The organism is Prochlorococcus marinus str. MIT 9107, from assembly GCF_000759855.1.
GTDB classification, from domain to species: Bacteria; Cyanobacteriota; Cyanobacteriia; order PCC-6307; family Cyanobiaceae; genus Prochlorococcus_A; species Prochlorococcus_A marinus_N.
On record NZ_JNAI01000002.1, the window covers coordinates 57,672 to 115,342 of the forward strand.

64 protein-coding genes and 1 tRNA gene (2 of these 65 cut by a window edge) are annotated in these 57,671 nt (G+C 29.1%); 41 read left to right on the forward strand and 24 right to left on the reverse strand.

What is annotated here, in order from left to right:
• The 4 genes from glyQ to EU92_RS09785 all read right to left on the reverse strand — a co-directional run.
• A protein-coding gene (glyQ, locus tag EU92_RS07750; protein WP_032512929.1) for a glycine--tRNA ligase subunit alpha crosses the window boundary here: on the reverse strand, positions 1-451 show its 5' portion. 425 nt of this gene lie to the left of the window's left edge; the window shows 451 of its 876 coding nt (coding positions 1-451); its start codon is at positions 449-451; the stop codon falls past the left edge of the window.
• Positions 452-706: 255 nt separating this feature from the next.
• A complete protein-coding gene (locus EU92_RS07745) occupies positions 707-1,096 on the reverse strand; it encodes a DUF1824 family protein (RefSeq protein ID WP_032512930.1) in 390 nt (129 codons plus the stop codon).
• 25 nt (positions 1,097-1,121) lie between these two features.
• Positions 1,122-1,454 carry a phenylpyruvate tautomerase MIF-related protein gene (locus EU92_RS07740; protein ID WP_032512931.1) on the reverse strand — a complete coding sequence of 111 codons (333 nt, stop codon included), beginning with the start codon at positions 1,452-1,454 and terminating at the stop codon, positions 1,122-1,124.
• Between the two features lie 2 nt (positions 1,455-1,456).
• On the reverse strand, positions 1,457-1,627 hold the full coding sequence (locus EU92_RS09785; RefSeq protein ID WP_193741716.1) for a hypothetical protein: 171 nt from the start codon (positions 1,625-1,627) through the stop codon (positions 1,457-1,459).
• Positions 1,628-1,781: 154 nt separating this feature from the next.
• Here EU92_RS09785 and EU92_RS07735 point away from each other — a divergent pair, with 154 nt between their 5' ends.
• A complete protein-coding gene (locus EU92_RS07735) occupies positions 1,782-2,420 on the forward strand; it encodes a methyltransferase domain-containing protein (RefSeq protein ID WP_032512933.1) in 639 nt (212 codons plus the stop codon).
• Between the two features lie 97 nt (positions 2,421-2,517).
• Positions 2,518-2,763 (forward strand): hypothetical protein, encoded by a 246-nt coding sequence (locus tag EU92_RS07730; RefSeq protein ID WP_032512955.1) that lies wholly within the window; start codon positions 2,518-2,520, stop codon positions 2,761-2,763.
• A gap of 58 nt (positions 2,764-2,821) precedes the next feature.
• On the opposite strand, the gene EU92_RS07725 is transcribed toward EU92_RS07730, so the two are convergent.
• The 3 genes from EU92_RS07725 to fldA form a co-directional block, all read right to left on the reverse strand.
• On the reverse strand, positions 2,822-3,475 hold the full coding sequence (locus tag EU92_RS07725; RefSeq protein WP_032512934.1) for a DUF3386 family protein: 654 nt from the start codon (positions 3,473-3,475) through the stop codon (positions 2,822-2,824).
• A gap of 79 nt (positions 3,476-3,554) precedes the next feature.
• Positions 3,555-4,613 (reverse strand): chlorophyll a/b binding light-harvesting protein, encoded by a 1,059-nt coding sequence (locus EU92_RS07720; RefSeq protein WP_032512935.1) that lies wholly within the window; start codon positions 4,611-4,613, stop codon positions 3,555-3,557.
• Positions 4,614-4,757: 144 nt separating this feature from the next.
• Positions 4,758-5,282: a flavodoxin FldA gene (gene fldA, locus EU92_RS07715; protein WP_032512937.1), complete on the reverse strand. Its 525-nt coding sequence runs from the start codon at positions 5,280-5,282 to the stop codon at positions 4,758-4,760.
• A 140-nt stretch (positions 5,283-5,422) separates the two neighbouring features.
• Between fldA and EU92_RS07710 the strand changes: the two genes are divergently transcribed.
• The 5 genes from EU92_RS07710 (at position 5,423) to EU92_RS07690 (ending at position 8,063) form a co-directional block, all read left to right on the forward strand.
• Positions 5,423-6,157: an AhpC/TSA family protein gene (locus tag EU92_RS07710; protein ID WP_032512938.1), complete on the forward strand. Its 735-nt coding sequence runs from the start codon at positions 5,423-5,425 to the stop codon at positions 6,155-6,157.
• Between the two features lie 17 nt (positions 6,158-6,174).
• Positions 6,175-6,444, forward strand: coding sequence for a SemiSWEET family sugar transporter (locus EU92_RS07705; RefSeq protein WP_032512939.1), 270 nt, complete (start codon positions 6,175-6,177; stop codon positions 6,442-6,444).
• 69 nt (positions 6,445-6,513) lie between these two features.
• Complete coding sequence (locus tag EU92_RS07700) at positions 6,514-6,738, forward strand: hypothetical protein (protein ID WP_032512940.1); 225 nt, start codon at positions 6,514-6,516, stop codon at positions 6,736-6,738.
• Between the two features lie 205 nt (positions 6,739-6,943).
• Positions 6,944-7,729: an AEC family transporter gene (locus EU92_RS07695; protein WP_032512941.1), complete on the forward strand. Its 786-nt coding sequence runs from the start codon at positions 6,944-6,946 to the stop codon at positions 7,727-7,729.
• 82 nt (positions 7,730-7,811) lie between these two features.
• Positions 7,812-8,063 (forward strand): hypothetical protein, encoded by a 252-nt coding sequence (locus EU92_RS07690; RefSeq protein ID WP_032512942.1) that lies wholly within the window; start codon positions 7,812-7,814, stop codon positions 8,061-8,063.
• On the opposite strand, the gene EU92_RS07685 is transcribed toward EU92_RS07690, so the two are convergent.
• From EU92_RS07685 to EU92_RS07675, 3 genes are read right to left on the reverse strand one after another with little or no spacing between them, the layout of a single operon-like run.
• Complete coding sequence (locus EU92_RS07685; RefSeq protein ID WP_032523388.1) at positions 8,060-9,865, reverse strand: ArnT family glycosyltransferase; 1,806 nt, start codon at positions 9,863-9,865, stop codon at positions 8,060-8,062. The genes EU92_RS07690 and EU92_RS07685 overlap by 4 nt on opposite strands.
• Positions 9,866-9,888: 23 nt before the next feature.
• A complete protein-coding gene (locus EU92_RS07680; protein WP_032512956.1) occupies positions 9,889-10,956 on the reverse strand; it encodes a glycosyltransferase family 4 protein in 1,068 nt (355 codons plus the stop codon).
• Positions 10,957-10,985: 29 nt separating this feature from the next.
• Entirely contained in the window at positions 10,986-11,927 is a 942-nt protein-coding gene (locus EU92_RS07675; protein WP_032512957.1) for a DMT family transporter, read from the reverse strand.
• A gap of 51 nt (positions 11,928-11,978) precedes the next feature.
• Between EU92_RS07675 and sppA the strand changes: the two genes are divergently transcribed.
• The 12 genes from sppA to EU92_RS07615 all read left to right on the forward strand — a co-directional run bounded on the left by sppA (position 11,979) and on the right by EU92_RS07615 (position 22,685).
• Positions 11,979-12,788: a signal peptide peptidase SppA gene (gene sppA, locus EU92_RS07670; protein WP_032513171.1), complete on the forward strand. Its 810-nt coding sequence runs from the start codon at positions 11,979-11,981 to the stop codon at positions 12,786-12,788.
• Between the two features lie 18 nt (positions 12,789-12,806).
• Positions 12,807-13,178: a chorismate mutase gene (aroH, locus tag EU92_RS07665; RefSeq protein ID WP_032512958.1), complete on the forward strand. Its 372-nt coding sequence runs from the start codon at positions 12,807-12,809 to the stop codon at positions 13,176-13,178.
• Between the two features lie 67 nt (positions 13,179-13,245).
• Positions 13,246-13,824 (forward strand): DUF2808 domain-containing protein, encoded by a 579-nt coding sequence (locus EU92_RS07660; protein ID WP_032512959.1) that lies wholly within the window; start codon positions 13,246-13,248, stop codon positions 13,822-13,824.
• A 30-nt stretch (positions 13,825-13,854) separates the two neighbouring features.
• Entirely contained in the window at positions 13,855-13,992 is a 138-nt protein-coding gene (gene rpmH / locus EU92_RS07655) for a 50S ribosomal protein L34 (RefSeq protein WP_002808184.1), read from the forward strand.
• Between the two features lie 13 nt (positions 13,993-14,005).
• Complete coding sequence (locus tag EU92_RS07650; RefSeq protein ID WP_032512960.1) at positions 14,006-14,392, forward strand: ribonuclease P protein component; 387 nt, start codon at positions 14,006-14,008, stop codon at positions 14,390-14,392.
• Positions 14,389-14,802 carry a PH domain-containing protein gene (locus tag EU92_RS07645; RefSeq protein WP_032512961.1) on the forward strand — a complete coding sequence of 138 codons (414 nt, stop codon included), beginning with the start codon at positions 14,389-14,391 and terminating at the stop codon, positions 14,800-14,802. The genes EU92_RS07650 and EU92_RS07645 overlap by 4 nt, the downstream gene beginning before the upstream one ends.
• Positions 14,803-14,874: 72 nt before the next feature.
• A complete protein-coding gene (yidC, locus tag EU92_RS07640; protein ID WP_032512962.1) occupies positions 14,875-16,017 on the forward strand; it encodes a membrane protein insertase YidC in 1,143 nt (380 codons plus the stop codon).
• A gap of 15 nt (positions 16,018-16,032) precedes the next feature.
• Positions 16,033-17,499 carry an AAA family ATPase gene (locus EU92_RS07635; RefSeq protein ID WP_032512963.1) on the forward strand — a complete coding sequence of 489 codons (1,467 nt, stop codon included), beginning with the start codon at positions 16,033-16,035 and terminating at the stop codon, positions 17,497-17,499.
• A gap of 123 nt (positions 17,500-17,622) precedes the next feature.
• Entirely contained in the window at positions 17,623-18,900 is a 1,278-nt protein-coding gene (serS, locus tag EU92_RS07630; protein ID WP_032512964.1) for a serine--tRNA ligase, read from the forward strand.
• Between the two features lie 9 nt (positions 18,901-18,909).
• Positions 18,910-19,989 carry an RIP metalloprotease RseP gene (gene rseP, locus EU92_RS07625; protein ID WP_032512965.1) on the forward strand — a complete coding sequence of 360 codons (1,080 nt, stop codon included), beginning with the start codon at positions 18,910-18,912 and terminating at the stop codon, positions 19,987-19,989.
• 60 nt (positions 19,990-20,049) lie between these two features.
• Positions 20,050-20,352, forward strand: a complete 303-nt coding sequence (gene rpsN / locus EU92_RS07620; protein ID WP_032512966.1) for a 30S ribosomal protein S14 — start codon at positions 20,050-20,052, stop codon at positions 20,350-20,352.
• 167 nt (positions 20,353-20,519) lie between these two features.
• On the forward strand, positions 20,520-22,685 hold the full coding sequence (locus EU92_RS07615; protein WP_032523506.1) for a polyribonucleotide nucleotidyltransferase: 2,166 nt from the start codon (positions 20,520-20,522) through the stop codon (positions 22,683-22,685).
• Between the two features lie 2 nt (positions 22,686-22,687).
• Here EU92_RS07615 and EU92_RS07610 read toward each other — a convergent pair whose 3' ends face one another.
• Positions 22,688-23,590: a 3'(2'),5'-bisphosphate nucleotidase CysQ gene (locus tag EU92_RS07610; RefSeq protein ID WP_032512969.1), complete on the reverse strand. Its 903-nt coding sequence runs from the start codon at positions 23,588-23,590 to the stop codon at positions 22,688-22,690.
• A 3-nt stretch (positions 23,591-23,593) separates the two neighbouring features.
• On the opposite strand from EU92_RS07610, the gene rsmI reads away from it, so the two are divergent.
• Positions 23,594-24,460, forward strand: coding sequence for a 16S rRNA (cytidine(1402)-2'-O)-methyltransferase (gene rsmI, locus EU92_RS0108740; protein WP_032512971.1), 867 nt, complete (start codon positions 23,594-23,596; stop codon positions 24,458-24,460).
• A gap of 22 nt (positions 24,461-24,482) precedes the next feature.
• Positions 24,483-24,707, forward strand: a complete 225-nt coding sequence (locus EU92_RS0108745; RefSeq protein WP_032512972.1) for a hypothetical protein — start codon at positions 24,483-24,485, stop codon at positions 24,705-24,707.
• 6 nt (positions 24,708-24,713) lie between these two features.
• On the opposite strand, the gene EU92_RS07605 is transcribed toward EU92_RS0108745, so the two are convergent.
• Positions 24,714-25,394 (reverse strand): hypothetical protein, encoded by a 681-nt coding sequence (locus tag EU92_RS07605; RefSeq protein WP_032513172.1) that lies wholly within the window; start codon positions 25,392-25,394, stop codon positions 24,714-24,716.
• 134 nt (positions 25,395-25,528) lie between these two features.
• On the opposite strand from EU92_RS07605, the gene EU92_RS07600 reads away from it, so the two are divergent.
• From EU92_RS07600 to EU92_RS07540, 14 genes are all read left to right on the forward strand, one after another.
• Positions 25,529-25,602 (forward strand) — tRNA-Arg (locus EU92_RS07600).
• Between the two features lie 92 nt (positions 25,603-25,694).
• Positions 25,695-27,011, forward strand: a complete 1,317-nt coding sequence (locus tag EU92_RS07595) for an O-antigen ligase family protein (RefSeq protein WP_032512973.1) — start codon at positions 25,695-25,697, stop codon at positions 27,009-27,011.
• A 74-nt stretch (positions 27,012-27,085) separates the two neighbouring features.
• Entirely contained in the window at positions 27,086-27,976 is an 891-nt protein-coding gene (gene rfbA, locus EU92_RS07590; RefSeq protein WP_032512974.1) for a glucose-1-phosphate thymidylyltransferase RfbA, read from the forward strand.
• Complete coding sequence (gene rfbC / locus EU92_RS07585) at positions 27,977-28,564, forward strand: dTDP-4-dehydrorhamnose 3,5-epimerase (protein ID WP_032512975.1); 588 nt, start codon at positions 27,977-27,979, stop codon at positions 28,562-28,564.
• On the forward strand, positions 28,561-29,478 hold the full coding sequence (rfbD, locus tag EU92_RS07580; RefSeq protein WP_052045046.1) for a dTDP-4-dehydrorhamnose reductase: 918 nt from the start codon (positions 28,561-28,563) through the stop codon (positions 29,476-29,478). The genes rfbC and rfbD overlap by 4 nt, the downstream gene beginning before the upstream one ends.
• A gap of 33 nt (positions 29,479-29,511) precedes the next feature.
• Positions 29,512-30,528, forward strand: a complete 1,017-nt coding sequence (gene rfbB / locus EU92_RS07575) for a dTDP-glucose 4,6-dehydratase (protein WP_032512976.1) — start codon at positions 29,512-29,514, stop codon at positions 30,526-30,528.
• Between the two features lies 1 nt (position 30,529).
• A complete protein-coding gene (locus EU92_RS09375; protein ID WP_052045047.1) occupies positions 30,530-31,900 on the forward strand; it encodes an exopolysaccharide biosynthesis polyprenyl glycosylphosphotransferase in 1,371 nt (456 codons plus the stop codon).
• A gap of 6 nt (positions 31,901-31,906) precedes the next feature.
• Positions 31,907-32,950 (forward strand): hypothetical protein, encoded by a 1,044-nt coding sequence (locus tag EU92_RS07570; protein ID WP_032512977.1) that lies wholly within the window; start codon positions 31,907-31,909, stop codon positions 32,948-32,950.
• Positions 32,951-32,952: 2 nt separating this feature from the next.
• On the forward strand, positions 32,953-34,251 hold the full coding sequence (locus tag EU92_RS07565; protein WP_032512978.1) for a lipopolysaccharide biosynthesis protein: 1,299 nt from the start codon (positions 32,953-32,955) through the stop codon (positions 34,249-34,251).
• A gap of 1 nt (position 34,252) precedes the next feature.
• Positions 34,253-35,224, forward strand: coding sequence for a hypothetical protein (locus tag EU92_RS07560; protein WP_032512979.1), 972 nt, complete (start codon positions 34,253-34,255; stop codon positions 35,222-35,224).
• 14 nt (positions 35,225-35,238) lie between these two features.
• Positions 35,239-35,895, forward strand: a complete 657-nt coding sequence (locus tag EU92_RS07555) for a hypothetical protein (protein ID WP_032523507.1) — start codon at positions 35,239-35,241, stop codon at positions 35,893-35,895.
• Between the two features lie 41 nt (positions 35,896-35,936).
• Entirely contained in the window at positions 35,937-36,632 is a 696-nt protein-coding gene (locus tag EU92_RS07550) for a DUF5672 family protein (protein ID WP_032512981.1), read from the forward strand.
• 110 nt (positions 36,633-36,742) lie between these two features.
• Positions 36,743-38,176: a nucleotide sugar dehydrogenase gene (locus tag EU92_RS07545; protein WP_032512982.1), complete on the forward strand. Its 1,434-nt coding sequence runs from the start codon at positions 36,743-36,745 to the stop codon at positions 38,174-38,176.
• A gap of 12 nt (positions 38,177-38,188) precedes the next feature.
• Positions 38,189-39,127: a UDP-glucuronic acid decarboxylase family protein gene (locus EU92_RS07540; RefSeq protein ID WP_032512984.1), complete on the forward strand. Its 939-nt coding sequence runs from the start codon at positions 38,189-38,191 to the stop codon at positions 39,125-39,127.
• A gap of 3 nt (positions 39,128-39,130) precedes the next feature.
• On the opposite strand, the gene EU92_RS07535 is transcribed toward EU92_RS07540, so the two are convergent.
• Positions 39,131-39,940, reverse strand: a complete 810-nt coding sequence (locus EU92_RS07535; RefSeq protein ID WP_032512986.1) for a glycosyltransferase — start codon at positions 39,938-39,940, stop codon at positions 39,131-39,133.
• A 140-nt stretch (positions 39,941-40,080) separates the two neighbouring features.
• On the opposite strand from EU92_RS07535, the gene EU92_RS07530 reads away from it, so the two are divergent.
• A complete protein-coding gene (locus EU92_RS07530; RefSeq protein WP_032512987.1) occupies positions 40,081-40,893 on the forward strand; it encodes a DUF3431 domain-containing protein in 813 nt (270 codons plus the stop codon).
• Positions 40,894-40,911: 18 nt separating this feature from the next.
• On the opposite strand, the gene EU92_RS07525 is transcribed toward EU92_RS07530, so the two are convergent.
• From EU92_RS07525 to EU92_RS07505, 5 genes are all read right to left on the reverse strand, one after another.
• On the reverse strand, positions 40,912-41,775 hold the full coding sequence (locus EU92_RS07525; protein WP_032523508.1) for a glycosyltransferase family 2 protein: 864 nt from the start codon (positions 41,773-41,775) through the stop codon (positions 40,912-40,914).
• The gene (locus EU92_RS07520; protein ID WP_032512989.1) at positions 41,772-42,788 is read right to left on the reverse strand and encodes an NAD-dependent epimerase/dehydratase family protein; all 1,017 of its coding nucleotides are present in this window, start codon (positions 42,786-42,788) and stop codon (positions 41,772-41,774) included. Before EU92_RS07520 ends, EU92_RS07525 begins: the two co-directional genes overlap by 4 nt.
• Before the next feature lie 73 nt (positions 42,789-42,861).
• A complete protein-coding gene (locus tag EU92_RS07515; RefSeq protein WP_032512990.1) occupies positions 42,862-43,737 on the reverse strand; it encodes a hypothetical protein in 876 nt (291 codons plus the stop codon).
• Entirely contained in the window at positions 43,734-44,792 is a 1,059-nt protein-coding gene (locus EU92_RS07510) for an NAD-dependent epimerase/dehydratase family protein (protein WP_032512991.1), read from the reverse strand. The genes EU92_RS07515 and EU92_RS07510 overlap by 4 nt, the downstream gene beginning before the upstream one ends.
• Positions 44,793-44,974: 182 nt before the next feature.
• Positions 44,975-45,994 carry an NAD-dependent epimerase/dehydratase family protein gene (locus EU92_RS07505; RefSeq protein WP_032512992.1) on the reverse strand — a complete coding sequence of 340 codons (1,020 nt, stop codon included), beginning with the start codon at positions 45,992-45,994 and terminating at the stop codon, positions 44,975-44,977.
• Positions 45,995-46,196: 202 nt separating this feature from the next.
• Here EU92_RS07505 and gmd point away from each other — a divergent pair, with 202 nt between their 5' ends.
• Positions 46,197-47,273, forward strand: coding sequence for a GDP-mannose 4,6-dehydratase (gene gmd, locus EU92_RS07500; protein WP_032512994.1), 1,077 nt, complete (start codon positions 46,197-46,199; stop codon positions 47,271-47,273).
• A gap of 45 nt (positions 47,274-47,318) precedes the next feature.
• On the opposite strand, the gene galE is transcribed toward gmd, so the two are convergent.
• Positions 47,319-48,371 (reverse strand): UDP-glucose 4-epimerase GalE, encoded by a 1,053-nt coding sequence (galE, locus tag EU92_RS07495; protein WP_032512995.1) that lies wholly within the window; start codon positions 48,369-48,371, stop codon positions 47,319-47,321.
• A 215-nt stretch (positions 48,372-48,586) separates the two neighbouring features.
• Between galE and EU92_RS07490 the strand changes: the two genes are divergently transcribed.
• From EU92_RS07490 to EU92_RS07480, 3 genes are read left to right on the forward strand one after another with little or no spacing between them, the layout of a single operon-like run.
• Positions 48,587-49,606, forward strand: coding sequence for a GDP-L-fucose synthase family protein (locus EU92_RS07490; RefSeq protein WP_032512996.1), 1,020 nt, complete (start codon positions 48,587-48,589; stop codon positions 49,604-49,606).
• 36 nt (positions 49,607-49,642) lie between these two features.
• Entirely contained in the window at positions 49,643-51,367 is a 1,725-nt protein-coding gene (locus EU92_RS07485) for a hypothetical protein (protein ID WP_032512997.1), read from the forward strand.
• Between the two features lie 4 nt (positions 51,368-51,371).
• Positions 51,372-52,475 (forward strand): polysaccharide biosynthesis/export family protein, encoded by a 1,104-nt coding sequence (locus tag EU92_RS07480; RefSeq protein ID WP_032512998.1) that lies wholly within the window; start codon positions 51,372-51,374, stop codon positions 52,473-52,475.
• 1 nt (position 52,476) lies between these two features.
• Here EU92_RS07480 and EU92_RS07475 read toward each other — a convergent pair whose 3' ends face one another.
• Positions 52,477-53,361: an MraY family glycosyltransferase gene (locus tag EU92_RS07475; protein ID WP_193741717.1), complete on the reverse strand. Its 885-nt coding sequence runs from the start codon at positions 53,359-53,361 to the stop codon at positions 52,477-52,479.
• 870 nt (positions 53,362-54,231) lie between these two features.
• On the opposite strand from EU92_RS07475, the gene EU92_RS09690 reads away from it, so the two are divergent.
• Positions 54,232-54,603, forward strand: a complete 372-nt coding sequence (locus EU92_RS09690) for a hypothetical protein (RefSeq protein ID WP_158457714.1) — start codon at positions 54,232-54,234, stop codon at positions 54,601-54,603.
• A gap of 3 nt (positions 54,604-54,606) precedes the next feature.
• Here the strand turns inward: EU92_RS09690 and EU92_RS07465 are convergent, their stop codons facing one another.
• The 4 genes in view from EU92_RS07465 to EU92_RS07450 are tightly spaced (at most 25 nt apart) and all read right to left on the reverse strand, a layout consistent with a single transcriptional unit that may run on beyond the window.
• Positions 54,607-55,128 (reverse strand): HAD-IIIA family hydrolase, encoded by a 522-nt coding sequence (locus tag EU92_RS07465; RefSeq protein ID WP_052045049.1) that lies wholly within the window; start codon positions 55,126-55,128, stop codon positions 54,607-54,609.
• A gap of 8 nt (positions 55,129-55,136) precedes the next feature.
• Complete coding sequence (locus EU92_RS07460; RefSeq protein ID WP_032513001.1) at positions 55,137-56,330, reverse strand: NAD(P)/FAD-dependent oxidoreductase; 1,194 nt, start codon at positions 56,328-56,330, stop codon at positions 55,137-55,139.
• Positions 56,331-56,355: 25 nt separating this feature from the next.
• The gene (locus EU92_RS07455; RefSeq protein ID WP_032513002.1) at positions 56,356-57,105 is read right to left on the reverse strand and encodes a sugar phosphate nucleotidyltransferase; all 750 of its coding nucleotides are present in this window, start codon (positions 57,103-57,105) and stop codon (positions 56,356-56,358) included.
• Positions 57,098-57,671, reverse strand: partial view of a DegT/DnrJ/EryC1/StrS family aminotransferase gene (locus EU92_RS07450; protein ID WP_032513178.1) — the final stretch only. Its footprint extends 596 nt past the window's final position; only the last 574 of its 1,170 coding nucleotides appear in the window; its start codon lies off the right edge, out of view; the stop codon is at positions 57,098-57,100. Before EU92_RS07450 ends, EU92_RS07455 begins: the two co-directional genes overlap by 8 nt.

The window sequence follows — 57,671 nt, forward strand, 5'->3', positions numbered from 1 at the left end:
TACAGTCCAAACCTCCACATTGTTGGAAATAAGTAAATTGAGTTACTTCCATTCCATCTAACCAAACTTCCCAACCTACTCCCCAAGCCCCAAGGGTAGGAGACTCCCAATTATCTTCTACGAATCTTATATCATGTTTTTGAGGATTAATTCCTAAAAATTTCAGAGAGGCTAAATATTTTTCTTGAATTTCATCTGGTGAAGGTTTAATAATTACTTGATATTGAAAATAATGCTGTGCCCGGTTTGGATTATCTCCAAATCTTCCATCTGTAGGTCTTCTGCATGGTTCAGCGTAAGCAACACGCCATGGTTCTGGTCCGATAGCTCTTAAAAAAGTATGAGGATTCATTGTCCCAGCACCTTTTTCAGTGTCATAGGGCTGAAGAATTAAGCATCCTTCTTTTGACCAAAATTTATTTAAATTTTGAATTATGTCTTGAAAAAACATCTTTTAGAAAGTTGAAGATTAAAAAATCAAACCTTTGTCAATAATAACAAAGCTTCTCTGAAGAATAAAAATAAATATTTTTAAAGAAAATTTTGTTTCTATTGCTGAAAATATTAATTATTTGCAGTCGTGATAATTAATTAAAAATAATATAGAGAATGACAAGAATTATTATCAACTTTAGCTTCTTAAGGAGTCATGATAAGAAAGTCTCAAGTTACAAGATTATTGATCAAGCAAAAATTACAATTTTATTTAATAGGTGAAAAAATCTAGTGGGAATGGTCCATAAGTGAACGACTCTACTGATTCCTTATCATGTTGACATGTTAATAAAATCCCTTCCCCGAGACAATTCTCAGATCTTATGAAAACATTTCCAGTTTTTTGATTACCTTTTAAAAAAACACTTCCATCAGCATGTAAAGAGTCTAAGTCCCTAAATTTAATTGAGATATATTTTCTAGAGATTGATTTTAATGCCTCTATAGCCTCATAGTCACTTGCCGCCATAATTCCAATTGTCATCCAATCGGCTTTTTGAATATTAGTTTCTAGCTCTTCAAGCAGTTTTATTGTTTGCCTTTCACTTAGTTGAGGTGCAGATCTATGACTAGATAAATCAAGTAAAGATTTAATCTCCATTAATTAATTTTTTTAAATATAAATATTATCCAAATGTTCTCCCATTCCATCCCCACATTTCTGCAGGCACATCCTCAAAACAAATATAAATTTTATCTATTGGGATACCAATCTTTTCATAAACAAAATTGCATATTGGCTGCACCATTTCAGAGGGATTTAAGGACCCTATCGACTTTATTTCTAAGTAGCAGCAGGGAAGTTCGTTGTCAAAAATTAATTTCGATTCGTCTTCAAATTTTGCCATCACAAACTTTTTTGGTTTATTCGTTAGCTCTGAAATTAATATTGAAATTTCTTGAAGTAATTTTTTCTTATCTTTTACTTTAATTGAAGTCGAAATATTAACAAAAGGCATATTTAGGCAGCAAAAAAATGTTTTTTAGAATCATTTTTCAAATGAATCTTTTTTTTTCTCATTCCTCTTTTTGAAGATAAATATGCCAAATCGTAAGAACTTATTCCATTTGTATATGGATTAAAAAGTGAATTTCTTGACCAAGTTTTTTTACTTCTTTGCAAGATAATCATATTATTTAGAATAGTTTATAAATAATCTAGCTTTTTTTGATTAATTGTCTACTTAATATTTTGCGTTTTAAAAAACTTATTTATCAAAAATATTTATTTCTTAGACCCAAAAAAGGAATTCTTTAATTAAATTGATATAAGCAAAATTTATGTTTTGGAAGTTTTAAGCAATTATCAAAGACAAAAACTTGACGAGAGCAATGATGAAATTTTTTATTCTGATCCAAAATTTGTTTATCATTTAGACGCAAACTTCAGAAACTATTTATCTTCTATTTATAAAAAAGAAATCATAGATCACTCTATTGTTCTTGATTTAATGTCTAGTTGGGATAGTTATCTACCCTCAGAAAAAAAATACAAAAAAATTATTGGTCATGGCTTAAATAGAGTTGAATTAGAACGAAACAAATCTTTCAATTCTTTTTGGATTCAGAATTTTAATCTAAAACAAGAGATTCCTTTAGATAGTGGAAGCATTGATTGTTGTTTAATGGTCGCAGCATGGCAATACTTACAATATCCCGAAAACCTTACTCAAGAAATCGCAAGAATCCTAAATAATGAAGGGAAAATTATCGTTTCTTTTTCAAATAGAGCTTTTTGGCATAAAGCACCCAATATATGGACTACTTCGAATGAAGAGGAGAGACTTAAATACGTAAGAAAAGTATTAATTACAAACGGATTTAAAGAACCTAAGATAATAAAAAAATTTAATAATGAAAGTTTTAACTTCTTGCCTTTTTTAAAGAATGATCCTTTTTATTGTTTAATTGCATGTAAAGAATAAATATAATTCTCAAAATAAATTACAAATATCTTCAGAAAATTGACTTCATAGCCTAACTTGCAATTATTGTTTAAAATTGGATAGTAATAAAAATTCAATGGGTTCAAAAAGAGAAAAATATCCTGAAAAATGTCCTTGGGATCTTGGCCCTAACCAACATTTAGCAAAAGCGCCAAACTGGACCTTAAGATTAGGTGAAGCAAATGTATGTTTTAGTAAAAACAAATTAGACAATAATTACTTTCATGTAATTAGTAATGAAAATGAGGAGCAAATTCTTGCTTTCAGAGCTAGGCTACTTTATCAAAAACTACTTGACAAAGGTTTTCGACTAGTTGAATGAAAAACTTAATTTATGGAAAATCTGATCGAATGATCTTAAGTATAAATTTTTATAGGTATTAATTTAATAATGACAATTCTTCAAATATAAACTTTTGTTTTTCCTCTTTACCATTGTTATTAAGGTATTTAATAGATCTTGAATTAAGTATCCAAATATTTTTAGACCCAATTCTAGTAAAGCTGTCTTCATATTCCAATTTCAAAGAATTTGGCCTGAGAGTATTTGGATCAATTTGTTGACTTGTATATCTTTTACTGAGAATGCCACTTCCAGTATCAAAGAATTCTTCGATAAAAATTTCAATTATAATTCCATGAATTTTTCGGTAGACCATATTAATACATCCATTTTTGACTCTATATTTGTCTCCATTGTTCTTGCCAGATACACTCATTAAAATCCCACTTTCAGAACTATTAAGTAAATTAAAATTATTCTCTGAATGTACAGATTGAAATTCTCTTTTTACCCTGTGTATACATACTTCAAATAATTGAGAGGCAATACTTTTAATAATTTTGTCATCATCTATTTTTTGGATATGAGGTTTAAAGTCTTTCCCTAAGACAAATTGGCCTTCATGTCGATGTTCATTTATCGAAAAAATACATTTACCTTTATAACCATTAAAATCATCGTTCCAGTTATACCTATTTTCATAAGCCTTTCGAAAAATCTCCTTATAATTAATTTCTGTTAGATTCTCCATTAATTTTCTTAACTTATAGGTTAATTCTACAAAAAAAAACCTCTCTATTAGAAGAGAGGCTTTTTTTTACAAAATTAAATTAGTTTTGACTAATTTTTGTATTCTCTATATTGTCAAATGCTTGACCAATTTTCTTAAAGTCGAATCCCATAGCTCTTAGTGCGTGCCATAGATGACCTTGTAAGAAAAAGAACCCTAAGTAGAAATGAACATTGGCAAGCCAAGCTCTTGAACTATAAGCACCTGTTCCATAATCACCTGTATCTATGAAATAAGGGGCAAACTCAAACTGGAGCTTTAACGGCTCTCCATATAGATCAACTGGATAAATGGTTGTATTTGAAGCACACCAGAAAGCGGCTACAAAAGCCATATAAGAAACACCAACTACTGAGTATGACAAGATAGCCTCAGCTCCAAGTAAACCTTTACCTTTAAATTCTGTATATTCTCCAAATTGTTTTGTAGCAATATGGAAAGCTCCACCAATTATTTCAAGGAAAGCTAGGAAAGCATGTCCACCCATAACATCTTCTAAACTATCTATTTTTAAGAAATCAAATTGATGATTCCATATAGCAGCTATATCTAAATTGTAAACAACTTGTCTTGTAGATCCAATTGCTGGGTCATAGATTCCATGTATACGAGCCCACTCCACAAACATAATTGCACCAAGACCTAAGAAAATCAAATGATGTCCTAGGATAAAAGTTAATTTATCTGGATCATCCCACTCAAAATCGAATTTTTGTGGCTTACTATTTTCTGGATAGTCTCCAAGATCTCCTGCAAATTTGTTGGAATGCAATAAGCCACCTGCACCAAGTACAGCTGAGAAAATTAGATGTAATGTGCAAATTACAACAATTCCATATGGTTCTGTAATAACTCCATTCTCAATTCCACCAATTCCAATACCTGCTAGGTGAGGTAAAACAATTGCCTTCTGAGCACCCATTGGGATACTGGCGTCGTATCGAGCCAATTCAAATAATCCAAAAGCACCTGCCCAGAACATCATTAGTCCTGCATGAGCAGCATGAGCAGCTATGAATTTACCTGAACGTCCTACAACACCAGAATTACCTGCGAACCAGTCATAGGTGACATCAGATTTTCCGTAAGTTTGTAACACTTGATTTAAATAAACAGCAAGTTGAGCATATTGCTGATCAGTATGTTTTTTTACATGTTCTTTACAGATTTAATTACTTATGTAAATAAAACAACTTTCAAAGGAACAAATGTTACAAACAAAGAAAGTATTGTCTTTGAAAGCTTACGCCAATGAAGGAATTTCGCCCTTTAGTTGAGAAGCCCATGTTTCCAGACGTGAATCAGTCAAATCAGATTCACTATCCTCATCAAGAGGTAATCCACAAAAGCTTTCCCCAATGACACTCTTAGACTCATCGAAAGTATAAGAAGATTTATCTACATAACCAACCATTTCTGCGCCTGCTTTGGTGAAGTAACTATGTAGTTCTTCCATGGCATCACAATAATTTTCTGTGTAGGTAGAAGAATCTCCTAAGCCAAAAATTGCAACCTTTTTGCCTGATAAACTTAATTCCCCAATATCCTCTAGGATAGAATCCCATGCAGTTCCTGATCTTTCTTCATCTGCTCCTGTGTTCCAGGTGGGTATCCCACAGATAATTCCATCAAGACCTTCTAATTCTGAAAGATCATCCACATCAGATACATCTTTAGGTGCTTCTGCTGAAGAAATAAAGTTGTGAAGACGATCTGCTACATCTTCTGTTTTTCCAGTTGTAGTTGCGTAATAAATTCCTACGGTCATAACTTCAAATTGTTTACCTTAAAATAATAAAATCTAAAAACATTAAATTAATTTCTTTAAAAACTTTTTCATGTAAAATTTTATACTAATTAACGTAAGATTTTTTTTGGGAATAATTTGTAAAAAACATTTCAAACATCGTGACTGACAAAATTCAAAATGAAATCAATAATTTTGTAGAAGAATTTAAATTAAAAGGTAGGAGGGATTTTAAATTAATTGTTTTATTTGGATTATTGGGAGATTTCGATAGTTTTGAATATGCAATAAATTTAAAAAACTTTTTAGATAATCATCCAGATAAAAATTTAGATGTTTTTGCCATTGCAATAGGGAACCAAAATGGGAAAGAAAAATTCTGTAACTTTACTGGCTTTAATGAAGACAATTTAGTAGTTGTTTCTGACAATCAAATTCACAATGATTTAAAAGTCTCAAAAGGTTTAGATATAGGTTTAGGGGGTTGGATCAATATGCTTTTAATGCTATCAGGTATAAATTCTTTCAAAACAATCAGAGAAGTTATTAGGGGTTACACAGGAGACCGTAAAGCAAAGCAAATCTATTCAGAATTTGACAAAATTGACGTTTTAAAAATACTAAAGTTTTCAGGTAATTCTTTTAGGAAGTTTTTTGGCGATGGTTATTTAAGACCATTTGAACTTGCGACATTTAGGTTAAATAATATGAATGAAATAATAAAAAATTGGGATGATTATATTCTTAATGAAAAATACCTTCCGCAAAGAGGGGCTTCTTTTTTATTAAATGATAAAAATCAAGTTATTTATAAATTTTTCTCTAGTGATGTGCTGGGATATTCTTCAAACATGAGGGACCCTTTAGAATTTTTATCTAATTTAATGAAAGAATAGTTTTTAAAAGGCTTTTTATGAATGTAGACATATTTGGATATTTTGCAGCAATTTTAACTACAGCCGCATTTTTACCTCAATTGATAAAGACCTTAAAAACAAAAAAGGCAGATGATGTTTCTTTGACAACATTAATAATGTTTATTATCGGAGTTTTGTCTTGGATTATTTACGGTTATAAAATTTCCTCTACACCAATATTTATAGCTAATTTAATTACACTATTATTAAATTCATTGATATTAATTTCAAAAATATATTTTTCAATAACCTTGAGGAAGCAATAATCACCCTATTATTAATTTCTATAGATATTACTAAATTCTCATTTATCATATAAGTAAATTTTGCTGATCTTGAAAACTTCAAAATGCTGGGTTTGGTTTAAAGGGAGCCTTAACAATGGTGGTTTTTGGAAAGAAGGATTTACTTGTACTTTTGATGAAAAACCAGGGGTTTTAATAGAAAGTCCTGCTTATGTCACTTGTAGAGTCCCAACTTGGAGAGTTTTGACTAAAGAACCAGAAGATTTATACAAATCTCCTTTAATCCCTGATAAAGCAATATGGAAAATAATTTAAATTATCTATGAATAATAAAAACGCTTTTAACTTTGCTATGACAAGTTAATATTGCTTTATTAAATATTTAATAAATACCATCTACTCTCTTTTTATAAATATTATTCCTTTCTTAATTTTTGGTTTTTTTCTTGGAAAAAAAAATCAAAAGATTTCTACATATATTGCAAGACCTTTAATAAGATTTGGCATTCCATTAAGTGTAATGGGTCTTTTGTTAAAAGAAGGTATAGATATAAACCTTATCAAAAGTGCATTTTTAGCATTCTCAATAATTGGATTTTTAATAGTTCTAATTAATACATTACCAATATTTAAAAATAGGCTGCCAAATTACACTTTGCAACTTGCAGGTCTAATAGGCAATACATCATTCCTTGGAATACCAATTGCGATAGCTCTTTTGCCTTCAACAACCATTAACTTCACTATCGGATTTGATTTAGGAACAACCCTATTCGCTTGGATATTTGGACCATTTTTTCTTCAAGATCAATCAGCGAAAAAGAACTTCCCAAATATAGAAGGCTTATTAAAAGCATTGCTAAATAGCCCTGCATCAAGAGGAATCATTGGAGTACTTTTGGCATATTTTTTCCAAATAAATGAGATATTAGGCAATTACCTTTGGGTTCCTGCAAGAATAGTTATTGCTTTGGCAATAGTAATTGTAGGAACAAGACTTGGGATAATAACGAATCAAAAGAATAGAATTTTTGATCTGAATGAAGAAATTAAATTTTCAATTTTATTAAAATTATTTATTCTTCCTTTTATTGTATTTTTAATCATCAACTTTTTAAATTTTGATTTTTATCAATCATCAGCATTAATTCTACAAGCAGGAACCCCAACAGCAATATCAACAATTTTAATGGCAGAGGCTTATAACATAAAACAAAAAATCGCTTCTAAAATACTTTTTACAACAACTTTAATTTCAATATTTACAATTCCTCTCCTAAAAGTTCTTATGAATGCATTGAAGTGAAAATCTAGAGACCAAACGCATGATTAATGAATATTGTAAAGATAATATCCTCATAAATACATAATGTCTTAAGATTTAAAATATGAAGTCAGCAAATCCTGAAAATGAATATATCCCTATAGATCTCAGGATTTCTGTGAGGAGGGAGACTCTAAGGCTAATCTCAGAGATGGCTGAAGATATGGGCATAAGCATTAATGAAGTTTTTAGTTTTTTAGCCGAAGATTCTGTTATTGATCTCGCATTACTCGAAGACTTAAATGAAATTGAAATCCCTAGTAAGTGCAGCCTTGATGATCTAAAAAACGCGATTATAAAAAAAAGACTTTGTTAAAATTTCTCAACTTTTCTATTTTCCCAGTCAGATTTATAACCACTATTTACTAAAAGTTCCGAATATTTATTTAAATCACTTTTCTGAATTCGCCATAAATTATAAATCCCATATTCGCCCAATTTTTGATGATTAATATTTGACCAATGCTCTTGGCGCGAGGAGTATTCATCTATTACGACCAATAACGATTTGTATTCATAATCAGGTTGGTCCTGATAATTTTCTCTCCTATCAGTATTTAGCCTGTCTGTAAGATTAATTAATCCCTCTTTAGTATTTGGTTCATAAAAAACTATTTGTCTCGAATAATAATGCAAAGACGGTTTTCTTATCCCAATCATTGCTAAAGTTTCCTTCCCCTCTCGAATTTCTGAAATTAATTTTGAGATATTCCTCAAAGGTAATTGCCTAGAATTATCTGCTACTTTTCTAATTGGCGACATCAAAAAAGATTGTCCAATTAACAGTAAAATTTGAAGATAAAGAAGGATATTTTTGGATTTTAAAGAAAATAAAATTATTGCAATCAGTGTAAATGAAGAGAAGAATAATTTGGCTTTGAAAATTATCCCGGAGCTCACTAATTCAGAAAGAAGATTAGGCATTTCAGGATCATTTATTGAACGCAACCAAATATTTGAGAAAAAGAATGCTATTGAGAACCCAAACAAAATTAAAATGTTAAAAAGCCATAAATAGAAATAGCTTTTATTTGCATTTTTTAAGCTTATAAAGCTGTTACTGATTAAGATTGCCGCTGCTGGAATAGCTGGCAACCAATAGCTCGGTAGTTTCGTAGCAGAAATGCTAAAGAAGATTAAAACTGATATTAACCAACATAAAGAATATGTATAAAGGGTTTCAGAAAAATTGCTACCTTCTTTTGAACTTTTCAAAAAATCCTTTAAAGCTTTAAATATTCCGTGATATAAAAAAGGGGTGAATGGTAATGAAGCCAATATCATTATGTAAAGAAAAAACCAGAATGGTTCTGCGTGATTATTTACAACAGAGGTATATCTTTGAAGATTATGATAACCAAAAAAATTGTCCCAAAAAGGCTTCCCTTCTTTTAAGAGTTCTAATATATACCATGGGAAACTTATTAATATTGTTATTAAAAAACCTTTCTTAGGTTTTATCTTGAAGAGCAAAATTTTCCAATCCTTCTGACTAAATAAAAAAGATGCAAGAGTCAATGTTGCCAAAACAAATGCAACAGGTCCTTTAGTTAAAATTGCTAACCCTAAAAAAAACCACGCGGAAATGCATTGATCATTGTTTTCACTTGCCATTCTTCTCCAAAACAAAAGTAGGCTGATCCCTAAGGTTCCAGTTAAAAGAGCATCACTCACCGCAGTTCTACTCCAGATAATTATTAATGGAGACAGCGCGAAGCCTAATGATCCAACTAGTGGAGTGATAAATTGCTTATCACCCTTCTGTGGCCAACAAAACAACGTATCTCCAATCATTAACATTAAAAATAATGATCCCAAAGCTGAAGGCAGTCTTGCTGAGAGTGTCCCGAAACTATCCCAAATGTCGTTTTTCGGTAATGAGTAAAAAAAACCCATTAGCCAGTATATGAATGGAGGCTTGTCAAAACGGGACATTCCATTAACTTTTGGAGTTAACCAGTCACCAGATTCACTCATTGCCCTTGCAGCAGCGGCAAATAAAGGGGGAGTCTCATCCACTAGTCCTGTACTGCCTAAACCTAAAATAAATATAATGATCCCAGAAACTAGCACTACCAATAAGGTTATGAGCCTTTTTTTTGTGTTAAACAGAATCATTTAATATATTAATTTTAATTATATTAATTAATTACCTTATTAAGCCAGTTCACAACCTTGTTAGCAAATATATCTGTGGAAGCATTTTTTTCTACCCATTCTCTACAATTCCTACGTTTTATTTTTTCAATAATCTCTACATAGAAAAGCAGATTTTTTTTATCATCAGGATCAGCAAGATACCCTGTTTGTCCATGCTGAATAATTTCACTAGGCCCTCCCCTTTTATAAGCTATAACTGGCACACCGCAGGCTAAAGCTTCAACAATTACGTTCCCATATGCCTCATTCCATTTCGGGGTATTTAGCAACACCCTACATTTACCAAGTTCTTTTTGTAATTCGTCGGTTGATAAAAAACCCATCCAATCTATAGTTCCTTTAGGAAATAATTGCTCTATCTTTGAGGCATAGCTAGCATCTTCTATAACTCCCCAAACATTTAATTTTTCGCCAAGTTCATTTGCTACATACACAGCATCCTCTAAACCTTTCTCCGGCGCAACTCTTCCAACCCAAGCTAAGGGTCCCTTCACTCTATCTTGAAAAGTATAGTTATCTAATTTAAACCCATTACCAATAATTGTTGGTTTTTTTATAAATGGATAATCATCAGCTTGTATTTTTGAATGAAAAGCAAAATTATCTGGATATTTAGCATATACCTTTGAGATTAAATTACTAATCACCGAACTTTCAGAACCCATACTTATAATGTGTGCTATGGGTATCTCTACATTTAGTGTCATCCAAATAGGCAACCAATCATAAGACATGTTCAACAATACATCTGCTTTTTTAGCAATATCTAATCCCTTCTCAAGCATGCCTGCAAGAAGCGAATTGTCGGGGATAGTTACTGGAGAGTTGTAATTTTGATGCTGCCAACTAATTTGATCTTCACCTTCTACAAAATGTAATTTTGCTTTTTCGTTGCTTTTATATAATTTAGAATTTCTAGGAGCTATCACCTCTACAGAGTGACCTAAAGAAAGCAAACCTGAAACTAAAGAGTTTAAAGTTAATTCAACTCCTCCACCTTTGCCGCTTCCTAGGAAACCTATTGGAGTACTAATCAAAACTATATGCATTATTTAGACTTTTACCACAAATACTCTAATTAGATAGTATTGTCTGAATATTTATTTTCCCATAAAGATCTTCTCTGGCTAACAAAAAATACAGAAATAAGAACAAAAACCACCCCTACCCATTGAACAATAGTAAGTCTTTCATCTAACCAAACACCTCCACTGAGAAGAGCAAATACAGGAGTTAAAAATGCAAGAGTACTAAATCCAGTTATTTCTTTATTATTGGCAAAGTAGAAAAACAATCCATATGCTAAAGCTCCTCCAAAAATACTTGCAAATGACATTAGACCCCAATCAAATATTGACCAGTTTGGGATAATTTGAAAATTTGATTGTAAGCAATGCTTAAAAACTAAAGGCACACTACCTAAAACCATATGCCATCCCGTAACTGCAACTGGATCACTTTTAGTACAGGTGAATCTAATTAAAATAGTTCCTAGTGCCATTGCGAGAGAAGCCGCAAGCATCCAAAGTTCTCCAAAGTTAAAAGCAACATCACTAATAGCCTTATCAGACATTAACCACCAACTTTCTAAAAATTCCTGCGGGACCCCTAACAGTATTATTCCTCCCAAGCCAAAAAGTAAGCCTAGCCAGCCTATTGGATTAATTAAATTCCCAAAAATCGCCCTTGCCAAAATTGCCACCAAAAGAGGCTGAGAATCAATTAATACAGAACCAAGACCTGCTCCAGTTTTTGCAATACCATATGTCAAAAACAACTGAAAAAAAGTTGCGTCGACTATTGTAAAAATAAAAAACCACTTCAAATCACACCTGTAAATATTTAAATCTCTTTTAAGCAAATATGTTGTAATTAGAACAAGTATTCCAGCAGGGAATAATCTTAAAGAAGCGACTAACTCTGGACCAGCACTAGCGACTAAGGGAGTCATTGCTGCCATTGAAGTGCCCCAAAGTGCAAACGGTAGTATCATTAAAAACCAATTTAGGATTGAATTCATTAGGTCTGCTGATAATCTTTTTAAAGTAAGTTTATGTTTTATCTTAAAAGAATGATTTGGCCTTTTAGACGAAAGTCAAAAAAAAGAATAGCTCGTATTGTAATTGATGAGCCAATAACTAGTTCAACAAGGGTTTCTGTCCTTAAAGCACTTAAGCAAATAGAGGATAGGGAATTTCCTGCATTGATCGTAAGAATTGATTCCCCTGGCGGCACAGTTGGAGATAGCCAAGAAATCTACTCTGCTATTAAAAGACTTAAAGATAAGGGATGTAAAGTCATTTCTAGTTTTGGGAACATTTCAGCTTCTGGAGGAGTTTACATTGGAGTATCCTCCGACAAAATAGTTGCGAATCCAGGCACAATCACAGGATCTATTGGTGTGATAATTAGAGGAAATAATTTATCTGAATTATTAGACAAAATTGGCATTAAGTTCGAAACTGTTAAAAGCGGTGTATTTAAAGATATACTTTCTCCTGATAAACCTTTAAGTGAAGAAGGCAGAATTCTGCTCCAAAGTCTTATAGATGAAAGCTACAAACAATTTACTGAAGCTGTTGCTGAAGGAAGAAATTTATCTGTGGAAGAGGTAAGAAAATTTGCCGATGGAAGAATATTCACTGGCACGCAAGCAAAAGAATTAGGTCTTGTTGATGAAATTGGAGATGAATTTTATGCGAGGGAAATTGCTGCAAAAATGGTTAACATTGATCCTAAAATTCAGCCCATAACATTTGGGAAGAAAAAAAAGAAAATCCTTGGACTTATTCCTGGAAGTAAAATTATTGAAAAAGTTTTCAATAATATCTTTTTTGAGATTGAGTCATCTAATAAAATACTTTGGTTATATAAGCCTTAAGTCAATAGGTACAAAAAAATGAAAGAGGATTATAAAATTACGTTTATAAGAGGTGCTACGACAGCATCTGGTAATTCTGTTAAAGAAATTGAAGTTGCCGTAGTTGAATTAATTAATGAATTAATTTCACGAAATAATTTGATCAAGACAAACTTATTGTCAATTACATTCACTGCGACAAAAGATTTGGATGCATGTTTCCCTGCTTCAATTGCAAGGAAATGTAATGGGCTTGATTCTGTTGCTTTTCTAGACTGTCAACAAATGAATGTCTTGAATGATGTCGATTATTGTATAAGAATAATGGCACAAGCTTTATTACCCGCTAATTTCCCAATTAGGCATCCTTACCTAAGAGGCGCTTCAAAATTAAGGAAAGATAGATGTTAACCTTAATACAACAATTTTTCCACTTAAAATTTGGATAGACCTAATTAGTCCTTTAAAAAATTAATCAATGTTAAAACAAACAAAGAAAGTTGCTTTAAATTCTCAGATTTTAAAATTTTTACTTATCCCTACGATTTTACTTTCAACTCCATTCTTTTACAAAAGTCAAGAGGCTAAAGCAGGATTAGAATTCCAATGGGACCAAGACTCTGGATTTAGAAGATTAAAGTGGCTGCAAAAACAAAATCAAAAAAGATTAAGAAATACAATTTATTTTTTCCTTAGGCCAGCTGATAGGCAAACTGAACTTTTAAAAATAAATCTAACTATACCTAAACCTTTTAAATCTCCTCTAAACAAAGAAAAAATAAGTTTTTGTAAGGTAAGAATAGGTGGCTTTGAAAATAGAACAAAATGCTTAGAAGATATTCCAGCCGATATTGAAATCAATACGGATGAATCATCCCTTCGTTCAATAAACATCTATCCCTACAAACCAATTCCCAATGATAAAGAAAGTTATGCAATTGTCTTAAAAGTATTTAATCCAAATAAGACTGGCCTATTTCAATTCCATTCATATGGGCAATATAAAGGGGAATCAGTTTCAAGTTATTTAGGAAGCTGGACTATAGTGATCGATTAAATGATAAATTAATTAGGGATAATAAAAAAAATGACTAAAAGAACTTTTGGCGGTACTTCAAGAAAAAGAAAACGCGTATCTGGTTTTAGAGTAAGAATGCGTTCACATACGGGAAGAAGAGTTATTAAAAGCAGAAGGCAAAAAGGTAGAGAAAGGATAGCGGTCTAAATCAAAATAAGATATGGCCTTACCTAAAGATATGCGTTTAAAAGGTCATAGGACTTTTAATTATATTCATAAAAATTCCATAAAATTTCATGGAAAATTAATGACATTTAAAGTAGCAAAATCAAATCCGGAAATCCTCTTATCCCATAAACTCACAAATACATCAAACAAATTTAGGGTGGCAATTGCTATTAGCAAAAAAGTTTCAAAAAAAGCTGTAGAAAGAAATAAATTACGAAGGATTCTGCAAGAGTGGTTATTAATAAACATTAACAAAATTAATAACCACAATCCTTATTGGTTACTTGTTAACCTTAAGTTTGGAGATTTCTGCAATGATAAAAATAGACTTTTGGAGGAATTTCAAATCTTAATGTTAAAATCTCGTCTTATCAAATGATTAGCATAAATGAAGAAACCTTTTACGAAGGGGGTCCTGCAAAAAGTGATTTAATAATAAATCTACTGGCAGGATTTACCATTCTTGGTTTGCCATTTACCTTTGCCGCAATAGTTAGGGCACTGTGGTTGAGATACAAAATAACAAATAAAATAATTACAATTGATGGTGGTTGGTTTGGTAAAAACAAAACCAAAGTTTCATTAAGTAACATTGAAGAAATTAGATCTATCCCAAGAGGGTTTGGATCATATGGGGATATGGTTCTTATTCTTAATGACGGTTCAAAAGTTGAAATGAAATCATTACCTCTTTTTAGAGAAAAGCAAAAATTTATCGAAGAAAATATAAATAAGAGATCACAAATTCCGAATATCAACGAGGTAGAAGGATTTGCTACTAAATCCTAAATAAATTAATTACAAAATCCTTTTTTTCCTGTAAAATAAAATGTCTAGTAAAATTACACTCTTTTTAATATCGTGATAGGGTTCATTTCTGAAAAACTACTTATCCCTATTCTAGATTTTTTCTACGGTTTAGTCCCTAGTTATGGGTTAGCAATTGTTGCATTAACAGTCGTAATAAGAATTGCGCTTTTCCCTCTAAGTGCTGGGTCTATTAGAAGTGCAAGAAGGATGAAGATTGCTCAACCAGTAATGCAAAAAAGGCAAGCAGAAATAAAATCCAAGTTTTCAGCTGATCCAAAGAAACAGCAAGAAGAATTAGGAAAATTAATGAATGAATTTGGCAGTCCTCTTGCTGGTTGTCTTCCATTGATTGTGCAAATGCCTATATTATTTGCATTATTCGCCACATTGAGGGGGTCACCATTTGCTGATGTGCCTTATAACATAAATCTTAAGGTGGTTCCCCAAGATCAAATTGCGACTATTGACCCAAAACCTTATAAGTCTCCAAAACATTCTATATTTATTACAGAGAAATCTCATTTCCCTGTAATAGCTACCATTCCTAATGGAACAAAATTAGGAACGGAAGAATCAATAAAAATAAATTTGCAAACGACAAATGGCAACAGCTATTCGGACGTTTTATCTAAATATGACAATGGGTCTAAATTTCTCCCTACTTGGAAAGTTTCGAAAGGTTCTGAGAATTTAAAAGTCTCACAAGATGGCACGGTAACTGCTATAAAACCAGGTGATGCAACAATAGAAGCTAAAATTCCAGGCCTAGCCGCTAAAAGTGGATTTCTTTTTATAAAAGCACTTGGCCAAGTTGGATTTTATGTAGATGGCTCTATTAATTGGGACATTGCTACACTTGTTGGAGCATTCGGGTTAACTTTACTACTCTCTCAAGTTTTATCAAGTCAGGGAATGCCTGCAAACCCGCAGCAATCAACAGCCAACAAAATTACTCCAGTAATGATTACTGGTATGTTTCTTTTTTTTCCACTCCCAGCAGGAGTATTACTCTATATGGTTGTTGCGAACATATTTCAGGCATTTCAGACTTTTCTTCTTAATAAAGAAACCCTTCCTGAAAATCTCCAGAAAATTTTGGATCAACAATTATTGGCAAAAAATGAAGTAATTACTACTACTGCTTCAACTATCTCCGACAAGAGATTGCCTTTTGAACCCAATAGTAAAAAATAATCTTAATCTTAAAGAATGAATTCATGGTGTAAAAATTTAGAATTACTTATTAAATCAAGAACTTCATTAATTTGGATAAGGACTAAAGAAGAAGAAAGATTAGAAAAATTAGTTAATTTCTCTTGTGAAAGATTACATATAAAAAGATTCATTCGCTGGGATTGTGTCAACGGTATTAAAGGATTAATAAATGAAGAAGGTAAATTTTCTAACAATCCGTTAGGAGTGCTTAATTGGCTTAAGGAACAAAGTTCTGAAGTTTCAACAGTTTTATTATTAAAAGATTTTCATAAATTTTATGATGATCCATCAATTAATAGAACTATTAAAGAACTATCTTCATCACTTAAGGAAACTACTCATAATTTAATTATTAGTTCTCATATATTGCCATCTTCAGAAGAGCTTGATGAATTAATGGCAATTGAAAACTTACCTTTACCTGATCAAAAAGAATTGAAAAACCTAATAGAAAAAATTGCTAATAATACCAATTCAAATCTTGATGAAAAAGACTTAAACGAACTTTCTCTTGCTTCAAGTGGACTAACTGAAATAAAAGTCAAGCAAGTCACTGCAAAGGCCCTTGCTCAAAGAGGAAAAATAAGTAAAGAAGATATTAAAGATATCCTTGAAGAAAAGAAAAAAGTTATAGCAAGAAGTGAAATTTTAGAATTTTTCGAAGCCAAATCAGGTCAAGATGATATTGGTGGTTTAAATGTTTTAAAAGGTTGGCTGAATCAAAGATATAGAGCCTTTTCTAAAGAAGCCAGAGAATATGGATTACCTATTCCCAAGGGGGTCTTACTTGTTGGAGCGCAAGGAACAGGGAAATCACTTACAGCAAAATCAATTTCAAAGAATTGGTCCATGCCCTTACTTAGACTAGATGTGGGAAGACTCTTTTCTAGCCTTGTTGGTTCAAGCGAGGCAAGAACAAGAGAGACAATATCAAGAGCTGAGGCCATGTCACCATGTATTCTTTGGATCGATGAAATTGATAAAGGCTTTGGGGGCGACGCCAGAAGTGATGGTGGTACAAGTCAAAGGGTTTTGGCAAGTTTGCTAACTTGGATGGCTGAAAAAGAATCCGCGGTATTTGTAATTGCCACTGCTAATGCTATAGATAAGCTTCCTGCAGAATTATTAAGGAAAGGTAGGTTTGATGAAATATTTTTTCTTGATTTACCAAATTCAGAAGAAAGATTAAGCATTCTGGATTTGCACTTAAAGAAAAGAAGACCAAGTTATAGTTTTCCTCTCTCTACTATTATTGATAGAACAGATGGATTCTCTGGCGCAGAACTTGAACAGGCAGTAATAGAGGGGATGCACATTTCATTTTCAGAAAATAGAGAGCTTATGGAGAAAGATTTAATAATGGCAGTTTCTGAATTAGTGCCCTTATCCAGAACTGCTAAAGAGCAAATTGATTTACTAAAAGAATGGTCATCTACAGGGCGGGCGCGTTCTGCATCGTAATTAAAATTTAATCCATTAAAAATGAGTTATGAGTAAGTAATCATTAATTTAGTTAATTTTTTATTATAAATCCCAAATATTTAATTCTTATTAACTATCTTAATTAAGGTATAAAAAAAAAGAGTGTTAGACCAAAAATTAATAAGAGAAAACCCAACGTCTGTTGAAGACCATTTATCCTTGAGAGGAAAAATTTATAAGATTTCCCACATACACGAATTAACAGTTAAAAAAAAAGAAATTGATATAGAAATATCTAGCCTTCAATCAGAAAGTAAAAAATTAAGCAAATTAATAGGTCAAGTTATTGGCAAATCACAAAACAATAATCCAGAAGAACTTAGTGATTTAAAAAAAAAGGGAAACGAATACAGAATAAAAATTTCTGAACTTGAAGAGAAACAAAGGATATTAGATAAGCAAGTAGATGATGAGATTTATAATTTACCAAATTTACCTAGTAAAGATGCTCCTATCGGTAAAGATGAAAGTGATAATGTATCAATAAAGACTTGGGGAGATCCTGTTAGAGAAGAGAATATTAAATCACACTGGGAAATAGGCGAAAGTCTAAATATTTTTGAATCTGTAAAATCAACAAAAATATCTAAAAGTCGTTTTATTACTCTTATTGGTAATGGTGCCAGACTAGAGAGGGCATTGATTAATTTCATGATAGATATGCATACTAAAAATGGTTATTTAGAGTTAATGCCCCCAGCTTTAGTTAATTCAGAAAGTCTTAAGGGATCTGGACAATTACCTAAATTTTCAAATGAAAGTTTTAAGTGTTCTAATGACGATTTGTGGCTTTCTCCAACAGCTGAAGTTCCTACGACTGCTTTTCATAGAAATGAGATTATTGATCATAAGCAGTTACCTTTAAAGTATGTTGCATATAGTCCATGTTTTAGAAGAGAAGCTGGAAGTTATGGAAGGGATACTAAGGGTTTAATAAGACTTCACCAATTTAATAAGGTTGAGCTTTATTGGTTTTGTGATCCAAGTAAATCTTTAGAAGCTCATAAAAAGATTACTTCTGACGCAGAAAGCATTTTGAAAATGCTTGATTTACCCTACAGATTAGTAGATATTTGTACAGGAGATTTAGGCTTCTCTTCTAGTAGAACTTTTGATCTTGAAGTTTGGCTACCCAGTAGTAAATGTTATAGAGAAATTTCAAGTTGTAGCAATTGCCTTGACTTTCAAGCACGCAGATCGTCAATAAGAACAAAAATTGATAAAAAAAATACATACTTACACACCTTAAATGGTAGTGGTTTAGCTATTGGAAGGACAATGGCTGCAATTCTTGAGAATTGTCAACAAAAAGATGGGAGCGTCAAAATTCCAGATGCTCTAGTTCCATACTATGGATCAAATTTTTTAAAAACTGCTTAATATAAGAAAATGAATGTTTTAACCTCAATAACGGTACTTGGATTTCTCATTTTTTTTCATGAGATGGGACATTTTCTTGCAGCAATTTTACAAGGAATTTATGTTGATGGATTTTCAATTGGATTTGGACCATCAATAATTCAGAAAAAATATAAAGATATCACCTATTCATTTAGAGCCTTTCCTTTGGGAGGCTTTGTTTCCTTTCCTGATGAAGAACTAAATAATATTGATCCTAAAGATCCAAACCTTTTAAAAAATAGACCAATCTTTCAAAGAGTCATTGTAATCTCCGCTGGAGTATTCGCTAATTTATTACTTGCCTACACAATTTTAATTGTAAACGTAACTGCCGTTGGTATTCCATTTGATCCAGAACCAGGAATTTTAGTTTTGGCGACTCAACCTGAGAAGGCTGCCTCGCTTGCTGGCCTAGAACCAGGAGATAAAATATTAGAAATTGAAACTAGCGCACTTGGAGTGGGAGACCAAGCTGTTTCTACTTTAGTAAAAGTGATTCAGAATTCTTCGGAAAACCCAATTTCAATAAAAATCGAAAGAGATGGACTTTTAAAAGATTTAACTTTAATACCCAAAAATGTAGATGGGAAAGGTACTATAGGAGCTCAATTACAACCAAATATAAGGAAAGAAACTAAAAAGACAAAAAACGTTTACGAACTTTTTAAATACACGAATCATGAGTTTTCATCACTTTTAGTAAAAACAATCCAAGGTTATAAAGGTTTAATAACAAATTTCGCCTCAACAGCTCAACAACTCAGCGGCCCAGTAAAAATAGTTGAGATTGGCGCTCAACTATCACAACAGGGAGGTACGGGGATATTATTATTTGCGGCTTTAATTTCTATTAATTTAGCAGTTCTTAATTCTTTACCTTTACCATTACTAGACGGAGGGCAACTTGTTTTCACTTTGATTGAGGGATTTAGGGGAAAACCTGTCCCAGTGAAATTACAAATGGCAGTCACACAATCAAGTTTTTTTCTTTTAGTTGGCCTTAGTGTTCTTCTTATTATTAGGGATACGAGCCAATTATTAATAGTTCAAAGATTACTCAACCAATAACTAATTTTATAGATTTGCAGGTTGAGCTGTTAATATGTTCTTAGTTTACGAAAATTTTAAATGGCGAAAAAGTCCATGATTGCTAGGGAAGTTAAACGCAAAAAACTTGTTTTAAAATATGCTGCAAAAAGAAAATCTTTATTAGAAGAATTTAATGCGGCTAAAGATCCCATGGAAAGATTAGAAATTCATAGAAAGATTCAAGGACTTCCTAGAAACTCGGCACCAAATAGAGTCAGGAATAGATGCTGGGCAACGGGTAAGCCAAGGGGAGTTTATAGAGATTTTGGTCTTTGTAGGAATCAGTTAAGACAAAGAGCTCACAAAGGTGAACTTCCAGGGGTAGTAAAATCTAGTTGGTAATCAGATTTTAATTTTTAAATATTCTTTTACAATAATTTGATAATTTAAGATATTAAAGTTTATTTTTAGGAAAATTTTAAAAGATTTTATAGTTTATCTAAATAATTTACTCAATATGTCCCTATTAAATGTAAGAATAAATTATGTATAGATTTATAATTTAAACAGTGGAAGGACAAAATAAGTCGATCACGTTTGACGGACGAGAGATACGACTAACTACAGGACTATATGCTCCTCAAGCAAGCGGATCAGTAATGATTGAGTGTGGAGACACCTCATTATTAGTTACAGCGACAAAAACTACCAAGAAAGAAATACCTGACTTTCTCCCTCTTATATGTGATTACGAGGAGAAACTATATGCTGCCGGGAGAATTCCTGGTGGTTTTATGCGTAGAGAAGGTCGTCCACCAGAAAGAGCAACTTTAATTTCAAGATTGATTGATAGACCTATGCGTCCTCTTTTCCCATCTTGGTTGAGGGATGAAATACAGATAGTTGCTTCTTGCCTTTCTCTGGATGAAAGAGTACCTGCTGACGTTCTTGCTGTTACAGGAGCATCAATTGCAACTTTGCTTGGTGAAATACCATTCTATGGGCCTATGGCTGCAGTTAGAGTCGGATTAATAGGAGATGATTTTATCCTTAATCCAAGCTATAGAGAGATAGAAAAAGGTGATCTAGACATTGTTGTTGCAGGCTCACCTGAGGGTATTGTAATGATTGAAGCAGGTGCCAATCAGTTATCCGAGCAAGATACAATTGAAGCCATAGATTTTGGATATGAAGCTGTTACTGAACTCATTAAATCTCAAGAAGATTTGTTAAAAGATTTAGGAATAAAACAGATTAAACCATCCGAGCCTGAAGAAGATAAAACATTGCCTTCTTATTTGGGAAAAAATTGCACAAAAGCCATTGAGATAGTTTTAAAGAAATATGATCAGTCCAAAGAAGAAAGAGATCTTGAATTAGAGAAAATAAAACTTGATATTCAGGGCAAAATAAATTCTCTTAAAGAAGATAATCAATTAAAAGTTTTAATTTCAGAGAATGATAAATTAATTCACTCCGACTTTAAAAAATTAACCAAAAAATTAATGAGATCTCAAATCATCAATGATGGGAAAAGAGTTGACGGAAGAGATCTTGATGAAGTTAGAAAAATATCTGCCAAAGCAGGAATTCTTCCTAAGAGAGTTCACGGTTCAGCATTATTTCAAAGAGGCTTAACCCAAGTATTATCTACAACTACTCTTGGAACCCCAAGTGATGCACAAGAAATGGATGATCTTAATCCAAGTACTGAAAAAACATATTTGCATCACTATAATTTCCCACCTTATTCAGTTGGAGAAACTAGACCAATGCGAACTCCAGGAAGAAGAGAAATAGGCCATGGTGCATTAGCTGAAAGAGCAATCATACCAGTATTACCTGGCAAAGAGACATTTCCATATGTACTTCGTGTAGTTAGCGAGGTCTTAAGTTCCAACGGTTCAACTTCTATGGGATCTGTATGTGGGAGTACACTTTCTCTACTTGATGCTGGGGTCCCTTTGAAAGCTCTTGTTAGTGGAACTGCCATGGGTTTAATAAAAGAGGACAAAGAGGTCAGAATCCTTACAGATATTCAAGGGATTGAAGATTTTCTTGGAGATATGGATTTTAAAGTTGCAGGCACTGAGAAAGGTATAACTGCTTTACAGATGGACATGAAAATCACGGGACTACCAGTATCTATAATTTCAGATGCGATAAAAAAGGCTCGTCCTGCTAGGTTACACATTTTAGAAAAAATGCAAGAGGCTATTGATAAACCTCAAGAATCCCTATCACCACATGCTCCAAGACTTTTAAGCTTCAGAATTGATCCAGAACTTATAGGAACAGTTATTGGACCTGGAGGAAGAACAATAAAGGGAATAACTGAAAGAACTAATACCAAAATAGATATAGAGGATGGAGGCATAGTAACTATCGCTTCTCATGACGGAGCAGCAGCAGAAGAAGCTCAAAAAATTATTGAAGGTTTAACTCGCAAAGTGCATGAAGGTGAGATTTTCTCGGGTGTTGTAACTCGAATCATTCCAATTGGAGCCTTTGTCGAAATCCTACCGGGTAAAGAAGGAATGGTACACATATCACAATTATCTGAAGCAAGATTTGAAAGAGTTGAGGATGTTGTTAGACAGGGAGATGAAGTTACTGTAAGAGTTAGAGAAATAGATAGTAGAGGTCGAATAAATTTAACCTTAAGGGGAGTCTCTCAGAATGGAGGAATGTCTTATCCTGAACCAACTCCAACTCCAGTAGCCCCACTAAATTAAATTCATAAGGGATATAAATCGTATCTCTTAATAATTTGTCTAATCTCAAAACAGACTTTTTTATGTGTCAATTTATTGTTTGATGCAATTATTATTCCCTCTTGCGCAAAATCTTTCTTTCCATAGGATAAAGATTTATTTTCTAAATTTGTAATTGCTCCTCCAGCAGCTTTTAAAATAGCTTCTGGAGCAGAGAAGTCCCAATCTTTTGGGGAACTTCTATCGGGCAAGCTTAAGCATATGTATATATCACTTTCACCTCTTATAATTGAAGCAATTTTACAACCAATACTTCCCATGATTTTGACTTCCTTAAAGCCGACTTTCTTTATTAATTTATTGAGATTTAAATTCCTATGATTTTTACTAGTAACTATTACCATCTCTTTAAGATCTTTACTAATAGAATTGCAAGAAATAACTTTTTGACTGCCACGATTTTCACACCATACCTTTTCTCCATCTGCAATCCACAGTTCATCCCTTTCAGGGATTAAAACCACTCCTAAATAAGGACTTTGTTTATAGTTTAATGCCAAATGCATAGCATAATTTTCAGTACCTTGTATAAAATCCTTAGTTCCATCAAGAGGGTCCAAAACCCAAACCCAATCAGAATTTAAATCGCAATATCCAGATTCCATTTTTACATTTTCTTCGCTTAAAATTTTCCAACCAATATCCTTATATTTTTCATTAATTCTTTGAATAATTAATTTATTAACATTCAAATCAGCCAAAGTAACTGGATCTTCAATATTATTATTTTTAATAATATTGCTTTTATTGCTTGAATCTTTTAGTATTTGAGAATAATAAAGCAAGATTTCAGAAGCTTCCCAACTAAATAATTTCAAATCATCGATAAGATCTTTTATTTCTACACCAGATGGTAATTTAATCACAAAATGAATATTAAATATTCATCTTCTCATAAAAACCAAGAACCGGAAAGTGGTTTTTTATATATTGTTGGGACACCTATTGGAAATTTAAATGATATATCAATAAGAGCACTTACGATTTTAGAAAATGTCTCTTTAGTTATATGTGAAGATACTAGGCAAACAAAAAAGATAATGAGCAGATATGAATTTACTAACAATCTCATAAGCTTCAATGAGCATAATTCTTTTAAAAAGATCCCTAAATTGATTGATAATTTAAAGTCGGGCAAATCTATTGCATTAGTTAGTGATGCTGGCATGCCAAGTATTTGTGACCCTGGTGAGAACCTTATCAAAGCTGTAAGAAACCTAGGTTTAAATATAACTTGTATACCTGGTCCATCTGCGCCAATAACCGCTTTGGCATCAAGTGGTTTTCCATCTTCAAAATTTACATTTGAAGGTTTTCTTCCTAAAAAAAGTTCCGAAAGGAAAAAAATTCTTCTTAATATAAGCAAGAATCAAAAAACAACAATTTTATTTGAGTCACCTAATCGCTTAAAAAGATTATTGAGTGAATTAAAAGAATATTGTGGAGGGGATAGAGAAATTCAAGTTTCGAGGGAATTAACAAAAAAATTTGAAGAACACATTGGGTACAGCATCAATGATGCGATAGATTTTTTTGAAAAAGAAGAAGTTTTAGGTGAAATTACATTAGTAATAAAAGGCACATCTCAAAATCCTAAAGATTTTGAATTTGATTATATTGAATTAAGGGAAGAACTACATAATTTAATAAATGCAGGTTTAAGCTTATCTGCAGCTTCTAAATATCTGGCAAAAAAAAATAAACTTACTAAAAGACTAATTTATAATATGTTTTAAGATCTTATTAATTTAAATTTTCATGATTTTACAATTTAGAAAAATATTTCTGAACTTTACTTTTAATCTATGTTTGTTTTTAATTCTTATAATTGGTATACAAAATAGTTCTGAAAAGCGAAAAGTCAATTTAATAATAAGAGATACCATAAGATTACCAGTGAGTTTTATAGTTGGTGTTAGTTTCATAAGTGGATCTTTAGTTGGAAGTCTTCTATTACTAAATCCAAAAAAAGATATTAATTAAGGGCTCTTATAAAGCTATCAATTTTTCTTCATTTACTATTCTTGTAATCCCTCTAGAAATTAATATAGGTGATACAATTTCAAAAACTTCTGTGTTAGGGACTTTAATTACTTTTTGATCTTTATTACAAAACCTTTTTGCAATTTTTATATCATTAAAAATTTCAATTGTCTTTCTATTAAGCTCTTCTGGAGCAAGAAAATGCCAATCTGGATAATCTTTAAGAAACTTCGTTTCCAATTCAATTTTTTTATCTACTACCAGATAAACGATCTTCGGGAAATCAACCTCCGCAATAGGTATTGAAGATAAATCTTTTTGCTTCGAACTCTTAATCTCATAATTTAAAGGAACTATTTCTGTAAAGGCATTTTGTGATGGCGATAAATCTTCTACATTTTTATGTAATAAATCTTTATCAGGCATATTTTTATGCTGGTTTTTTGTATCTAAATAATCCTTATCATAAAGTTCAGATTCTTTTTCTTTGAAGTTAATAATCTGTTTGTTTAATTTACTTTTTTTGAATAACTCTTCATATCTCTTTTCACCAAGATTTTTCTTCAAATTCCTAACTATAGTTAATTTTGTAAAATTAAACTCTTTGGATAATTGATCAACAGATTTTCCTGAGATAAAAAATTTAACGATCTCTTCCTTTTGTTTCTCAGAAAGCTTTTTAGCCAAAATCAATTTGCGACTGTTTATATTCTATTAGATATCCTAAAAAGTTAATTTAACCTAGATTTCTTTAGTAATAAAATATTTAAAAGAATTAGTATTATTGTTTGTGTAATAACTGTCAGATATAATAATTAAATGCTTCCTTAGCTCAGCTGGATAGAGCAACTGCCTTCTAAGCAGTGGGCCGCAGGTTCGAATCCTGCAGGAAGCGTAAGTTACATAAAATGAGTTGGTGAAAATGATAAATATTCTTATTGAGTTAAATTTTCTGAATATTCTGGAAAGCTGATATAGAAAATATTTATGAAATCAATAAATATCAATACTTTTTTATTCAAAAATATTAAAGAGGACATAGAAAATAAATTTTTTTTATTAGGAATTTTCTTTCTAGCATCAGCACCTTTTGTTGGAACTATCATTCTTTTATATCCTTTATCAAAAGGTATCATTAAAAAAAGGTCTGAAATTTTTAAAGATAAATACAATATCGCTTTAATTTTTGTCTCTTTAATTATGGTTTTGAAGTGTATATTATCTCAATTTAGTCAAATAAATAATTTAGATTCTTGGGATCCCATATTAAATTGGATTGGCTTATTAAATTGGATTCCACTTTTTCTTTGTTTTATTGGTTTTCAACCATATCTAAATTCAGCACAAAAAAGACTTGTTTTATCCAAAGTATTCATAGCAAGTTCTATACCAATTTTGCTAAGTGGTTTTGCTCAATTTTTCTTTAAAATTAATGGTCCTTATCAATTAATGGACGGGCTTATTATTTGGTATCAAAGACCTATTAATGGAGGAGGATTAACAAGTGTATTTAATAATCCAAATTATGCCGGCGGATGGCTTACTTTAATTTTCCCTTTATGCTTATCTGTGCTTTTCATAAATAGCAAAAAAAGATCAAGAATTAAATCTATAGTGAGTTTAATTATTTGTATATTATTTACAACATGTATAGTCCTAACAAATTCTAGAGGTGCATGGATTGGTCTCATAGTATCTATACCAATTGTTCTAGGAAAAGTTACTTTATTTTGGTTAATTCCATTAATAATTATTTTCGTAGTAACAATCCTAGTTACTTTAATACCTTCTATGCCGATAGAATTTAAAGCTTTCATGGAAAATTTTATTCCTGATAAAGTCTTTTCGAAATTCAGTGAAATTTTTCTTAATCTTAAAAATTTTCCTAGGTTAGATATTTGGAAAAATTCATTTTTATTTATTAGAAATCGTCCATTATTAGGTTGGGGGGCATCAACTTTTTCAATATTATATTTTCAAAAAACAAATTTCTTAAACAATCATGCTCATAATCTGTTTTTGGAATTATCTATAAATTATGGAATTATTGTTTCACTTATAATTTTTCTCACGATTTCTTCAATTATAATAACCTCTTATTTTTTTATTTTTAAAAGAGAAAATAATTTAGAAATTATCAATGACAGATCTTGGTGGGCAGCTACCTTTATTTTTATTTTATCTCATTTGTATGATGTTCTTTATTATGACTTAAGAATAAGCATTTCAAGCTGGATATTCATCGCGGGATTAAGGGCTATAATAAGTGAAAATAAAAGCCTCACAAATCTTAAAAAAATTTAATTTGTAGATAAGTCTTAAAGTAATGAATCAATCCATTTTATATAAGAATAATTTTTCCTAAGGACCTATAATCTATGATTAATTCAAATAATAGAAGAAAGGGAATCATTCTTGCAGGCGGCGTAGGTTCAAGATTAAGTCCCTTAACAAAAGCAACCAGTAAACAATTACTACCTATATACGATAAACCAATGATCTATTATCCTCTTACGACTTTAATGATGTCTGGGGTAAATGAAATACTTGTTATATGTAGAAAAGATCATCTCTCATCTTTTAAAAAATTACTTGGTAATGGAAATAGTTTGGGCTTATCAATTGAATACGAGTGTCAGAAGAAACCAGAAGGTATAGCACAAGCCTTTTTGATAGCAGAGCAATTTCTTCATAATTCCACTTGTGTTTTGATTCTTGGGGATAATTTATTTTATGGTAATGATTTGATTTCTCAACTTCAAGATGCGAATAAAAATGACAAAGGGGCTACTCTTTTTGTTTATCCTGTTAGCGATCCATGGAGATATGGCATAGTAAATTTTGATAAAAATAATAAAGCTGTAAATATTGAAGAGAAGCCTAAAAAGCCATCTAGTAATTTTGCTGTCACAGGTATTTATTTTTTTGATAATAAAGTAATTAACTTTGCGAAGGAATTAAAGCCCTCTTCAAGAGGAGAATTAGAGATAAGTGATATAAACCAAAGATATCTTGATGAAAATGAATTAAATATTCAAACTCTTGGAAGAGGAATTGCATGGCTCGATACAGGCACATTTGATGCACTGCAAGAGGCAGGAGAATTCATAAGAACAATAGAAAAAAGACAAGGTTTAAAAGTTGGATGTCCTGAGGAGATTGCATGGAGAAATGGTTGGATAAACGATATTGAACTTAGAAAACTTGTGAAAAAAGAAAAAAATAAGGAATATGGAAAATATTTAAAAAATATATTAGAAAATTATTGAATGAAAATTGAAAAGATCATTAGTAATAAAGGGAATTTACTTTCAGGCCCCTTCTTAATCAAACCAGATTTAATTATTGATAAGAGAGGGATTTTCTTTGAAAGTTGGAATAAGAGACTTTTCGATGATGCGATAAATCAAAGAGTTGATTTTGTACAAGAGAATGAATCCATATCTTTTATTGGAATTTTGCGAGGATTACATTTTCAATTAAACCCAACTGCCCAAGGAAAATTAATAAGGGCAACAAACGGAGAAATATTTGATGTTATGGTTGATCTAAGAAAAAATTCTTCTACTTTTTTAGATTGGTTTGGAACAGTACTTAATGAAGAAAATAATTTTCAATTATGGGTTCCGCCTGGATTCGCTCATGGATTTCTTACTCTGAGTGAGAAGGCAAGAGTCTGCTACAAAGTCACTAATTATTGGTCGAGAAAGGATGAGCGATCTTTGATTTGGAATGAGAATAAAATTGGAATTAAATGGCCACTTAATAAAATAAACGAAACTATTCCTAAGTTATCAAAGAAAGATATGGATGCTAAAAATATTGATTATTTAATTAGAAATGGAGAAGTTTTTTGATTAAGGTTCTTCTCACTGGCGCATCAGGTCAATTAGGTCATAGCCTGATAAAAACAAAGCCAGCAAATATATATTTAATTACCCCTAGAAGGGAAGAATTAGACATAATCAACACTAAAGCATGCTTTGAAAAGACTTTAGATATTAAGCCAGATTGGATTTTAAATTGTGCGGCCTACACATCCGTAGATTTAGCAGAATCAAATCATGAGATTTGTTTTAAAATAAATAGAGATGCTCCAAAATATTTTGCAAAAGCATTAAATATTACTGGGGGTAATTTAATTCAAATCAGTACTGATTATGTTTTTAATGGTAATCAAAATTACCCTTATTTAACTGATCAAATAAAAACTCCCATAAATATATACGGCAGAAGTAAAGCAGAAGGAGAAGATGAAATTCAAAAAGAAATGACTAATTTAAAAAATTACTACATCTTGAGGACAAGCTGGCTGATGGGAGAAAAAGGGGTTAATTTTGCATCAAAGATTATCAACTTACTTTCTAAAAAAGATAAAATAGATGTTGTTTCAGATCAATTTGGTTCTCCAACTACTACATTATCACTGGCAAATGTAATATGGAACTTCATATCAAAAGATAAATTTATAAAAAAACATAAACCTAATAGATACCCTATTTATCATTGGAGTGATGATGGTATTACTTCATGGCATAAATTAGCTCTTGAAATATACTCAATAGGATTAAATTTAGGTTTAATAGAGACAAATAAAACAATAAATCCTACCAAGAGTTCAGATTACGAAACAAATGCGCTAAGGCCATCATTTTCAGTGCTTGATTGCAAATCCACCCAAAACTTATTAAATATTGAGAGAATACCTTGGCAGAAATCTATCCATCAAATGTTAATAGAAAAATTTAAAGAAAAAAACCTTAATATTTAAAATTTATTTTTTTAGTTATTTTATAATAATATTATGAATAAGAAAATATTAGTAACTGGTGGAGCAGGCTTTATAGGGGGGGCATTAATTGAAAGATTACTTAAAGAGGAACAAAATATCATTTACAATATTGATAAATTATCTTATAAAAATGGATTAACTAGAATTAGTGAGTTTAATAAAAACAATAGACACAATCATTATTTAATTGATTTAACTAATAAAGAATTTTTAATAAATTTATTTGAACAAATTAACCCTGATGTTATTTTTCACCTAGCAGCTGAGAGTCATGTAGATGTCTCTCTAATTAATCCTGCAAAGTGCATGCAAAGCAATGTATTGGGCACATTTAATTTACTAGAAGCAACTAGGATATATTGGAATAAAATAACAAGTTCAAAGAGAGAAAATTTTAAATTTATTCATGTAAGTACAGATGAGGTCTTTGGCAGCCTTAGTAAGGATGGCAAATTTAATGAAGGTTCGAATTATGATCCTAGAAGTCCATATTCGGCATCAAAAGCTGCTAGTGATCATTTAGTTAATGCATGGTTCCACTCTTATTCAATACCAACAATTATTACAAATTGTAGTAATAATTATGGGCCTTTTCAATTTATAGACAAACTAATCCCACTAGCCATAACAAATGGGATTAATAATTTACAAATTCCTTTATATGGTGATGGATTAAATATTAGAGACTGGCTATTTGTAGAAGATCATATTGATGCATTAATTCTTGTTTACAAAAAAGGCAGAATTGGAGAAAAATATTGTGTTGGAGGTTATGGTGAGAGAACTAATAAAGAAGTATTAGAAAAAATTTGCAATATTCTTGATATTTTTGTTCCTAAAGAATATCTACATAGGGAATTAATTAAGAAGGTTCAAGATAGAGCTGGTCATGATAGGCGTTATGCAATAGATTCAAATAAGATTACAAAAGAGCTTAATTGGATACCAAAAATATCATTTGATAAGGGTATTGAATTAACTGTCAATTGGTATCTAGAAAATAGAAATTGGTGGAAATATTTAAAATAAAATGAAATCTAACCTTCCCTATACTATAAAAGAAAATATCGCTAATTATTTTGGCTTATCATTACCTATATGGATGCAAAGTAGAAAAAGTTTATTAATCTATTACTTCTTAGACCTAGCAATATTTATATTTTTTTATTTAAGTAATTCTATAAAAACAACTTCAATAGATAATTTAAAGTTAATTAGCTTATCATTATCATGGGGATTATTTAGTTATATATTTGGAAGATATAGTAAGGAAAATAAATACTCTAACGCAATCATTCAAATTTATTACTTATTAATAAAGACAATATTTGTTTTAATATTTGTATACATTATTGATAAAATTATTTTAATATTCATACCATTCTTATTCCCTATTGGTCGAAATTCGTTTTTATTAATTGGGATATCTAGTGCATTTATTCAATCATTAAGATTAATTCTTCTTAATTCTTTAAATAAAAAAAATAAATCAATTTTTATTTTTGGCGAAGAGGATGATATCAAAACATTTAAAAGAGAATCAAAAATTTTTTTAAAAAACAAAAATACAAATATTTTAAAAATGGATTGCATTAGTGATCTTTTTTTAATTAAAGAAAGAGACTTTAAAACTATCGTTATAGCTTCAGAGGGTATAAAATTTGACAATAGCGAATTTCTTATTAATGAGACTTTTAAAAATAATTTAGAAATACTTAACAAATCTGAATGGTTCGAGAAATATGTCCATAAGATTCCATCTCAATTCATCACATTAAATTTTATAAATTACACTAATAAATATATAAATAGCAATAAAATTCATATGAGGATAAAAAGGATGGCTGATGTTTTTTTGAGTCTTATATTATTATTCTTAACTTTTCCAATAATTTTTGTTGTAGCACTATTAATAAAATTAGAAGATAATGGGCCTATATTTTATAACCAAGTTAGAACAGGTCTTTTTGAACAGCCGATAATAATAAGAAAATTAAGGTCAATGAAAATCAACTCTGAAAATAATGGAGCCGTTTGGGCGAATAAAAATGACAAAAGGATTACAAAGATAGGAAGATTAATAAGAAAAACAAGAATTGATGAATTACCTCAATTAATAAATGTTTTAATTGGAGACATGAGTTTAATTGGACCACGACCAGAAAGACCTCAACTTGAAGAAAAGCTTAACGAAAAGATTCCTAACTATAAATATAGGCATATTATTAAACCTGGTCTAAGTGGGTGGGCTCAGGTTAATTTTCCATATGGTTCATCAATATCTGATTCTTCTGAGAAACTAAGTTATGATCTCTTTTACATACAAAACAAATCTATATGGTTAGATTTATTAATATTTATTCAAACAATTAAATTAATTTTCAAAATGAAAGGTTATTAATTTGGAATGATTTTTGATTGCTTTTTATTTTTCCAAGAATTAGATTTACTAGAAATCAGATTAAATTATTTGTATGAATATGTTGATAAATTTATTATTGTAGAATCTTGTCAAACATTCAACGGTAAACAAAAGAACTTCAATTTCGAGAATTACAAAGATAGGTTTGATAAATTTTCTAATAAAATAATTTATTATAAAATAAATGATTTCCACCATACTCCTGAAGAACTATATCAATATCTTGCAAATCATAAAAATTCGAAAAAAAGATTTATATCAAAATTGATGGAAAGTCATTCGCACTATAATAAAAAGTATTTATGGTGGGTACTAGATTCATATCACAGAGAATGTATACACCTAGCATTAAGAAAAATTTGCAATTCTAATGATTTAGTTATTTTTTCAGATTTAGATGAAATTCCTTCATTAAAAGTATTTGATCTAATTAAAAAAAACGAAGGATTAATTTTTCCATTAGTTTGTGAACAATATGAATTTAAATATTATCTAAATAGTCTTAATAATTCAAAGTGGCTAGGTTCGATTATATCTCCATATTCATACTTAGAAAATAAATCACTAAATCTTATGAGGAAAGAATCTGATAGATTTAAGAAGATAATAAATGGTGGTTATCACTTTACTTCATTAGGGGGCGCAATATTATTAAGATCCAAGATTGAAAATTGGGGGCATCAAGAATTTAATCTAGATGACATAAAAAATAATCTTAAACATAATTTATTAACTGGTAGAGATGTTTTTTATAGATTAGGAATTCCGAAAAATAAGGTAATTGATATAGAAAAGGAGAAGATTTTTGATATTAAAATTAGAAAAATCCTTATGAAATATAACCAATTGCAAATCAAATACATTATCAAGGAGGATTTATTTGATGTAATGAAGTATAGATATATTCAATTAAAAATATATATATCATTAATAAATAAAAATCCTTTAGGGGCATTTAAGAAATTAAAAAAAATTTTTATTGAAAAAATATCAATAGTATTAAATATTTTTTCTATGGTATATAAATAAAAATGAGAAGTTTAAAAAATGAATATGAGAAATATAAAGAATTAACTTTAAGTCTTCTTTCACATAAAAATTTAACTGTTAACACAATTTCATTATTTATAATTTATGGATTTAATTTTCTTATTAGTCTATTAGTTCTTCCGCATCTAATAAAGAGTTATGGCATTTCTAAATGGGGAGAAGTAGTTTTTCTTCAATTAGTTCTTAATTATTTAATTTGGATAATTGATTGGTCATTTAATCAATATAGTTCTAAATTTATTTCTATAAATTCTAATAAATTTAAAGAACTTAAAAATGTATTTAGAGAAACTTGGACTGCTCAATTTATTCTCACGATTTTAAGTATTTTTATAAGTTTTTTCCTATTATATTTTTTGGGGGAAGAAACGCTTTTCTTGCCATTTTTTTTAATTCTCATTGGTAACTTCTTACAACCATATTGGTTTCTAAATGGTTTAGAAAAGATCTATGAAAGCGCACTCCTTCAATTATTTCATAAAGTTTTTTTCGCTTACCTAACAATCTCTTTTATAAATAATTCTTCTGAAGTAAAGACATATTTTCTCTACTATAGCCTTAGCTTTTTTATAACTGGGATTTTCTATCAAATTAGAGTTTCAAGTAAATATAAAAATTTAATAGGATTAATTAGCTTTTGGAAAGGTTTTCGTACTATAAAAAAAAGTTCAGGCTTATTTATTTCGTCTATTTTAGGCTCTTTAATAAATTCGTCATTGCCTCTTTTAATTAGTAGCTTTCTTGGCACTGGGAAGCTTGGCATGTTTAATATAGCCGACAGAATCAAAGGGATTTCCGTTCAATTATCACACCCTCTTAGCCATTCCCTTTATCCAAGAATGACAAAAGAATATTATAAAAGTAAAAATAAAGGTAATAAAATTCTTAAATATTTTTTATACCTTTTCCTTTCAATAACTATCGTTAGTTTTATCTTTTTAAATTTATATATTAAAGAGGTAGTCTCTTACTTCACAAATGAAGATATCTTAAAAATAATTAGTATATTAAGAATACTATTATTTTCTTTTGTGATAAATGTAATAGAGGAAATTATGGTATATCAATATATGATTCCTAATGGAATGTATAAAGAAATAAATAAACTAAGAATATCAATTCTTACAACTATTATTTTAACTGGGGTCCCCTTTATATATTTTTTTGGAATTATCGGCGCTGCTTATTCAAATTTAATTTCAGAATTAGTTGGATTAATCTATGTCCTAACCAAATATAATAGAACTAAAAAACAGCCCTACAAAAAAGAAAGTTTTTAATATGATTTTATTAAAATTCAAAAAAGGGCAAGGTCTTGGCAATCAACTATGGAACTATGTCGTCTTAAGATCTATTGCAGATTTAAATAATTTTAAATTTAAAATTATTGACTACAAAAACTTTAAAGCAAAAGATTTTTTAGATATTCAAATATCAAATACAGAAGAAAATTATAAAAATGAAACTTATAAGAAATATAAGGAGAGTGCAATATTTGATAGTGATTTAAAATGCTTAATACATTCTTTTGATGAAAATATTTTAAATATTTCGGATAATACAATATTAGAAGGGAACTTACAGTCGGAAAGTTATCTGAAACCAAATATAGAAATATTAAATAAATATATTGGTTTAAAAGGTGTAAATAAAAACAAACAAATCAAAAAAAATACTTGTATCCTGAACATAAGAGGTGGTGAATATAAACTACATAGGAATTTAATACTTCCAAAAAGTTATTGGTTAAATGCAATAAATAATATGCTAAAAATCAACAAAGAACTTGAATTTAAAATTATTACCGATGATATCTTGTACGCTTCTAAACTATTACCTAATTATGAAATAATACAAGGAGGAATAAAAGAGGATTTTATTAACCTTTATTTTTGTAATTATGCAATATTATCAAATTCAACATTTGGTTATTTCCCAGTTAAATTAGGCATGAAACCTGAAAAAGTTATAGCACCATACCAATGGGCAAGATTTGGAAATACTAAAAATAGATGGGTCTCCCCTTGTAACTATTATAAGGATTGGTTATGGCAAAATATAGATGGTAATTTAGTAGATGAGAGAGAGATAAATAACTCCATAATAAATTCAAAAATTATTTATGAATCTTATAATATTAGAACAAATTCTGAAGCACTTAAGAGATTAAATTTTAAAGATTTAATTCCAAGCAAATTTAAAAAGCCCGTCAAAAAATTACTTTCAAAGATATTTCCACTTTTAATTGGGTGATCGCTTAATACCTTATGGAACAAGTTAAAGAAATAAAAAAAAGATTTTTAAGGGAAGTCGAAAAAAATAATATATGTATTTCAGAAAATCCTAAGGGGACTGATATTTTTTGGCCTAAATCATTTGCAAATTTATATTATCAAGATGCATTTTGTAAAATTTATGCTCAAAATAAATCTCCAGTTATCTTGCAAATAAACGAGTCCAACGAAATCATACATAATTTATGGATTGGTTTTTTTAAAAATCCAGTAATAAAAAATGAATTTTTAAGTAATAATCAAAGTCTAATAAAATTTAAGGCATCATATACAGATTTTACTTTTGACATCGTAATTATAAAAAATTACAAGAGAATTGCAGATATCTACTATTTTATTGATTTTCTAAAATCTAAATTAAAAAAAAATGGGATAATAATTATTGAAAATATAAATTTTGATATTAAATTTGTTACTAAATTATTTTTGCGACATGCGTGTAAAATTTTTGATTTTAGATTTAACCGATTTCTAATTGATAACTCTATTATTGAAATAAAAAGAAATTCTCCTTTCAAAAATACGTTATTCAAAATAAACTATATGCCGCGATATATTTTTCATTTACTTGTGGAACTTGTTTACTATAGTTTATATATTTTGAATTTACTTATTCAGCAGCAAAAATAAAAAAAAATCATATATAATAAATCAAAATATAACTTGATTTTTTGAGAAAAAGCTTAACGATTCTTGCAGTAGCTGATACAAAAATAACTGAGACTATCAATTCTCTTAAGATATCTTCAAAGAAGATTAAGTATAAGAAAGTAGTTCTTTTAAGTTCAAAGCATATAAATCGCTCCTATATTTTTAAGGAACTGGAGATTATAAAGATTGAGCCCCTAAAATCTTTAAAAGATTATAATCATTTCATAATATATCATCTTCACAAGTATGTTTCATCTTCTCATATACTTCTGGTTCAATGGGATGGATTCATAATTAATGGAAAAAAATGGGAAGATAAATTCCTCGATTATGACTATATTGGGGCTCCTTTTATTCCAAGAGCAAAAAATTTTGATTATTCAAGAGATCAGTTTGGAGACTTTTATAGTATTGGTAATGGAGGCTTTTCTCTTAGAAGTTTAAATCTATTAAGAGCGGCTTCAAAATATGAACTTAGTGATGAGAAATCTCGAACTCAGAATCATGAAGATGGTTTTTTTTCCGTCTATCATAGAAAATTTCTAGAATCAAAAGGATTCAGGTGGGCTCCATTCTCTCTAGCAAAAAAGTTTGCGATTGAAACTCCTCTGAGCTTTCGTGATTTTTTTGATTTACCCTTTGGTTTTCATGGGAAAAAATTATTTAAAATTCATCCAAAAATTTTATTTATAAGATTTATTAGTATTTTTCTATAGAAAAGATAAATTTATTGTCACTTAATTCTAAATAAAAATAATAAATTATCTTTTTTTCAAGCACTTTAATCGTATTATAATATCAATTCAAATTATGAAAAAATAATCTAATGGGGAAGTTTGTACCGCCAAAAGATATAAAAAGAATATGTTGTATTGGAGCAGGTTATGTTGGAGGTCCATCAATGGCCGTTATTGCTGATAATTGTCCTAATATCAAAGTCACTGTAGTTGATATAAATAAAGAAAGGATCCAATCTTGGAATAGTGAGAATTTTGAAGACTTGCCAGTATTCGAACCTGGTCTAAAAGAACTCATAAAAAAAAATAGAGGTAAAAATCTTTTCTTCTCAAATAACGTGAAGAAAGAAATTGAATCATCGGATATGATTTTTTTATGCGTGAATACTCCTACAAAAATAAAAGGAATTGGCTCTGGCAAAGCTAGTGACTTAAAGTGGCTAGAAATATGTGCTAATGAAATTTCGAATCATGCTAAAAACAATACTATTATTGTAGAAAAAAGTACGGTTCCAGTCAAAACAGCCGAAATTCTTGAAGAAATCTTAAGTGAAAGCAATTCTGGAAACAATTTTTCCGTATTATCAAACCCAGAGTTTTTAGCTGAAGGAACAGCTATAAATGATTTGCTGAATCCAGATAGGATACTAATTGGTGGTAAAGACAAAAATTCTATTGAAATCCTCTCAAAGATTTATATGAATTGGGTAAGCCCTGAGAAAATAATAAAAACAAATATTTGGAGTAGTGAATTATCCAAACTCTCTGCAAATGCGTTTCTCGCACAGAGAATTAGCTCAATAAATTCAATCTCTGCTATATGTGAAGAAACGGGTGCTGACATTAATGAAGTTTCAAAATCAATTGGTGCAGACAGTCGTATTGGTTCTAGATTTTTACAGTCAGGGCCTGGATTTGGCGGAAGTTGTTTCAAGAAAGATATCTTAAATTTGATTTATCTTTGTGATTTTTTTAAACTGCCTCAGATTTCTAATTATTGGGAAAGCGTGCTAAAAATAAATGATTGGCAGAAAAGAAGAATCTCAAAAATTATAGTTGAAAAACTTTTTGGAACTGTTAGTGAAAAAAAGATTGCAATACTTGGTTTTGCTTTTAAAGCGGATACTAACGATACCAGAGAATCGCCCTCAATATCAATTTGCCAAGATTTATTAGAGGAAGGGGCAAAACTATTTATTCATGATCCAAAAGTAAAGTCTGAACAGATAAATTTCATACTTAACGAATCTCTTTTAAATTGTGATACTAAATTTGATGGTACATGGGAGTATTCTCAAGACATAGATAATGTAATTAAAGACGCTCATGCAATTATTATTCTGACCGAATGGGAAGAATATTCAAAAATAAAATGGATAGATAAAGAAGGTTTACTTAAAAAACCCTTGTGGATATTTGATACAAGATCAATAATAGATATTGAAGAAATTAACAAGACAAAAATTAAACTATGGAGACTTGGTAGTAAAACAATAAATTTAAATTCATCGCAAAAAAATTAATCAAACTTCAAAATGTCACTTAATCAAACACGCAATCTAGTTACTGGTGGGGCAGGTTTCCTTGGATCACATCTTATTGATAAATTAATAGAATCAGGACAAGAAGTTGTTTGTATTGATAATTTTTATACTGGAAGAAAAAGCAATCTTAATCAATGGGTAGGCAATCCTAAATTCGAATTAATCAGACATGATATTACAGAACCTATACTTGTAGAAGTTGATAGGATTTGGCACTTAGCATGTCCTGCTTCTCCAATTCAATACCAATCCAATCCAATAAAAACAGCAAAAACTAGTTTTTTAGGGACATACAATATGCTTGGTTTAGCAAGAAGAACAAGAGCAAGAATTTTTTTAGCATCTACAAGTGAAATCTATGGTGACCCTGAAGTACATCCTCAACCTGAAAACTACAGAGGAAATGTTAATACCATTGGGCGAAGAAGTTGCTACGACGAAGGCAAAAGAATCGCAGAAACATTATGCTTTGATTATAAAAGAATGCATTCAACAGAAATAAGAGTTGGGAGGATATTTAATACGTTCGGACCAAGAATGTTAAAAGATGATGGAAGAGTTATAAGTAATTTTATAGTACAAGCATTAAAAGGTAATTCTTTAAAAATTTATGGCGATGGGAGTCAAACGAGAAGCTTCTGTTATGTCTCAGATTTAATAGAAGGTATTTATAAATTTATGAATAGTGATTTTTCAGGCCCAATAAACTTGGGAAATCCAGAGGAATTTACAATCATTGAACTCGCAAAAATAATTATTGATAAAATTAATCCCTCGTTGGAGATTGAGTATAAAGAACTACCTGAAGATGACCCTAAAAAAAGAAGGCCTGACATTAAACTTGCGAAAGAAGTAATTCAATGGGAGCCTAATATCAGTCTTTCTGAAGGATTAGATAAGACAATAGAATATTTTAAAAGTTTTTACTAAAAATTATTTCGCCCTAAGAAACTTTTTATAAAAAACAACCACTAATCTGCTGGGCAAAAGTCGGATGGATGACCTTAATAAGAAAGAAGGTAAAAAAAAGATAAAATCTTTAAAAGAATATTTCCAAAAAGTTTTAAATAATCTCATTTCATTAAACACCATATTTAAGCCAATTCTTCTAGAAATTATTTGATTTGATTTCATTGCCACTAAATATTCCTCTAAATTAGAACATCTTAATCCACTATGAATTGCTCTAATCCATAAATCATAATCTTCATAAAAAGGAAAATGTCTATAGCCTCCATCTAATTTAAGAATTGAGTCAAGTTTAAAACAAATTGATGGGTGATTAAAGGGATTTCTAAATGGAATCATATTTTTTATTTTCTCTTCACTTGTAGGTACCTTTTTAATGGAAATAATATTATCCACATTATTAATGAATTCAGAAACATAAGATCCTGAAATATCATAATTTCCTTTGTTCATAAAAGAAATTTGTTTTTCTGCTCTTGATGGCAAATTATAATCATCAGTATCGAAGCGAAGAACATATTTTGAGTCGCATAATTTAAGTCCTTCTCTTAGTGCAATACCCAATCCATAATTCTCATCAAGCTCTAAAAGATCAATTTTTAAATAGACTTTAAAACTATTAACTATTTCAAATAAATCATATTTAACCGGTCCATCAAAAACTAGAACAACCTTTTTTGGTTTTAATATTTGTTTATGAATTGAAATTAAAGCATAATTCAATTCTTCTGAAGAAGTTTTGAAGTAAGCTGAACCTAAAAAATCATAAGTCATATAATAAATTTTTAAAAATATATTTATTGATTTATAAGTAACCTATTTTTTTTTTCAATAAAATAATTTTCATCTTCTAGAATTTAGATAATTAATTACTAAAATAGGCTATCTTTATAAAAAAAATAAAGTTAGGAAAATTGAATTTTTTTTGCATTTCTTCGTATAATAATAACCTAGATTGGTTAAATAATTATGATAATCCACACTTAATTTACGATAAAACTTGGGATGGAGGTTACAAAGATAACGATAGTAAAATAAGAATACCGCCATCAAATTTAAAAGAAAAATATCCTAGATTCAATGTAGTTAGAGGCAATTATAAAGGTTATAATGTGACTGATTATTTAACATTTATAATTGATAATTATTATTCACTTCCAGATATAACAGTTTTCCTGAAAGGTAATACAATCGGTAGGCATGTTAGGGAAGAAGTTTTCAAAAGATTAGTAAATAATAAATACTTTACTTGTATTGAAGACTGGGGAAATTACGACTTAAAACAAAGATCTTTGAGTAATGGTTATGCGATGATTTCCTGTGAAGGAGGTTGGATGGAAAAGAATACAAGCTGGTACCTTCGACATCACAAACATCCTACAAAATATTTTTTAAGTTATAACAAATTTTTATCATATACTTTTAATAACCCAGTTTTCCCAAAATATATAAGATTTCCACCAGGTGGTTGTTTTGTAGTACCAAAGGATTACATTATTAAATATAATAAAAATTTTTATAAAAACTTAAAGTTATTTGCTGAGCATTCAAGAGTATCTGGGGAGGGGCAACTTATAGAGAGAGCTTTGTATACTATTTGGAATTGTAATTTCGATGTTTCAGAAAAAATGCAGAGACCTTTTGATGAAAAAAGTTTTACCTTTCCTCCTCATAAATTAAGAATTTTTTATAACTTTTTAAGTAAATTCAAATCAATTATTAATTAAGAGTAGTTAATGATTTTTTTATTTAAAATATTTTTCATATTTAAGTTTATATAAAATTTGAATTAAACTTTTAAAATATTTATTAAATAATTCATATAAGATTGATAATAATAACCTATCAAATTTAATTAATATACGAAGATAAAATATAGTTAAAAAACTCTTTTTTTTATATTTATGCTTATTTATTAAATATTCTAATTCTTTCTTTAGTTTTATTTTAGTAGATTTATCTTTATCTAATAGCAATGAACTGAACTGTTTTTCATGAATCTCATTTACTATGAAAACATTTTTAATATATTGCGGTTTACCTAATTTTTCAAATAAAGAGAAATAATAATCTACGTCTAATCTCATCCAAGATTTTTTATCAAATAAAATTTTTTTGTTATTTCTTAAGGCTATTGCACTTGGTGAGCCAATAGTATTAACTTCCAAAATATTTTCTTGAAAATAAGGTATTAATGGTTTATGAATTTTTTTTGAGGCTTGGTCGTAATGTAAAGAATTCATTACTGCCCAGTTTTTATCATTCAACATTAATTGTAAATTTATTTTGAATAAAGAATATTTATCAAAGAAAAAATCATCTGAAAAAAGAATCTTTATCCATTCTCCAGAGCAATTTTGCATAGCGTTATTAATATTACCTTGAATAAATCCTCCAATATTTTCTGCATTATATATATTTATCATCTTGGCCTTCAAGAAAGGGTCAGTGTTTAATCTATTAAAGATATTTTGAGTGCTAATAATAACCTCATAACTTTTAAAAGTTTGTTTTTTCACAGAATTTATACATCTATACAATTGATTTATAGAATTTTCATCTCTGTAGTAAAAAGGTATTGCTATAGAAAAAAATGGCTTTGAGATCACTTTTGGTTCATACGATCAGATATCCATGTTTTTGGAGTTAGATCTGAAATTATCTCAACAGGAATATGTCTATTAAACTTGGATACCCCTCTTTTTTCAATATATTGAACCATAGATTTTAATCCATCCTCTAAATTAACTTTAGTTCCATAATCGAGTATCTTTCTCGCTTTATTTGAGGAGCAAACAGCATGTTTTACTTCTTGAGGTCGTGCAGGTAAAAATTTTGGGGCACCATTAAAATTAGTTAATTCGCAAATTTTCTCTGAAAGTTGATTTATCGTTATAACTTCCTCATCTGGACCTACATTAATAACATTTCCAAGAGGTTCGTCATCTAAGCAAGCTGTCATTAAACAACTTAATACATCTTGTATAAAAGAAAAGCACCTTGTCTGCATACCATCCCCATAAATAATTGGAGGCAAACCTTGTAAGCATCTGTTAATCATAATTGATGCTACATTTCTGTAGGGATCATCATATTTTTGTCTTGGGCCAATAATATTATGTGGAACTAAAGTTACATATTCTATTGAATGAACTTCAGCAAGGCATTCTAATGTTTGTTCAGCAGCATACTTTGCTATGCCATATGGATCTTGTGGTTTAGGAGTCATATCTTCAGTAAATGGGATTTGAATTGCTCCATATCTTGCCATTGATGAACAATTAACTATTCTTTTAACTCCACTTGCTATTGCAGCGCTAAAAACAGAGATAGAAGCCTCATAAATATTTGAGGTGACAAAACTTGGAGAAAAAACACTTAAACCCTCATAGGCGGTAGCAGCGGTATGGACAAGGATATCTGGTTTAAAATCATTTAGGATTGTTTTTATTTGTTCACTCCTACAATCGAAAGGAAAGAAAATCGCATCCTTGGGAACATTATCCTCGTAACCTCCTATTAAATTATCATTTCCTGCTACTTCATAACCTTGATGCAGGAATTCATCTGCAACATGAGATCCTAAAAAGCCTGCTATTCCTGTTATAAATACTTTCTTCATTAATAAATTTTTTTTATTTTATTCATTATAAAACAAGCTACAAACAAAATAAAAATTCAAAAGAATCCTTAATTTAAAATTTCTTCCATTCGGGGCAGTATATCTCTTTAAAAATAAAGTTATCTGTCACAAAAATTTGAGATTCAATATCTAATCTTTTATTTAAAAATTTAGAAAAGATTGCACCCCAATAATAAAATGTACTGTTATTGAAAATATGATGTTTGCAATGGGCTTGAGAGGCAAGTCTTGCCCAAGATCCCCTAAAACCTTCATCATGCGAAATAATATAAAAAGGTGAGTTGAATTTTAATTTATCAGTAAATTGATTTTCTTCCTGAACAAAGACAAAAAAAGTTGGATTTTCAACTGATTTTTCAAAATTTCTTATAACCTTGTTAAATATTTCAGGACTTTTAAACTTTGAACTTTTTGAAGCATGAATATTAGGATTCTTAGATTCCTCGTAAAATCTTACACACAAAGCAACAGAATTTTTGCATGAATCAATACGATCTATCAGTTCTTTGAATTTACTTTCTTTATTTATAATTAAATTTGATTTAACTAAGTTATAGATATTAATTAAGTTTGAATTTATTAATCTATAGTCTTGAAAATACCCATTATAAATAACTAGATTACTTTTTTGAATTTTATTTTGTTCTTGATTATCATCTATTATTTTGATCTTAAATAAATGATTTATATTAGGAAAAAGTTTTTCAAAGATAAGAAAAATAGCAGAAAATAAGCATAAAAAAGTAGGATTTTTAAATTTACTTTTCTTTAATTCTTTGATTTCTAATTTTCTTTTATATTTAAAATCAAATAGGAAACCTGTATTAATGTCTATTTTAATATGATTATTTTTAGTATAAAGTTCATAAAATTTGGCAAGTTGACAAAGTTGATTTCCTAAACCTCCTTTTAAGATAATAATTTTCATACAAATTTATCTTTAAGTCCGCCATAAACATCTTCAAAAATATTAGTTAATGATTTTGTAATTTGCCAATTAGGATAATCTCTTTTAATTTTTGTAAGATCGCTATAGTAGCATATATGATCGCCTATCCTTTCATTAGGATCATAATCATAAACCATTTCATTTCCTGATAAAGATTCAATCATATTAAATGCTTCAAGAATAGAAATGCTGTTATCAAAACCTCCTCCAATATTATAAACAGCTGCTAATTTAGGATTTCTGGAAAATAAATAAATAAAATTTGCGACATCAAAAGAATGGATATTATCTCTAACTTGTTTTCCTTTATAACCAAAAATTGTATACTTCTTATGCAATAAGTTGCACCTTATTAAGTAGTTCAAAAATCCATGTAACTTTACTCCAGAATGAGATGGGCCAGTAAGACAGCCTCCTCTCAGGCAACATGTTGGAATTTTAAAATATCTGCCGTATTCCTGAACTAGTAAATCTGAAGATAATTTTGAAACTCCAAATAATGAATGAGTAGATTGATCTATAGTTAAATTTTCATTAATCCCTTTTTTAAAAAATTTATTTTTATACTCCCAACGTGTCTCCTCTTCTGTAAGTTTAATTTTATTAGGAGTATCACCATAAACTTTATTTGTAGAGAGATGAATAAAGGGCGATTCAGAACAATATTTTCTTGTAGCCTCAAGAAGATTCAAAGTTCCCATAGCATTCACTTCATAATCTAAGAATGGTATTTCAGCAGCCTTATCATGAGAGGGTTGTGCAGCAGTATGAACGATTATATTAGGTTTCTTGTCTTTAATTAATTCATCAATTAATTTTCTATTTCTTATATCAATATTATGACTCTTAAAAGAACTAAATTTATTTTCTAATCTTTTTAAATTAATTTTTGTACTTCCCTGACTTCCAAAGAAGATTTCTCTCATATTATTATCTACACCAATAACTTTAAATCCCTTTTCACAAAAGAAATTAACTACTTCACCCCCTATTAATCCTGAAGAACCAGTCACTAAAATTGAATCTTGTTTCAAAATTTTTTAAAATTTATAAATTTCACTATAAGGTTTTACAAGACTTTTTATGTCTATAGTAACTTGATAAGAATATTTTTAAACAACTCCTAATAAAGTTTTTTATTTTTTAAGATTAAAAAATAGGCTATATTAAATCTAAGAATGATGTTTTACTTAGTAAAAAAATAGTTTTAATAATTTTAGGAATGATAGCTTTTATACCAATTGATAAATTCATCTAATCCTTTTTCTATAGAGGTTTCTGGATAAAAATTAATCCATTTTTGCAATTCTGAAGTGTCAGCAAAAGTTTCTATGACATCACCTTTTTGAATAGGTAGATATTCTTTGATAGCCTCAAAACCTAATTTACTCTCTAATGTTTTAATGAAATCCATTAATTGAATAGGATTACCATTACCTATATTGAAAATTTTAAATGGAGCTGATTTTTCTAAATAAGAAGAAGATTTATTATCTAAGACTGGCTTAAAACAGCATCTAAATAATCCTTCTATTACATCATCAATATATGTAAAATCTCTTCTCATTTTTCCGTAGTTATATATTTTGATAGTTTTATTTAAAAGCATAGACTCTAGAAAAATATATGGAGCCATATCTGGTCTACCCCATGGGCCGTAAACAGTAAAAAATCTTAGTCCTATTGTGGGAAGCTTATAAAGGTGACTATATGAATAAGCAAGTAATTCATTTGATTTTTTTGTTGCAGCGTAGAGGCTGACTGGTTTATCTACAAATTGATCTTCCTTAAATGGTAAATCTCTACTTTCGCCATATACGGAACTACTTGATGCAAAGATAAAGTTTTTAATACTAATCTTTCTTAATGATTCCAGAATATTTCCAAATCCTATTAAATTACTTTGAAAATAGGCATTAGGATTATCAATCGAATATCTGACTCCAGCCTGCGCAGCCAAGTGAACAACTATATCTGGTTTTTCTTTAACAAAAATACTTTCAAGAAGAGATTTATCTTCTAGTGAACATTTATAGAAAGTAAATTTACCTTTAAATTTAGATGAAATTAGTTCAATATTTCTTAGTCTAGATTCTTTTAAAGATTTATCATAATAATTATTCATATTATCTAAGCCTACTATCTTATTCCCATTCTTAAGTAGTCTTTTTACTAAAGCTGATCCTATAAAACCAGCAACACCAGTTACTAGAAAAGATGATTTATCATTTAACATTTATATTGACTAATTTTAATTTTTATCCCCCCAAATATTATAATATTAACTACATAATGTTTACGGAATTGTAAAACGGCTTAAAAGAAAATCTGCAATTATTTTTTTTTTCTTAATCGAGAAATTAATTTTTTTGTTAAAAATAAAATAAAATAAAATAAAAGCCATTTAATTTTTATAAACTTTAAATTCTTCAATAATTATGAGAAAAAAAAACAAAAAAGCTCTAATAACAGGAGTAACTGGACAAGATGGTAGTTATTTAAGTGAATTTCTTTTAGAAAAAGGTTATGAAGTTCATGGTATAAAAAGAAGATCAAGTAGTTTTAATACTGGAAGGATAGATCATCTTTATCAAGATCCTCATGAAGAAAATGTAAATTTCATTTTGCATTATGGCGACCTTACAGATAGTACAAATTTAATAAGAATTATAAAAGAAGTTGAGCCAGACGAAATCTATAATTTAGGTGCACAAAGTCATGTAGCTGTAAGTTTTGAAACTCCTGAATACACTGCAAACAGTGATGCATTAGGAACTTTAAGAATTCTTGAGGCCATAAGAATACTTGGATTATCAAAGAAAACCAAACTTTATCAAGCCAGTACCAGTGAATTATATGGAAAAGTTCAAATGAGTCCTCAAGATGAAAATACTCCTTTTTATCCAAGAAGTCCCTACGGAGTAGCCAAATTGTATGCATATTGGATAGTTGTTAACTATAGAGAAGCTTATGGTATTTTTGCCTGTAATGGTATTTTGTTTAATCATGAAAGTCCAAGAAGAGGAGAAACTTTCGCGACTAGAAAAATAACTAGGGGGCTCTCTAGAATAGATTCTGGTTTAGATGAATGCTTGCATATGGGAAATTTAAACGCCAAAAGAGATTGGGGTCATGCAAAAGATTATGTAGCTATGCAGTGGTTAATGCTTCAACAAAAAGAAGCTAAAGATTATGTTATTTCTACTGGAAGAATGGAAACCATAAGAAAGTTTATTGAATTAACAGCAAAACAACTAGGTTGGAACAAAAATAAAAATGAACCTGCAATACTTTGGGAAGGTGAAGGAGTAAATGAAATAGGAAGAAGAGCAGATAATAATAAAATTGTAATTAGAGTTGATCCAAAATATTTTAGGCCCACAGAAGTTGAAGAACTAAGAGGAGACTCATCAAATGCGTACAAAGATATGGGATGGAAACCAAAAATTACATTGGAGGAAATGATTATGGAAATGGTGGAGACGGATAAAAAAGAAGTTCAAAAAGATTTATAAATAAAATCTATATCCTAATAATTTACAAAATTTTTTTCTTAAAATTTAATAACCATTAACGTTATTTTTTTTCCAGTTCCATCCATCAACGCACATTTCCTCTATAGATTTTTGCGGTTTCCAGTTTAATAAAGAACTTGACAAAGAATTATCCGCGACTATTTCTGCGATATCTCCAGCTCTTCGAGAGCTAAATTTATAATCAACCTTTATATTATTGATCCTTGAAAAAGTCTCAATAAGTTGAAGAACAGTTGTGCCAAAACCTGTTCCGATATTCATCTTAAGAATATTAGATTTATTATGTATTAAATACTCTAAAGTTTTTAGATGTCCTTCTGCTACATCAGAAACGTGCACAAAGTCTCTAATACACGTTCCATCAATAGTATTCCAATCAGAACCAAAAATATTTAATTTATGATTATTATCTATAGCAGCGTTACATATTAATGGGAATAAGTTATTTGGAGTTCCAAGAGGGTTTTCACCTATTAAAGAAGAGGGGTGAGCTCCAATAGGATTAAAATATCTTAAACAAGCTATTTTCCAAAGATTTTGATTTTCATTATATAAATCGCTTAATAATTTCTCAATTGTTAGCTTTGTATTACCGTAAGGATTTGAGGGATTTAGATAAGAATTTTCTTTTATTGGTGATATTGCTTCTTTGCCATACACGGTCGCACTACTACTAAAAACCAATATGTTGCAATTATATTTTTTCATTACGCTCACAAGATTAATTGATGAAAACATATTTTCATACCAATAAAGTAGAGGATTAATAACTGATTCATTTACAGCTTTTAATCCCGCAAAATGGATTACACCTTCAATAGGTTTGCCAAGCTTCTTCGCATTAGAAAATATATTCTCTATAAATCCTTTATCTTTCAAATCGCCTTTAAAGACTTTTAAATTTTTTGCCAATTTTGAATTATATAAATTACAAATTGAAGAAATTCTATTAATAACTTTTGGAGAACTATTGACAAATGAATCCACCAAGTAAACCTCATAATTATTTTTTAATAGTTTTATACACGTATGACTACCTATAAAACCAGCACCTCCAGTTATTAAAATTCTTTGCATAAAATTATTATTATTAAAATATATAATAATATTCAATTTCAAATTATTTATTAAATTATTAAAAATTATTTTTTATTTATAAACTTATATTTAATATTTAATTAGCAATTTTTATAATTTTTTAGGTTGAGAAATATAAATTTTTATTTCTTTTAAATAAAATTCTTAATTTAATAATCTTAAAATTTTTATATGTGATTTAATCCTATAATTTCATGAATAAAGATATTTCTTATGATGATAAAATATTAATTGCAGGAGCCTCAGGATTAGCGGGTAATGCAATATTAAGATCTTTAAAAAAATCTGGATATGGAAGAGAAGAAATAGGTGGAAAATTATTTTATCCAAGTAGAAGTGAATTAAATTATCTTTATAGAGAAGAAGTAAATGATTGGTTTAAAAAAAACCAACCAGATGTGGTGATCATTGCTGCCGCTAAAGTAGGAGGTATTTTCGCAAATGATTCATTCCCTGCTGACTTTTTATTAGAAAATTTAAAAATTCAAACTAATTTAATTGAGATCTCTTGGGAAAGCAAAGTCAAAAAATTACTATTTTTGGGAAGTAATTGTATCTATCCAAAGTTTTCTCATCAACCTATGAAAGAGGAATCATTATTAACAGGTGAACTTGAAAGCACAAACCAATGGTACGCAATTGCAAAAATTGCTGGAATAAAACTATGTGAATCTTTAATAAAGCAACATGGTTTTAACGCAATAAGTATAATGCCAGCTAATCTTTACGGTCCAATGGATAATTTCCATCCAACTAATAGCCACGTTTTACCAGCATTAATAAGACGTTTTTATGAAGCAAAAAAAAATTCTGTTAAGGAAGTTATCTGTTGGGGCAGTGGGTCTCCTAGAAGAGATTTTTTACATGTTGATGATCTAGGAGATGCTTCTGTTTTCCTTCTTGAGAATTGGTCGACTTTTGCAGAGAACGCTCCAAAAAGTTTAAATGGAGAAAGAATTTCATATCTTAACGTTGGATCAGGATCTGATATATCTATCAAAGAATTGGCTATTTTAATTGCTAAGAAGACTGGTTATAAAGGTAAGATAATATGGGATAAATCAAAGCCTGATGGGCATCCTATTAAAAGAGTTGATATTGACAAAATTTCAAGTCTAGGTTGGTCTCCAAATATCACTCTAGAAGATGGTATTATGTCTACTGTTGAGTATTTTAAAACTTCAATAGAAGAAAGTAAATTTCTAAGACTCTAAATTATTTATCAAGCACACGTTAACCATAAATATTAAATGAAAAGTAATTCAATTAAAGAAGAGGAAATATTAATAGGGAATGATGATATTCTTTACAAAGATTTAGCTCTTTTTTTTATACGAAATTCTAGAAAGTTTATTTATATTTTAAGTATAGGGTTAAGTATAAGTTTAATTTATGCTCTTAGGCTGAAAAATGTATGGCAAGGTGAATTCCAGATAGTTCTTGAAAATGAAGAAAGCCCAATAAATAATGTTTTCCAATCTGCTAATAATAATTTTGATTTTATTTTGGATAAAAAGACATCCTCCAAACTTGATACTGAAGTTGAGATTCTTAAAAGTTCTTCAATACTTATGCCTATATATAAAAAATCAATACTTAGAGATGAGAATCATCCGAATAATAATAAACCAATATCATTTAGGGATTGGAAAAGTAACTTAAAAGTTGAGCTTGAAAAGGGTACCAGTGTACTGCAAATAAAATACAAAAATATAAATAGGAAATCTATACTTCCTATTTTGAATGATATTTCAGAAGTGTACCAAAAGTATTCGAAAGTAAATATGGACCAAAAGCTTTCAAGGGGTAAAAAATACCTTAAGAATCAAATAAAAATTTATAGGGAAAAAAGCAATATTTCTTATGAAAATTCTCAGAGATTCGCATTAGAAAATGACCTTAAAGTTGTAAATAATCCTCCCCTAGACTTCTCATCAAAGCTTAATAAACCTTTTTCATCTAACAACTTGAATGTTCAAGATAAGACTACTCAAGCAGCTATTCAGAAACGATTGCTTTATCAATTAGCTGAATATTTTAAAAAAGAAGATACTGATAATGAAAAGTTATCATATCTAGCTTCTACTTATGAATTAGTTGATAAATCTACTCTTGACGAATTAAAGATTCTAGATAACAAAATAAGTGCTTCAAAAGCAATATTTACAGATAATTATTCTAAAATTAAACAATTATATAGACAAAAAGAAGTCATATTGGAGAATATAAAAAAAGCATCCTTAAAAGTGATATTAGCCAAGATTGACGCAGCAGATATAATGATCAAATCAAATGAAAGGGAGGATGGAGTCTATGTAAAATTTAATAGATTAAATAATGAATATATAAGAGATAGTTATACTTTAATCGATTTAGAATCTCAATTAAGATTACTTAATCTTGAAAAAGCAAAAGAAAAAGAACCATATAAGTTAATAACAGAACCTACTCTTCTGGATCAAAAAGTTGGTCCTTTAAGATCCAATATATTAATAATTCATAGTTTATTTTTGTTATTTTTTTCAATCTTATATATATATATTGAAGAGAAATATAAAAACTATGTTTACTCTTCAAAAGAGTTTGAAAATTTAATTCCATATAATTTACTTGAGAAAATACCTTCTAATCTTTCGGAAGACTGGAACGAATATTTAGACTCAATTTCTAAGATATTTTTTAAAAATACTAACAAAATAGAATTAATAAAATTAGGAGATATTGATAATAAATTATTAGATTTTTTATTATCAAAACTCCAGAAGAATAATCCAGAGAAAGAATTTAAAATAGTAAATAATATTTCTAAAATCAATACTAAAAGTACTCAATTACTTTTAATTCAATCTGGGAGAGTTACAAGAGATGATATTGCAAACTTTAAAAGAAGAATTAATTTTGTTGAATTTAGTTTAATAGGTTGGATATTATTTGAAGAAACTATATCTTTTAATCAAGTTAAGTTAAAGAATTAGATTTATGTTAAAAATTTTAAATTTCAATAAAAAAAACTTTCTATTTTTTCTAATTACAACTCTTTTATTTTCACAATCAGAAATCAACAAAGTTTATTCAGATGTCAAAAATGATCAGAATTCGATAGATGTTGAATATTTAGAAAAAATAAATGATGATTTTTATATTTTAGATGAAGGTGATCTTTTAGGAATACAAATTATAGATCTTATAGAAGAACTTGAAAAAATACAAGTGGTTATTGATTCTCAAGGTAATATAGTAGTTCCAGAGATAGGAAGGGTTTTTGTATCTGGTCTAACAATAAATGAATTAGAAAATTTATTAAATAAGAAACTGCTTAAAATAATAAGAGAACCTGATGTTAAAATTTCTGTAATTGCTCCAAAACCCCTAAAGGTATCAATAAGAGGCGAAGTAAAAAATCCAGGTATGTATACCTTTTTCTATGGCGATCCACAAGTTGATAATGATAAAGCAAATTATAGCAAAATAGGCTTTACCCCAACAGTATTTAATGCTATCCAAAAAGCTGGGGGTATTTCTCCATTCTCCGATTTAACAAATATAGAAGTTATCAGACAAAATCCTATATCAAATGGAGGAGGTCAAATAAAAACGAAATTGAATCTTCTTAAAGTTCTTACTACTGGCGATAAATCGCAAAATATAAAATTAAAGAATAATGATAATATTTATGTTGCCAAAGGAGATGAAAAGATAACCTTTAAGATAAAAGAGGCTTTAAAAAGTAATATAAATTCTCCATTTATAAATGTTTATATATCTGGCGATGTAAGAAATGCAGGACCACTTAATTTAAAAAGAGATACAGATTTAAACACAGCCATAATAATTTCAGGAGGACAAGGGTTTTTCAAAGGTAACGTAACCTTAAGTAGGTTTACAAGTGATGGAGGTTATTCAAACAAAACATTCAGATTCAATAGAAATAATAAAAGAGGCTCAAAAAAGAATCCCTATTTAAAGGAGGGCGATATTATTTTTGTTGGAAAACATTCTCTTAAAGTAGTTAATGAAATTGTTACTGATTTAACGAGACCATTTGTAGGTATTTATTCAACTTATAAGATATTTGATTTTTAAATTAAGTTTGACTTACAAGCATAGAAGCCATCATACAGGTAATAATTGAAAAAAAATAAAATATAAATATTATTTTTTTATAATTAAATCCTTTATCTCTTAAAACATGATGAAAATGAATTTTATCAGGATAAAATGGTGAAAACCCATTAATAATTCTTGTAAAAATAACTCTTACCATATCTATTAAGGGAATAAATAATAAAAAAACAATGGCAACCAAATTCACTATGCCTGGTAAATTTTGAGTATTTGAGGAAGATGAATATATTATTGAAAGTGATGCTAAAGAAAATCCTAATAAATAAGAACCAGAATCACCCATAATAATGGAGGCTGGATGAGAGTTAAATCTTAGAAAAGCAGCGCATGATCCTATTAAAGAAAAAGCCAGAAATATATATGATGGTGATATTATAAATGTCATTGTTGTTAAACTGATAATCGAAATACCACCAGCTAAGCCATCTAGGCCATCAATCCAATTCAAAGCATTTACAATTCCCACAATAAAAATAGAGGTGAAGATAATGCTTATAAAATCTGAAAATATTAGATTGTTATAACTATTGCCAAAAATATCCAAGGAAATTCCATTTATTCTCAACCCCTGACTCCAAATCAAAAAGGTAAAGGCAAATTGAATAAATAATCTTAAAAATGGATCAATATTTTCTAGTAAATCCTCTGCTAATCCAATTAGAAAAAAAATTATAGATCCTATTATTATGGTAAAAAATAATTTACTATCTAAAATTGAATCTCCATCTAATTTAGAAATTATAAAGAAAACTGAATTAGATATTATAAATCCAGAAAATATCGATACACCTCCTAATCTTACTATTGGAATCTTATGATCTTTTCTATCATTTGGAATGTCCAATAAACCCTTTTTTATCGAGAAATTCCTAATAAATGGGGTTAAAATATATGTGACTATAAAAGAAGAAAGGCTGCCTAATATTAAAATCAATATAAAATTCATCAAAATATTTATTGCATTAATTATTAATTTACCACTTAAAATTTATCTTAATTGTATATTATTAAATTTTAAATATAAATTATGCAATAATATTCTTTAGAGTAAACAAATAATATGAGTTTTAAGTCTAGTTATATTTACGTATTTATAATAATTGCATCTATTATTTTAGTAAGAGAAAATTTTGATTTCACCACAGGTGATAGAGATGCTTACTTTTACTTAACCGGTTGGAATAGTGTAAGAAATATAATTACTGGTTTTATATTCAAAAATTTAAACATTTTTGGAGAAATTTTATTCTCATTTCTATACTATAAAAATGTTTTTAAATTATCATCACTATTATTCTTATCTACAAAATTAAAAAATTATTTCAATTCAAAATTAGTATATTTTTCAATACTACTTTGTCTTTTTGCTCCCGTTACATTAGTTTTCACTAGTTTTGCAGGAAAAGATATTATAAGCATCTTTTTAGCATCCGAATTATGTATAGAAATAGCAAATTACAATTATCAAAAAAAGTCATATAGATTAAATATTTTAAAAATATCTAAATTTATAATTTGCACAATTTTATTATTTATTATGAGAAAATTAACGGGATTTTTCTTGTTAATTTTATTACTTAATTTTATTATTTTATTTAATAAAAATAAGTTTAAAAATTTATCATTAATATTATTTCCAATTTCAATAATTGTTCTTTTTTATAATTGGGATTTTATATACCAAGTTTTGAACGAAGAGTTGTATTATCAATGGATGGCCTCCTATACTGATAATGCTACTTTTAGTTCAACGAATCCAGATTTTAATTTAGATAGTTTTTTTAAAAATTCTTATCAAATGATTACAGGGATATCAATAATTCATTTTAGTGAATCTTTTACCAAAGCTTCATTTCTTCTATTTAATAGTTTTTCAACATTTATATTCACTATTGGATTAAGTCTTAATTACTTTCTAAAAAATTTAAAGATTAGGAATTTATTTTTTTTCAAAGCATTTTTCTTAATATCATTTTTTATACTTAATGGTTTCTTATCTCAAAATAATCCAGGAGGAGCGATTAGATATATGTCATCTACTATCCCCATATATACAACATTTATATTTGCAGTATTACCTGAGTAAGATTTAAATTTTTTGTTTTTTAATATCATTTTCATACCAAGAATTTATTTCTAGAAGAAGTTGTTTGTGATTTTTTGCAAACCTTGTTGAAAATCTGTAATTTTCTTTATTTATAAGCCACCTGTGCATAACACCACTTGTAAAGGCGCACATCATGTCGCTAGGTTGGTCTCCTATAAAAATATCTTCTTTTGTTCTTAAATCATTATCTATCATTCCAGTTTTTGGCTTTCTACATTTACAGTTGCAGCTGGGTGTATGAGGACAAAATCTTATCTCAATGGCTAAATTATTCAATCTAAATTTTTCTTTTATAACATTATTAAGTTGATCAAACTCCTCAAATGAATAATATCCTCTTCCTATTCCAGACTGATTAGTTACCAAGATAAACTTATAATCGAATCCTTTTAAAATTTTTAAAATTTCTATAATCTCTGAGTGCCAAAAAAACCTTTCTAAAGTACCTACATATGGTAAGTGATGATTTATAACTCCATCTCTATCTAAATAACAAATAGGCATATTTCGAATTAATTAGATATTGTTTTAACTATTTTTTCTGATAAGGCTAAACAAGACGTAAAAGCAGGACTTACAGCATTCACAATATTTATTGATGATTCATCAATATCATACATAAAGTCATCTACTAATTTATTTCGCTGTTTATCATAAAGTTGTGGTCTAATTCCATAATTTTTTTTAGACATGAACATATTCTCGATACTGTTATCAGAAAAATCTAGAAATTTAGCAGTTTCTTTTTTGAATTTATTTAGGACGGAAAAACTTAATTCATTTAAAGCATGTTTTCTATAATTTTGTGCATTAGATAAAAATAATTTTGAATGATAAAAAAGATTTGGGAATAGTGAAATTAAGTCACTTAATTCTTTTCCTTGTACATCTTTGTTGAAAACAGGAATAGCATTAGGTCCAATAAGTATATTGCCATCGTTAAGGGGTGTGATATGAATACCTAAGAAAGGAAGATTTGGATCAGGCACAGGATAAATATTAGTTTTCAAGTAATTTTTTCTTGGTATAATTCCATATTGTCCAAGTATTGGCAAAACAATGAGATTTCCATATAATTTTTTTTTATTTTCAGCAAGTTTCAGAGCGCCAGGTCCTGCACAATTAAATAAAAAACTATATTTTAAATTGTTATTTCTCTTTGTTTTAATAGATAATCTCTCGAAATCTATTTCATCTACACTATCCAACAAAAACTTTGCTCCTGAATCAATTAATTTCCTATAAAAAAAATTTAATACTTTTTCCGGATCAAAAACACTTGTCTTGGGTGACCAAAGATATTTATTTAATTTCCTAATTTGAGGTTGAATTTTTGAGGCTTCTTGATGATCTATTATTTTTACAGTTCTTCCACAATCTGTGGCATTTAAAAATAAATTATCTAGGTTTTCTTCATCTCTTTTACTAAAAGGTACTATTAACTTTCCACAATTGAGGACAGGCAAATTATTATCTTTGCATAATTTAAATAAAATCTCACCTCCTTTTATGCATAAATTAGATTTATCTGAACCTTTGGGATAATAAAGTCCTGCATGAAGTACCCCACTATTTCTTAAAGAAGTACCTTTTGTTGGGGTATTATATTTATCAATTATGACAATGTCTTTTGCTGTCTTATATTTTTCTAGAAGTTTATAAGCAATACTTAAACCTACACATCCAGCTCCTATTATTACCTTCATCTCAATTCACTAACTAAATCATAAATTAATTATAGCTTCCAATAATAAAAGGTATTTCTTTTTGTGCTCTTATAAAAGATTCTTTTATGCCTATATCGATAAAAGGTGTGTTTGATTCTAAACAATACCCATTAATTGGTTCTAAACCCAAACAATCATTATCATTCAGAAGTGGGAATTTCTCAAATTTACTAAATTCTTTAAAATTGAATTCAGAACTTGTCGATAATTGCCACCTATTAATTAATTCAGAATTAGATATAAAGTAGGCCCCTAATGAAATATGTTCAGCAAGGTTATTTGAAAGAATAAATTTTCCATTTTCAATTTTATATCCTCCATATCTATCGTTATGATCTGTTTTCTTTAATATCAATAAAGGGAGCTCGTTTTTTGCTAAAAAAACTTCATATATGGATTTCAAATCAGCCTTAAAAATTGTATCTCCATTTAAAATTAGATAATTATCAGAAGGATAGTCAAGAGCTGCTTTGCAAACAGCGCCAAAAGTACCATAAGCTTGAGAATCTACTGTAAAGTTACAATTAATCCTATGCTTTTCAATAAAATTTAAAATTGGAGCATAGTTATAATGAACTGAAAAAATAAGCTGAGAATTATCAATAGTTAGGACTGGATCTAACCATTTTAAAAAATATTCAATAAAAGGGATTTGATTTATTGGAGCTAGAATCTTAGGTGTATTTCCAATACTAGATTTAATTCTTGTCCCAAAGCCTCCACATAAAATAATTACTTTTAGTTTTTTAGACATTATTTATAATATTCGCTAACCAACTTATTTCGTTGTTATCTAAATCTGGAAAATTGCCTATATACATTCCATAAAAATGAACATGGTCTGTAATTGGAAAAAGGTTCTTTATTTGATCTTCTGAAATATTTTTAAATGCTTTTACATAAGGCTGTCTAATTTGATTTCCACCGCCAGCACTTCCAATTCTATATTCAATCAATTTCTCATCAAATTTTTTACATAGTTTACTGAAAAGTACCTTATCAGGATCTTTAAGTATAAGATTAAAAGCATAATTACTTTGTCCCTCTAAATTGAAATCTTTAAAAACCCAATTAGGCATAAGTTCTAAAAACTTTTCAAAATTTTCAGCTCTTTTTATTTTTATTTGATCCAAGCGTTTAAGTTGATTTCTTCCGATAATTGCGCCTATCTCATTATTTCTTACATTGAATGCTGGACGTGTAAATATAAATTTTGGATTTAAATCCCTGTGTTTTAAAACGAATTCATTTTTTAAAACTTGATTAGTCGACTCTCTTAACATCCCATGGCTTCTTAACATTCTTAGAGTCTGGTAAAAA

Coding starts and splice junctions, on each gene's coding strand:
- EU92_RS07745 (WP_032512930.1), bottom strand. CDS start 1,096: ATGGAGATTAAATCTTTACTTGATTTATCTAGTCATAGATCTGCACCT.
- EU92_RS07740 (WP_032512931.1), bottom strand. CDS start 1,454: ATGCCTTTTGTTAATATTTCGACTTCAATTAAAGTAAAAGATAAGAAA.
- EU92_RS09785 (WP_193741716.1), bottom strand. CDS start 1,627: ATGATTATCTTGCAAAGAAGTAAAAAAACTTGGTCAAGAAATTCACTT.
- EU92_RS07730 (WP_032512955.1), top strand. CDS start 2,518: ATGGGTTCAAAAAGAGAAAAATATCCTGAAAAATGTCCTTGGGATCTT.
- EU92_RS07725 (WP_032512934.1), bottom strand. CDS start 3,475: ATGGAGAATCTAACAGAAATTAATTATAAGGAGATTTTTCGAAAGGCT.
- fldA (WP_032512937.1), bottom strand. CDS start 5,282: ATGACCGTAGGAATTTATTACGCAACTACAACTGGAAAAACAGAAGAT.
- EU92_RS07705 (WP_032512939.1), top strand. CDS start 6,175: ATGAATGTAGACATATTTGGATATTTTGCAGCAATTTTAACTACAGCC.
- EU92_RS07695 (WP_032512941.1), top strand. CDS start 6,944: ATGGGTCTTTTGTTAAAAGAAGGTATAGATATAAACCTTATCAAAAGT.
- EU92_RS07690 (WP_032512942.1), top strand. CDS start 7,812: ATGAAGTCAGCAAATCCTGAAAATGAATATATCCCTATAGATCTCAGG.
- EU92_RS07685 (WP_032523388.1), bottom strand. CDS start 9,865: ATGATTCTGTTTAACACAAAAAAAAGGCTCATAACCTTATTGGTAGTG.
- EU92_RS07680 (WP_032512956.1), bottom strand. CDS start 10,956: ATGCATATAGTTTTGATTAGTACTCCAATAGGTTTCCTAGGAAGCGGC.
- EU92_RS07675 (WP_032512957.1), bottom strand. CDS start 11,927: ATGAATTCAATCCTAAATTGGTTTTTAATGATACTACCGTTTGCACTT.
- sppA (WP_032513171.1), top strand. CDS start 11,979: ATGATTTGGCCTTTTAGACGAAAGTCAAAAAAAAGAATAGCTCGTATT.
- aroH (WP_032512958.1), top strand. CDS start 12,807: ATGAAAGAGGATTATAAAATTACGTTTATAAGAGGTGCTACGACAGCA.
- EU92_RS07660 (WP_032512959.1), top strand. CDS start 13,246: ATGTTAAAACAAACAAAGAAAGTTGCTTTAAATTCTCAGATTTTAAAA.
- rpmH (WP_002808184.1), top strand. CDS start 13,855: ATGACTAAAAGAACTTTTGGCGGTACTTCAAGAAAAAGAAAACGCGTA.
- EU92_RS07650 (WP_032512960.1), top strand. CDS start 14,006: ATGGCCTTACCTAAAGATATGCGTTTAAAAGGTCATAGGACTTTTAAT.
- EU92_RS07645 (WP_032512961.1), top strand. CDS start 14,389: ATGATTAGCATAAATGAAGAAACCTTTTACGAAGGGGGTCCTGCAAAA.
- EU92_RS07635 (WP_032512963.1), top strand. CDS start 16,033: ATGAATTCATGGTGTAAAAATTTAGAATTACTTATTAAATCAAGAACT.
- rseP (WP_032512965.1), top strand. CDS start 18,910: ATGAATGTTTTAACCTCAATAACGGTACTTGGATTTCTCATTTTTTTT.
- rpsN (WP_032512966.1), top strand. CDS start 20,050: ATGGCGAAAAAGTCCATGATTGCTAGGGAAGTTAAACGCAAAAAACTT.
- rsmI (WP_032512971.1), top strand. CDS start 23,594: ATGAATATTAAATATTCATCTTCTCATAAAAACCAAGAACCGGAAAGT.
- EU92_RS0108745 (WP_032512972.1), top strand. CDS start 24,483: ATGATTTTACAATTTAGAAAAATATTTCTGAACTTTACTTTTAATCTA.
- EU92_RS07595 (WP_032512973.1), top strand. CDS start 25,695: ATGAAATCAATAAATATCAATACTTTTTTATTCAAAAATATTAAAGAG.
- rfbA (WP_032512974.1), top strand. CDS start 27,086: ATGATTAATTCAAATAATAGAAGAAAGGGAATCATTCTTGCAGGCGGC.
- rfbC (WP_032512975.1), top strand. CDS start 27,977: ATGAAAATTGAAAAGATCATTAGTAATAAAGGGAATTTACTTTCAGGC.
- rfbB (WP_032512976.1), top strand. CDS start 29,512: ATGAATAAGAAAATATTAGTAACTGGTGGAGCAGGCTTTATAGGGGGG.
- EU92_RS09375 (WP_052045047.1), top strand. CDS start 30,530: ATGAAATCTAACCTTCCCTATACTATAAAAGAAAATATCGCTAATTAT.
- EU92_RS07570 (WP_032512977.1), top strand. CDS start 31,907: ATGATTTTTGATTGCTTTTTATTTTTCCAAGAATTAGATTTACTAGAA.
- EU92_RS07565 (WP_032512978.1), top strand. CDS start 32,953: ATGAGAAGTTTAAAAAATGAATATGAGAAATATAAAGAATTAACTTTA.
- EU92_RS07560 (WP_032512979.1), top strand. CDS start 34,253: ATGATTTTATTAAAATTCAAAAAAGGGCAAGGTCTTGGCAATCAACTA.
- EU92_RS07555 (WP_032523507.1), top strand. CDS start 35,239: ATGGAACAAGTTAAAGAAATAAAAAAAAGATTTTTAAGGGAAGTCGAA.
- EU92_RS07545 (WP_032512982.1), top strand. CDS start 36,743: ATGGGGAAGTTTGTACCGCCAAAAGATATAAAAAGAATATGTTGTATT.
- EU92_RS07540 (WP_032512984.1), top strand. CDS start 38,189: ATGTCACTTAATCAAACACGCAATCTAGTTACTGGTGGGGCAGGTTTC.
- EU92_RS07535 (WP_032512986.1), bottom strand. CDS start 39,940: ATGACTTATGATTTTTTAGGTTCAGCTTACTTCAAAACTTCTTCAGAA.
- EU92_RS07520 (WP_032512989.1), bottom strand. CDS start 42,788: ATGAAGAAAGTATTTATAACAGGAATAGCAGGCTTTTTAGGATCTCAT.
- EU92_RS07515 (WP_032512990.1), bottom strand. CDS start 43,737: ATGAAAATTATTATCTTAAAAGGAGGTTTAGGAAATCAACTTTGTCAA.
- EU92_RS07505 (WP_032512992.1), bottom strand. CDS start 45,994: ATGTTAAATGATAAATCATCTTTTCTAGTAACTGGTGTTGCTGGTTTT.
- gmd (WP_032512994.1), top strand. CDS start 46,197: ATGAGAAAAAAAAACAAAAAAGCTCTAATAACAGGAGTAACTGGACAA.
- galE (WP_032512995.1), bottom strand. CDS start 48,371: ATGCAAAGAATTTTAATAACTGGAGGTGCTGGTTTTATAGGTAGTCAT.
- EU92_RS07490 (WP_032512996.1), top strand. CDS start 48,587: ATGAATAAAGATATTTCTTATGATGATAAAATATTAATTGCAGGAGCC.
- EU92_RS07485 (WP_032512997.1), top strand. CDS start 49,643: ATGAAAAGTAATTCAATTAAAGAAGAGGAAATATTAATAGGGAATGAT.
- EU92_RS07480 (WP_032512998.1), top strand. CDS start 51,372: ATGTTAAAAATTTTAAATTTCAATAAAAAAAACTTTCTATTTTTTCTA.
- EU92_RS09690 (WP_158457714.1), top strand. CDS start 54,232: ATGGCCTCCTATACTGATAATGCTACTTTTAGTTCAACGAATCCAGAT.
- EU92_RS07465 (WP_052045049.1), bottom strand. CDS start 55,128: ATGCCTATTTGTTATTTAGATAGAGATGGAGTTATAAATCATCACTTA.
- EU92_RS07460 (WP_032513001.1), bottom strand. CDS start 56,330: ATGAAGGTAATAATAGGAGCTGGATGTGTAGGTTTAAGTATTGCTTAT.
- EU92_RS07455 (WP_032513002.1), bottom strand. CDS start 57,105: ATGTCTAAAAAACTAAAAGTAATTATTTTATGTGGAGGCTTTGGGACA.